A 55,112-nucleotide genomic window follows, 5' to 3' on the forward strand; every position below is an offset into this window, starting at 1 on the left:
ACCGCCTCCTGGGCCCTCGCCGGCGCGTCCATCCTCTATGGCCTCTGGTGGCTGGGGTGGACGCGCGGCCTGTGGCGCGGCGGCACGGACGTGCTCGCCGCGTACCGCCCGCCTCACTCCGGCTGAGGCAGGAATCCCCACTCCTCGCCGGCCGCCTTGGCCATCGCCGCGACGACGCTCGGGTGGATGCGCCCGTTGCTCGCGATGAGCCCCAGCGTGCCGCGCAGCTCCGCGCCCTGCGAGAAGTCCACCCCCCGCCCATCCAACCCCGTCACCTGGCCTCCCGCCGCGCGCACCAGCGCCGTGCCCGCCACGTGGTCCCACGTCTTGTGCGGATTCTTGCGGATGTCCCGCGGCCCCCGGATGAACAGGTCCGCCGCCCCCGCCGCCACCAGCGCGTACTTCACCATCCCGTCATAACGCTTCGCCCGCCGCGCATCGAAGCCCGCCGCCGCGTACACCCGGTCCGCCATCTCCCGCGAGCGCCGGCCCATCACGTAGCTCTCCACCACCCGGATGCTCGGCGGATCCACCCGGTCCGACACGTGCAACGCGCGCGGCTCGCCGCCCTCGAGCGTCTCGGCCCAGGCCCGCCCCGCGTCCGTGAAGAAGAGCGTTCCGCCCTCGTCCAGCGGCGACACCGGCACGCCGATGATGCCGTCCGCCGGCTGGCCCTCCACCAGCGTCCCCACGCACACCGCGTAGCCCCGCCCGTGGATGAAACCCTCCGTCCCGTCCACCGGGTCGATGACCCACACCCGGTCGCTCCGCACGCCCCGGCCGTGGTTGAGCCAGCGCAGGAAGATCTCCTCCGTCACCCGCTCGCCCAGCAGCTTCCCCACCAGCCGCACCGCCTGCTCGCGCTCCCCGGGAGGCACGGTGAGGAACCCCTCCGCGCCCTCCTCGGCGATGACACCCTCCTCGGGGAAGGAGTGGGCGAGCGCGCGGCAGACCAGGGCCTGCGCCCCATAGTCGGCGATCGTCACCGGGCTCGCGTCGCTCTTGCGGCTGACACCCGCCTTGGCGGCCTGCACCCGGCGGCACAGCTCGCAGGCGAGCCGTACCGCGTCGATGATGGGTTGTAGCTCTCGAACGCTCGACTGCTCCATGAAGGGGACCGCTCCTTGAGGGACTCCGGGCCACGCACCACCCGTCGAACAGTAACGGACTCCGTGTCCGTTCCGCGCGCCATGGGCGCCTGCTTCCCCGGTGGACCCCGTCCCCCTCCTCACGGCCACCCCGCTCGCGGGCGCCGGGAACGCGGGGGACTCGAGCCCCGGTGCCCGGGGAGACACGGGCACCGGGCATCACGTTCCGCGCGGAGGCCTACTGCACCGGCGCGGGCGCTGGCGCCGGCACCATGTTGTTCGACGGGGGCGGCATGTACGCCGGGCGGTCGGACACGGGGGCCGCGGCGCAGGTGAACTCCACCGTCCGCGAGGACAGCAGGAAGGGCAACAGCGCGGCGCCCATCGTGCCGCAGCCCGTCTGAGCCAGGGCGTCCCCGGTGTTGGCGCACGCCAGCGTGCCGGCGATGCCACCGGCCACGGTCAGGCCCACGGTGATGAGCCAGTCGGTGCCGCTCAGCTTGCTCTCCGCCCAGGAGACACCGTCCTGGCAGTACTGTCCCGCCGGCTGCGACAGGTTGGCGAGCCCGCCGATGGTGAACCACTGCCGGTCCGTGTAGGCCGGGCCCTCGGGCGGGGCGCGGGTGACGATGCGGGTGTTGTAGCAGGCGGTCTGCGTCGCCATGACGGCGAGGGCGGCGACCACGGTCCACTGGCGCTTCTGCATGTCGTGTCTCTCGATTCGAAGGTGAAGTAGGGACGCCGGCCCGTCCGCGCCCGGACACTATTTCAATTTCAATCCCCGGGCTCGGCATGAAGCGAGAGGGCCAGCCGGTGCAGCATCCGCAGTTGGGGCTGGCGCAGGCCGCGCGCGGCGTCCACCAGCCGGCGCAGGCCCGAGGGCTGGGAGAGCTCCAGCCCCAGCAGCTCATCCGAGCCGATCTCCAACGCCACGCAGATGCGCCGCAGCGTGGGGACACTGGGGAATACCTCCCCGCGCTCGATGCGGCCATACACCTCGAGCTGCACGCCCACCCGGCGCGCCACTTCCGCCTGGGTGAGCCCGGCCCGCCGGCGCGCGGCATGGGCCACCGTACCGAGGTTCATCGCCAGTGGACGTTCCATACGAGCCGAGAGCCGGGGCATGCGACGGGTCCTCCAAATGAGACGCCCCTACCTTACGGACTCGCCACGTCCTGTCAATGCCCACTACCCATTTGTTGGGTGGACTCGATTCACCCCCTCTTTGGAGGTATGGTGACCCGACCCGCAGCGTTGGCGCACCAGGTGCGTGTGGTGACTCCCCGCTCTCCGCGAACTCCCCTGATTCGCTCCGAGTGTGGTTCCGGGGACGAGGCCCCCGAAAAAGCGGCGCTGCGGGGGGTGTTCGTGCGCAACCTCCATCGTTATCGTGCATCTCCCCCCGGCTTTTCGGCTCCGCCCCCCAGGAGGCCACACCATGCCCAAGGAACACGTCGACACCCGGAACCTCCAGGTCCACGACATCCCCCAGCAGCACGACAGCCTTCAGGCCATCTCCGACAACGTGACGCTCGTGGTCACCCAGGCGTTCGGCCCCGGCGGTGACAACCTCGCCGGCTACTCGGACGTGAAGTTCAACGGCTACCCCGCCGTCAGCCTGCTGCTGCGCACCCCGGACGGGCGCGAGGGCCTCGTGCACCTCTCCCCCATCCACGGCGACAAGCGCAAGACGGGCTTCACCGACATCCCCCCCGGCACCCGGTGCGAGCTGCTCTGCCCCGTCACGAAGCGCCCCCTCGACAAGCTCGGCCCCGTGGATGATGGCAGCGGCGCCCAGTACTACGCCCTCTACCTCACCCCCAGGCTGTCCCGGGGCCACGCCGTCGCCGTCACCGACATCTGGGACCACTTCCACTCCCGCATCGTCGACGACGAGGCCGTCATCTCCTACTGGGCCCAGACGCACGCCCTCTAGCCCACGCCGTAGCGCCACACGGCGCCGTGACGGTGGAGTGCCCCCGCCGTCACTGCCCCCCCGCACGGTCCGGACCGAGGCCCCGAGAAGGGCCACGGCTCCGTGAAGGCCGGCTCCCGAGGCTCCCGCCTCTCCGGTGAGCCCACGGCCTGGACGAACCCCCCCGCGGGAAATTCGAGCCACGTGGACAGTTCCGCCCCAAGCGGTTTCTCGGAAGCTGGAAGCGGCCGCCTCCTGGGTGGACCCGGAGATGTCGGCTAGTAAAAGCTCCCGTCCCGTGGGTCGAGGCGGTGTACGATGGCGCTCTTCCTCGGCGTCGGCTTGGGTGGGGTTGAGCCGGTCCACTCTATTCGGAATGGAATTGCACCATGGTCGCTCGGGCACTCGTGCACCTGTTGGGAGAGACTCCGCTATTCCTCTTCGAAGTGACGGGATTGGGAGAGCAGCTCAAGGTGCTGCGCTTCTCCGGCTCGGAGGGAATGTCGAGCCTCTACGAATTCCAGGTGGAGGTGGCGTGCGAGAACCAGGACCTGGACTTCTCGCAGGTGGTGGGCAAGCCGGGGCTGCTGTCGCTCAATGGCGAGCTGGTCCCCCGGTACGTGCACGGCATCGTCAGCCGCTTCGAGCAGGTGAACGAGCTGCCGCGCTACGCCATCTACCGCGTCACGGTGGTGCCGCAGGTGTGGCGGCTCCACCACCGGCATGACTGCCGCATCTTCCAGAAGCTCGACACGCCCGCCATCCTCAAGAAGGTCTTCGAGACGGCCGGTGTGCCCGCGGACACGGTGCGCTTCTCGCTGGTGAATTCCTACGAGCCGCGCGACTACTGCGTGCAGTACCGCGAGTCCGACTGGGCCTTCGCCAGCCGCCTCATGGAGGAGGACGGCATCTTCTATTTCTTCGAGCACCAGGAGGACAAACACATCCTCGTGCTCGGGGACAAGGAGTCCGCCCTCAAGCCCATCCACGGGGTGGAGCTGCTGCCCTTCCGCCGCGCCACGGGCGGCGTGGTGCAGGAGGACCACGTGCTGCGCTTCCGCCGCATGCAGGAGGTGCGGCCGGGCAAGACGAGCCTGCGCGACTTCAACTTCAAGAAGCCCGGGCTGCCCATGGAGGCCGGGCACGAGGCCGAGGTGGACACGGACCTCGAGGTGTATGACTACCCGGGCGAGTACCAGGATCCGGGCCGTGGCTCCTCGGCCAAGGGCACCACCATCGCCCGGCTGAAGCTGGAGGCGTGGCAGGCGGCGCGGCTGCAGGCGCAGGGCGAGAGCGATTGCGAGCGCCTGGCGCCCGGACGGCTCTTCACCCTCCAGGAGCACGCGCGCGAGGACTACAACGGCCGCTACCTGCTCACCCACGTGAGCCACGAGGGCAGCCAGCCCCAGGTGATGGAGGAGGAGTCGCAGCAGGGCGAGTTCAGCTACTCCAACTACTTCACCTGCATCCCGGAGAAGGTGCCCTACCGGCCCGCCCGCGCAACGCCCCGGCCTCACGTGCGGGGAGTCCAGACGGCGGTGGTGGTGGGCCCCTCGGGGGAAGAAATCCACGTGGACGAGTGGGGCCGGGTGAAGGTCCAGTTCCACTGGGACCGCGAGGGCAAGCAGGACGAGAACAGCTCCTGCTGGGTGCGCGTGAGCCAGTTGTGGGCCGGCGAGGGCTGGGGCGCCATGTTCATCCCGCGCATCGGCCAGGAAGTCATCGTCGACTTCATCGAGGGAGATCCGGACCGGCCGCTCGTCATCGGCCGCGTGTACAACGGCTCCAACCTGGTCCCCTACGAGCTGCCCGCGCACAAGACCAAGAGCACCATCAAGTCCAACTCCTCCCAGGGCGGCAACGGCTACAACGAGCTGCGCTTCGAGGACGAGAAGCACAAGGAACAGTTCTTCATGCACGCCGAGCGCAACATGGACGTGCACGTGAAGAACGACTCCTTCGAGAACATCCTTCACGACCGGCACCAGACGATCGGCGCCGAGGGCAAGAACGGCAAGGCCGGCGACCAGAACGAGCTGGTGTTCCGGGACAAGAGCCTCACCGTGCACCGCCACAGCCAGGAGCACGTGGGCGGGGACATGAAGCTCCTGGTGGGCGGCATCGACGGCCCGGGTGACGTGGACATCGTCATCAAGTCCAACCGCATGGAGCTGGTGCACAAGAACAGCCACCTGCACGTGATGCAGAACCTCAACGAGAAGGTGGACGGCTCCCAGTCGCTGCAGGTCGGTGGAGATCTGCACATGAAGGTGGGCGGGCTGCACGCGCTGGAGGCGGGCAAGGAGCTGCACCTCAAGTCCGACAAAATCATCATCGAGGCGGCGAGCGGCATCACCATCAAGGGGCCGGGCGGCTTCATCACCATCGACGCGAGCGGCATCGCCATCAAGGGCACGCTGGTGCAGATCAACACCGGCGGCGCGGCCCTGTCCGGCAGCGGCGTGTCGCCCACGGACCCCACGGAGGCGGTGGAGGCCTCGCCCACCGTGCCCACCCCGGCGGACGACGGAAGCAAGCCCTGAGACGCGGTTCCCCGAGCCCCCCTGAGAGGAGAACGCCGATGCCTCCCGCCGCACGAATCACGGACATGCACGTGTGCCCCATGGTGAATCCGGGCCCGGTGCCGCACGTGGGCGGGCCCACGACCTCGGGAGAGGGCACGGTCCTCATCGGCTACCAGCCGGCGGCCCGGGTGGGGGATTCGCTGCTGTGCACGGGCCCGGGCGTCTCGGACTCCATCTCCCAGGGCGAGTCCAGCGTCATCATCGCCGGCAAGCCCGCCGCCCGCCTGGGTGACCCCACCTCCCATGGAGGCGTCATCGTGGCCGGCTGTCCCACGGTCGTCATCGGCTCGTCCGCCCAGGGGCAGACCATCTCCATCGCCGCACGCGACGGCACGCCCTTCTGCGAGGAGTGCGAGAAGCGCAGGCAGGAGCAGGCCCAGGCCCAGGGCGACTGAGGGGACCGATGAGCACGGGAACCAGGCGCCACGCCATCCTCCAGGTGCGCTGGGGACCGCTGGCCTATCAGAAGACGCTCATCGAGCCCGGCCAGGTGCTGAAGGTGGGGCGTGCCCCGCCCTCGGGGCTGGCGGTGCCGCAGGACGCCGGGCTGGCCGAGGTGCAATTCGAGCTGTCCTGGAGCGGCAAGCGGGGCTGGCTGCACGGGCAGCCGGACGTCCCGGGGACGCTGCTGGACGGCGAGCCCGTGGAGCAGGGGGAAATCTTCAACGGCAGCTGGCTGCGCGCGGGGCAGACGGACTTCTCGGTGTACTTCGAGAAGACCACCCCGCCGCGCGAGCCCGGGCAGCCGGATCCTCCCGTGCTGGTGGCCCACAAGGCCCAGGCCCTGGAGGTGCTGCGCGCGCAGGAGGCCCCGCTGTACGCCCTCGTCGACGCGGCGCGCAGTGAGCGCATCCTCGAGCTGCTGCACGAGTCGGTGGAGGACTGCTACTCGCTGTACGAGGGCCCGCGGGGGGTGGCGCTGGCGGAGGTGGCCCCGTACCTGGTGAGCCTGCCCCGGAAGGACTCGTGGCTGCTGGAGGCACTGGTGCAGGAGGGCTGGGGCGCGCACTGGGGGGTCTTCCTCACCAGCGCCGCGCCGGCGCGCCTGGTGCGGCGGCACTTCCGCAAGTTCCTCATGGTGGAGGCGGAGGGCGTCGAGGGCAGGCTCTACTTCCGCTATTACGACCCGCGTGTGCTCGGCGCATTCCTCCCCTCGTGCCCGCCCGGCACGCGGGAGGAGTTCTTCGGGGACATCGAGGGCTTCATCTTCAGCGGCTCGAACGGAGAGGTCACCGTCGAGCTGCCTTCCCTGGACGGCAAGCGTCCGCCGGGCCGCAACGGGACAAGGGGCTGATACCGATGGTTGCTCGCGCACACGTACACGAGGTGGGGGGAGCTCCGGTCTTCCTGTTCGACATCGGAGACTCCGAAGAGGCGATGCGGGTACTCCACTTCTCCGGCTCGGAGGGGCTGTCGAGCCTGTTCGAGTTCCAGGTGGAGCTGGCCTGCGAGAACCCGGACGTCGACTCCGCCCAGGTGGTGGGCAAGACGGCGCTGCTGGCCATCCGCGGAGAGTCCGGCTTCCGCCACCTGAGCGGCCTCATCAGCCGCTTCGAGCAGGTGAACGAGATGCCGCGCTACACCATCTACCGGGCCACGGTGGTGCCTGTGGTGTGGCGGCTCCAGCACCGGCACGACTGCCGCATCTTCCAGAGGCTCGACACGCCCGCCATCCTCAAGAAGGTCTTCGAGGCGGCCGGTGTGCCCGCGGACCGGGTGCGCTTCTCGCTGGTGAATTCCTACGAGCCGCGCGACTACTGCGTGCAGTACCGCGAGTCCGACTGGGCCTTCGCCAGCCGCCTCATGGAAGAGGACGGCATCTTCTATTTCTTCGAGCACCACGAGGACAAACACATCCTCGTGATCGGAGACACGGAGTCCGCCCTCAAGCCCATCGACGGAGGGGACACGCTGCCCTTCCGGCGCGCATCGGGCGGAGTGGTGCAGGAGGACCACGTGGCGCGCTTCCGCCGCGTGCAGGAGGTGCGGCCCGGTAAGACGACCCTGCGTGACTTCAACTACAAGAAGCCCGGACTGCCCATGGAGGCCGGGCACGCGGCCGAGGTGGATAAGGACCTCGAGGTGTATGACTACCCGGGCGAGTACCAGGATCCCGGCCGCGGCTCCTCGGCCAAGGGCACCACGATGGCGAAGCTGCGGCTGGAAGCGTGGCAGGCCTCGCGGGTGCAGACGCAGGGGGAGAGTGATTGCGAGCGCCTGTGTCCGGGGCGGCTCTTCTCGCTGCGGGAGCACTCGCGCGAGGACTACAACGGCCGCTACCTGCTCACCCACGTGAGCCACTCGGGCAGCCAGCCCCAGGTGATGGACGAGGAAGCCCCGCTGGCGGACTTCCACTACACCAACACCTTCACCTCCATCCCAGAGAAGACGCCCTACCGTCCGCCCCGGGTGACGCCCCGGCCGTACGTCCAGGGAGGACAGACGGCGGTGGTGGTGGGGCCCTCGGGCGAGGAAATCCACGTGGACGAGTGGGGCCGCGTGAAGGTCCAGTTCCACTGGGACCGGCAGGGCAAGCTGGACGAGGACAGCTCCTGCTGGGTGCGCGTGAGCCAGCCCTGGGGCGGCGAGCTGTGGGGACGCATGTTCATCCCGCGCATCGGCCAGGAAGTCATCGTCGACTTCATCGAGGGTGATCCGGACCGGCCCATCATCACCGGCCGCGTGTACAACGGCGCCAACCTGGTCCCCTACGAGCTGCCCGCGGAGAAGACGAAGAGCACCATCAAGTCCAACTCGTCACTGAACGGGGACGGCTACAACGAGGTGCGCTTCGAGGACGAGAAGAGCAAGGAGCAGTACTTCCTGCACGCCGAGCGCAACATGGACGTGCACGTGAAGAACGACTCCCTCGAGACCATCCTCCACGACCGGCACCAGACGATCGGCGGCCAGGGGAAGAACGGGAAGGCCGGCGACCAGAACGAGCTGGTGTTCCGGGACAAGAGCCTCACGGTGCACCGCCACAGCCAGGAGCACGTGGGCGGAAACCTGAAACGGCACGTGGGTGGAATCGACGGCGCGGGAGACGTGGACATCGTCATCCAGTCCAACCGCATGGAGCTGGTGCACAAGGACAGCCACCTGCACGTCAAACACGCGCTGGCCGAGACGGTGGATGCCACGCAGTCGCTGGAGGTCGGCAAGGACCTGCACAGGAAGGTGGGCCAGCTGACCGCGGTGGAGACGGGCAAGGAGATCCACCTCAAGTCCAACAAGATCGTCATCGAGGCGGCGACCGGCATCACCCTCCAGGGGCCGGGTGGCTTCATCACCATCGACGCGAGCGGCGTGGCCATCATGGGCAACACGGTGCTGCTCAACAGCGGAGGCATGGCGCTGGCCGGCAGCGGCGCGGCGCCCACCGCCCCCCAGGACGCGGTGGAGGCCAAACCCACCGTGCCCACCCCGGCGGACGATGGAAAGGTGCGAGCGCCAAGCGGGCTCGCGGTGGCCCAGGGCGCCTCGGAGCTCGAGCCCGTCAAGCCGATGAACCTGGCGGCCACCATGCTGCCCATGGCGCTGCTGCAGGCCCGCGCGCCCACCGTCACGTGCGTGCAGCTCGCCAATCAGATCGACGAGATGGACCACGCCAAGGTCCGCGCCGCGCTCGCCGCGGACGTGTACAACCAGAGCGGCACCCCCGGCCAGCTGCCCGAGGGCTTCACCCGCGCCAACGACGAGCAGCTCAAGGCCATCTTCAAGGGCCGCCTCTCCGACGAGGAAATCAAGACCCTCACCGCGCCCGAGGGCTCCAGCTACCGCGCCGCCATCTACCAGGACGACAAGGGCAAGTCGTACCTGGCCTTCCGCGGCACGGAGAACAAGGAAGGCTTCAAGGACTGGAAGGAGAACCTCCTGCAGGGCGTCGGCATGAAGAGCGACCACTACGAGAGCGCCAAGAAGCTCGCCGATCATCTGGATGTCGTGACGGGCGGCAACATGGAGATCATCGGCCACTCGAAGGGGGGAGGCATGGCGGCCGCGGCGGGCCTCATGACCGGCGCCAAGACGACGACCTTCAACCCCGCGGGCGTCCATCCCAACACGGTGGGCGGCATGAACATGTCCAACGCCAGTGCCAACATCAACGCCTACGTCGTGGAGGGCGAGGTCCTCAACTGGGTCCAGGACAACCGGGCGGTGGTGCAGGGAGGCGCCGTCATCGCGGGCACGAAGCTGGGAGGTCCGCTGGGCGGAATGGTGGCGGCGATGCTCGTCAACGGCACGCTGCCCCAAGCCACCGGCCGTCGCGTGAACCTCCCGCAGCCCAAGGAATTCGATCACGCCTGGTATGACCCGGTGATGTACCGGGTGGACCTGCATGGCATGGACAATGTGAAGAAGAGCCTCGACACGCACCAGGAGAACCTCAAGAACCAGTACGTCGCCAGCGGGTGCGAGGCTCAGCTTGGTAAGCGATAGAGGGGTGACCCATGATGCGCCGTTGGCCATGGCTGGCGTGGGCCGCCATGCTCTCGTTGTTGGGCGGGTGTTCGAGACAGGGAGGAGCCGCAATGTCTGGGCCAGATAGCTATTTTGATAAACCGGCCGACAAGCAGATGGCACGGGCCGTCGCCGACGGAGACGCCGCCACCATCCGCCAGCTGCTCGACAGTAGCGAGGTGGACCCGCTGACCGTCGGCCGTGATGCCACCAACTGGCTGGTCATCGCCGTCGCCGCGCGCCAGAAGGGTGCGCTCGACACGCTGCTCGAGCGGGGCGCCCTGGGCGGCCCCAAGGGAAAGATCGCCGGCCAGGCGCTGTACGCCGCCACGCTGCTCGATGACCCGTACTGGTTGAAGCGCCTCCACGCCGCGGGCGCGGACCTCAACAACTACGGCGGTGGGAAGCTCCTGCTCGAAGTGGCGGTGGACACCCGGAACCGGGAGACGCTGGACTTCTACCTGGAGCACGGCGCCGACCTGAACATGCGCTCGAACGTCGGCGGCTCCGTGGCGCTGTCCACGGCCCAGGCCAGGCGTTTCGACCTGGTGAACGAGTTCCTCGACCGGGGCGCCTCCCCCTGGGTGATGGACTCGATCGGGTCCACCCTGGGCTCCACGGCGGAACGAGCGGGCAAGGTCCCCGCCTGGGACCACCGCAGCCCGATGAACCAGGAGCGGCTGCTGCTGCTGGAGCGGCTCCACGCCATCGGCTTCCCCAACCCCGCGCCCACGGCCGACGAGGGGCACGCCCTGAGGGAAGCCGGAAAGTGGCCTCCGCCCAACGTCCCCGGGAAGGCACCCCGCCCCGGGGCGCCCTGAGCTCAGGCCTTCCGGGCCGCGTCCTCTTCCGGCAGCAGCTTGCGCAGCTCGTCCGCCATGGTGCCCAGCTTGAGCGCCGTGGCGGCCACGTCCGTCCCCATCTGCGCGTACGTGTCCACCAGCTCCAGCAGCGTCGCGCACCCCTGCGAGATGTGCGTCGTCTGCTCCGCCTGACGCTCCGCCTCGCCCGCGCTCTTCTCCATCAGCTTCTGGTTCTGCAGCACGATTTCGCGGATGGAGCGCAGCGTCGTCCGCGCCGACTCCAGCACCGGCGTGAAGCGCTCCGTCGTCTCCCGGATGTGCCCCACCGCCATCAGCGTCTCGGACATCTGCTTCGTCACCCCGCCCACCACCTCGCCAATCCGCGCCGAGCTCCGCCCCGACTCCTCCGCCAGCTTGCCCACTTCCTTCGCCACCACCGCGAAGCCCCGCCCGTGCTCGCCCGCCCGCGCCGCTTCGATTCCCGCGTTCAACGCCAGCATGTTCGTCGCCGCCGCCATCTCCTGGATGGTCTCCACGAAACCGTGGATGCGCTCGGAGCTCTCCTCCAGCTTCTGCACGCTCAGCGCGCTGCGGCCCACCGCCTGGGCAATCGCCGTCAGGCTCGTCTCCATGCCGCTCACCAGCGAGTCCACCTCGCCCGTGTAACGCTGCGCCTCCTCGGCCTGCGTCGCGCTCGCCCTCGAGTGACGGAACAGCGCGCCCGCCGCACTCGCCATCTGCTCGCTCGCCGTCGCAATCCGCAGCGCCGACGTGCGCACGTGCACCGCCTGCTGGGACATCTCGGCGATCGTCGTCGAGAGCACCTGCGCCGAGCCCGCCAGCGTCCGCCCCGTCTCCACCACCTTGCCGCGCGACGTCTCCAGCTCCCGCAACGCCCGCTGCATGTTGCGCCGCAGGTAGAACTGCTTGCGGTGCCCCGAGTGCAGCGCCTCCAGCAGCATGGCCACCGCCAGCGAGCACAGCAGCAGGATGAGGTCCAACACCAGCGTGCCCGCCAGCGGCGCGTCCGACAGCACCAGGTCGAAACCCACGTGCGCCACGCCCAGCAGCGCGTAGAAGCACATGCGCGCCCACCGGCCCACCGGCAGCATGGACGGGCCCGTGAGCACGTTGAGGAACACCATGGCCACGTGGTAGCCCGAGCCCGCCATGCCCAGCTGGTAGAAGGCCCAGTCGTTGCCCAGCGCGTACACCAGCGTGGTCCAGAACATCGCCGCCGGCAGATCTCTCGGGCTCAACACCCGGCGCATCGCCATCAGCAGCGCCGGCGCCAGCAGCCAGCCCAGGCGCACCAGCACCAGCCAGCCCAGGTCCGGGCTCGCACCCAGGACCCACCGCGCGTACAGCACGTCCAACACGAACAGCACCGGGGTGGCCACCAGCGCCGTGAGCGTGAGCTTCCCGAGCCGCAACGGCCCTCGCGTCAGCAGGAACTCGCGGTAGCTCTCCTGGGTCTCGGGAGATGGGGGGTTGTTATCCATGTGCTCGGCCACGTCCCCGAGGAACTGCCTCGGGACCGTCCGCGCACGCTATCAGACGAGGGCCGCACCCCGGCGGGGGCATTCGCTCGCCCGGTTGCTCCACCTGGACCGGCAGTCACCTCTCCCTACACCACGGGCAATTCCCGCTGCACCGCCCCCGGGGGGAAGGCCTCCTCCAGCCGGGCGAGGTCCCTCGCCGTCAGCCGCAGCCGCCCGGCCGCCGCGTTGTCCCGGGTGTGCGCCTCGTGGCTCGCCTTGGGGATGCAGAAGAGCGAGCGCCGCCTCATCAGGAACCCCAACGCCACCTGCCGGGGCGAGGCCCCATGCGCCCTGGCCACCTCCGCCAGCACCTGCCCGTCCGGGCTGTCCGGCTCCGGGAAGTCCCCGCTCCCGAAGGGGCTGTAGCCCACCACCGCCACCCCGTGCCGCTCGCACCACGGCAGCACCCGGTGCTCGATGTGCCGCTCCCTCAGGTGGTAGAGCACCTGGTTGCACGCCATCCGCCCGTGCCCGGCGAGGGCCAACACCTCCTCCAGGTCGTCCACGTCGAAGTTGCTCACCCCCCAGGAGCGAATCTTCCCGTCCGTCCGCAGCCGCTCGAAGGCACGCAGCGTCTCCTCCAGCGGGTGCGGCCCCGGCCAGTGCAGCAGGTAGCAGTCCAGCCGGTCCGTCCGCAGCCGCTTCAGACTGCGCTCGCAGGCCTGGATCGTCCCCGCGTAGGTGGCGTTGTTGGGCATCACCTTGGACACGAGGAACACCTCGTCGCGCCGCCCGGCCAGCGCCTCGCCCACCAGCGACTCCACGTCGCCATAGCCGTACAGCTCCGCCGTGTCCACGTGCGTCATCCCCAGGTCCAACCCCACCTGGAGCGCCCGGATGGCCTCCTCCCGGCCGTCTTCCTCCATCTGCCAGGTGCCCTGCCCCAGCACCGGCACTTCCACTCCCGTGGGCCCGAAGACGCGCTTGTCCATGTGACTCCCCCGTGGGGCCAGGGTCTCAACTCCTCCCCGCTCCCGGTATGCCGGCTCCTCTCCCGGCGTCTCCTGCCCCACACTCGCCACCCCACCAGTGCCAACGCCCGACACCTCCGCCCTCGTCCCGCCTCCCGGGCGCGCTCTTCCCAGACTTGTCCAACTGTTGGACAAGTTGTGGAAGACCGGCACCGGAGGGCGCGCTGCCTCCGTCAGGTCAGCGTCCGGGCTTGACGGTGTAGGCGCCCGTCCTGGCATCCACGGACACGCGGGGTGGGCGCCGCGTCTCCTCGAAGAGGCGCCAGCCCGGCTCCAGGCCCCGCCAGAAGGCCACGAGGTGCGGCGTGGCCCTCGGGTGCTTCTCCAGCGCGGCCAGGCCCTGGGTGTCCATCCGGCGCGGGAAGATGTGGATGGGCACGTCCCGCTTCATCTTCCCCCGCGCCGCCCACACCATCAGGTACAGCTCCTCGATGGGGCCGTCCTGGATGGCGATGCAACCGATGCTCATGCAGTTGCCGTGGACGTAGATGGCGCCCCCCAGCGGCCGCTGGCCCAGGCGCCGGTCCGCATCGTTCGGATAGCTCACCCGCATGGACAGGTGGAACTGGCTGCGCGGGTTGAACTGGTCCAGCGTGTAGAAACCCTCGGGCACCTGCTCGTCGCCCTCGCGCCGCTTGGGCCCCACGTCCCCCGAGGCCGCGCAGAAGGGGAACGTCTTCACCTTGCGCAGCTGCTCGCCCTTCGCCCCCGCCCAGACCTCCAGCTCGCGCTCCTGCTTGAAGGCCCGGACGTAGAGTTCCTCCGGCGGCCAGGAGACCCCCGCCTGCGTGAACAGCCTGGCCACCTCATGCTCCCGCGCCCGGCGCACCGCCTCCACCTTCTTGTCGGTGGCCCCCGCTGGCCGCGCTACCAGCACCCCCAGCAGCAACAACAGCAGTCTCGTCATGCCGGCCTGGACACCCCGGGAGTGACGGCCGTTCCCCGGGAAGAGCGCTACTGAGAACCCATACTCCCTCTCCCCTCGGGAGAGGGTGGGGGTGAGGGTGCCCGGGCCCGTTCTTCAACCCGTGGGCCACACCGGAGACAAGGGGTTCACCCCGGGATGCGTGACACCCTCACCCCGTCCCTCTCCCGGAGGGCGAGGGGAAATGGGCGCGGCTCGGGCCCCTCTTCTCACATGTCATCTCTTCTCACATGTCATCTCTTCTCACATGTCATGGGCCGCCTGCTTCACCAGGTGGCCCGTGAAGTTGTACTCGAGCAGGTGGCGCTTCAGGTGGCCGTCGCTGGCGGCGAACGTCTGCACGTAGTCTCCCTTCTCGAGGAACAACGTGACGCTGTACACGCCCGTGTCCCGGTCCACGTGGCCCTGGCCGCTCATGGCGCGCCCCTTGGACGTCCCGTTCTTCAGCACGTGGACGAACACGTCGTTCGCCGTCGCCCCGTAGTGGTACGCGTCCTTCACGAACGACACGTTGAAGAAGTACAGGCCCGTGCACGGCGCGACGAAGGTGCCCCCTCCCGCTCCCCAGCCTCCTCCCTCCTGGGTGTGCGTCGTCGCGTAGCTCAGCAGCGAGAGCCCTCCCTCCGACACGTGGCCCGTCCCACTCGCGCTGAAGGCGACGATGCCCGACTCGGGACAACGGGCCCCGGCCAGCAACTCGGCCTCCCGGGCGGTGGTGGGGTCCACCGTCTTGTAGTTCGCGAAGAGCACCCGCGCCTTCTGGGTCCCCGGGGCCGAGCCGGGTTCCCCCGCCCATGCCAGGCCCGCGCCCAGCAGCGACACCACGCCGGACCACAGCACCACTCGCGACGTCTTCATGAGAGACTCCCTTCCCGGGATTCCAGGGGTCCGGGCAGACTTGGCCCGGCGGGCCCGGCCCACAACCCCGCCTGGCGGTCAGGCAGGCGGTCGGTTAACGGATGGCTCCCACCGGGTGTCTGCGAGGCAACGTGACGGGCCCGCGTGCGCTCAGCGCCGGCCGCTGCCCGAGGTCGTGAACCAGGCCGACTCGGGTTCCACGCTCGGGCTCGCGCCCGACGAGGAGCGGAAGGGAGAGCCGTTGAACAGGCCCTCTCCCTTGTCTCCCGGCGGCGCGTCCGTGGACTCCATGACCACAGACAGCAGCCCGGCCAGGATGCCCAGCAGACAGGCCCCCGCCACCGCCAGCTTCACCTTGCGGCGCCATGTCCGCACGGGCTCGCGGGGAGAGCTCGGCAGGCCCCGGCGGAGTCTCTCGCTCTGGAGGTCGATGACCCTTCCTGGCGCCTTGCTGGACATGCATGCATCCTAGCCCACCCGTCAGCGAACCGGCCCGGCTCGTTCGTGGGGCGAGCCGACATCCTAACGCATGCCGGGTCGTCCAGGTAACACGTGGCCCAGAACCCGGGGCATCCCCGCGCATCCCACCTCCCGCCGTGACGAACCTGGACCTCTTCCCCCCCGAGCCGCCTCCCGCCACCGGACTGCTGGAGCACCTGCTGAAGGTGTCCCGCATCTACCTGGAGCCCGACGTCGAGCGCTTCACCCGGGGCCGGGACATCCTCGCGCGCTTCCCCGGCGCCGAGCGCGTGGAGGTGCGCTCGCACTGGAACATCCCCGGCCTCTTCGGCAACGAGGGCAACGCCGAGGCGTGGAACCGCATCAAGGGCAGCACCCTGGTGCTGGGCGTGAAGAAGTCCATGGGCTTCGAGGCCAATGGCCGCAGCGCCGACTTCCTGCCGCCCTCCACGGCCAACGGCTGTGTCATGAGCTGCGCCTACTGTTACGTGCCGCGTCACAAGGGCTACGCCAACCCCGTCACCGTCTTCGTCAACATCGAGCAGGTGCTCGCGGCCATCCGCCGGCACGCGGGGAGGCTCGGGCCCAAGACGGAGCCCAACACGGTGGACCCGCGCTACTGGGTGTATGACATCGGCTGCAACAGCGACTGCTCGGCGGACGCGGCCCTGAGTGACAACGTGAAGGACCTGGTGCGGCTGTTCACCGTGCTGCCCAATGCGATGGGCTCCTTCGCCACCAAGCTGGTCAACCGCGAGCTGCTCTCCTACGCGCCCCGGGGCAAGACGCGCATCCGCTTCAGCCTCATGCCGCACGCGAAGGCGAAGCTGCTCGACGTGCGCACCAGCCCCATCTCCGAGCGCATCGCCGCCATCGACGACTTCGTGGCCGCCGGCTACGAGGTGCACCTCAACTTCTCGCCCGTGGTCATCACCGAGGGCTGGCAGGCCGGGTACGACGCGCTCTTCCAGCAGATCGACGACACGATTGGAGACAGGGCGAAGGAGCAGCTGGCCGCGGAGATCATCTTCCTCACGCACAACGAGCGGCTGCACGAGGTGAACCTGCGCTGGCACCCGAAGGCCGAGGAGCTGCTGTGGCGGCCGGAGTTGCAGGAGACCAAGGTGTCGCAGGGCGGCGGCGTCAACGTGCGCTACCGCACCGGGTACAAGGGGCGGCTCGTCGAGGAGTTCCAGGAGCTGCTCGCCCGGCGCATGCCGTACTGCCGCGTGCGCTACGCGTTCTGATTTCCCCTCTCCCCTCGGGGGAGGATCTCCTCGTTGGCCGCATTCACCCGGGTGTGGAAGGGCCTCCCCGCGCATCAGGAATGGGGCCCACACACTCCGGAAGCGTCCATCCCTCATATCCCTGGCGGGTGGGGTAGACCACCTGACCGTCTCCCACCCACCTGGCCACCTCGTCATCCGCTTCGTTCTGGAAGAGTTTCCACTCGGAGCTGCGCAGGAGCGCGCCGCGTGTGTCGTGCACCCGGAAGAACGCGGGCGCGCTGAAGAAATGAAAGAAGCGGCTGCTGACCGTCCGCTCCTCACCCAACGAGGGGAAGTAGGTGGTGACGGTGCAGGTATGGCTGGGATTCCAGCTCACGCTCACCACCTCGGCGTTCTGACCGGCGGCCCGCTTCAGGAAGAAGTAGCAGGCCACGGGGAGGAAGAGGAGAAGCACCCCCCCCAGGAGCACGAAACGAGACGGGCGCGCCTCCATCAACCGCCCTTCCTGCCCAGGTACTCGTCGAAGTCGATATCGCTCAGGTGGACCTGGATGGAGACCGGGACCCGCTTGACCGTGGAGAACACCATGAAATCGCCCCCCTTCCCGGTCCTGCGACGATAGGCGTTGTAATCGCTGTTCATCACCCGGAAGTAGGGTTTGAACCACCGATAGATGCGCTTGGGCTCCACCAGATACTCGGCCGGATCGGGCTTGATGACGCCCGTCTTGTTCCAATACCCCAGGAGCTGATCCTGCCCCTTCTTGTTCAAGAAGTCGTACGTGTCCCGCAGGTACATCCCCACCTCGCTGATCTCGATGGTGGGGTACCCATGGAGTCCGGCATACGTCCGGAACTGGGTCGCGGCGAGCTTGATGGAGAAGGCGCCCAGGGCGAAATAGACATCGTCCAGGGCATCGAATGCCTTCTCCACGAGGCTCGTCCCCACGTCCACACGATTGAATTGCATCGTGCGATCCAGCTCGATGGCGGGCAGATCACCGAAATACCGCGAACCGTCCACGAGCCGTTTCTTCTTGGCGTCGAGCAGGCCCAGGGTCTCCAACCGGCCCATGAGGACGATCAGCCCACGTGACAGCTGATCGAGAACCCCCTTGGTCTTCCCGACCCGGGAATTGAACTCGCGGACCTCGGAGAGGGACTCCACGGTCTCCTTCACGATGGGACCCACGCGCTTGGAGTCCTCCAGCCAGCTGAAGGGCAGGTCATCCAGGAGCTGGGCCTTGCTCAACATGCGCGCGTCCAGTTCCCCCGTCTTCATCTTCATGGGTAGCTCATACGCGGTGGACTCGAACCACCTGCGCATGAACCGTGCACCCTGCACGCCCTTGAGCTTGTCCATGACCGCGGGGATCTCGGTGATGTCGAACCCGGAATCACCCGCCTTCTGGCCCACCTCCGACACCGCCTTCACGGCGTTCCTGGCCAGGTCCTGCTGGCACTGCAGGCACTTGCCCTTCATGCCGTGCTTGCACGGAGCCGCGGCCTTACAGACGAGGCACTTGTCTGGCGGAACGCCATGCGGACACGACACGGAACCCTCCCCAGTCCCACTGGAAACACGCGGAACGCCCCCAGGGTACCGCACTGGAGTGGGGAAACACGAGGCCGGGTCAGAAGCGCCCGGACCCAGATAGCCTCCCGTCTCCTGCTGCCTACGCGAGTTTCTGTTTGCCCTGTCCTGGCTAATAAGCTACCCCCGTCGGCCGTCTCGCCCGCCAACAAAGCTGCGCTTGAGCAGCATCATCAGCCCCCGCAACCGGCAAGAACATCCGGGCGGTAAGCGAAGTAGAGCGTTGCACCCAAGCACGTATCACCCGACAACATGCATCCTACTGGCCACCGAGTGCTCTTGGTGCTCTTGCTGAGCTTTCTGCTCGCGGGAATTCCTCTGGACAGCGCTCACGCAGCGAGCGATTTCGAGCGGTATCTCACCGCTGCCATACAGCTCTACGAGAACCTCGACTACGAGTTGGCGCTCGAGCAACTCGCACAAGCCAAGAAGGTGGCCCTGGGCAAAGAGGAGCATGTCACCCTCGCGCTATACGAGGGCATCATCCTCGCCGATCTCAACAAGTGGGAGGAGGCCCGCGCCAGCATCCTGACGGCGCTGCTGCTCGAGCCGGAGGCGTCGCTCCCGGTGCGCGTGGCGCCCAAAACGGAGAATATGATTGAGGCGCAGCGGGTATTCGCACGGCAGGAGTTCGACCGGCGGCAACGTCAGGAGGAACCGGAACCACCCAGTACGCCGGTCGAGGACAACCCCTCGAAGGCCGTGGCCACGGACAGACCCGAGCGGACGTCCACCCCCAAGACCCAACTGATGCCGGATACGCCTCCCGCCCCACGCGAGTTGGTGCAAGAAGTACGGGAACCGTCTCGCCCCGTGCCGGTCGTTCCACTGGCGTTGCTCGGCGCGGGTGCGGTGGCCACCCTCGCGGGGGCTCGATTCGGCCTGGAGTCCCGCCGCCTGGTGGATGCCGCCTGGGGCGAGCGCACCCAGTTCGCGGTGGTCTCCCGCCTGGAGGAGGCCCAGCACAGCGCGCGTACCGCCAACATCCTGTTCGGGAGCGCCGGCGTCGCCGTGGCGGGCGCGCTGGTGTCCTGGTTGCTCTTGCCCTCCCCCACCAAGTCCCCCTCCGGAGAAACCCGATGAAGCGCACGTGCCCTTGGGCCCCGGCACTGCTGCTGTGTATCGGATGCACCGTGCCCGACCTGCTGGAGTTCGAAAAGGACGGTCCCCTCTCCTGTAACGCGATAACACCCTGTACCGAGGGATACGTGTGCATCCAGGGAGGTTGCTACCGCCCGGACTGCACCCAACCCAAGCTCTATTATCGCGACTGGGACGGGGATGGGTACGGAGGGAGCGCCCCCCCCCTCTCCACCTGCATTCCTCCAGGGTGGGACTATGTCACCCGCGCAGGGGACTGCGATGACCGCAATTCCGACGTGCACCCAGGCGCACAGGAGTTCTGCAACGACCAGGACGACAACTGCGACGGTTCCTGGGACGAAGGCTTCGGACTGGGCCAGCCATGCACCGCGAGCAACGGCTGCAAGGGCAGCTGGACCTGCGGGGCCCATGACTCGCGCACCTGCGTGGCACCACCGAACCAGTGGTACAAGGACGCGGACAATGACGGCCAGGGGGACAAGACTGGCACGAGCCTTACCAGTTGCACCCAGCCGCTCGGCTACGTGGCCAACGACCTCGACTGCGACGACTCCAACGCCCAGCGCTACACGGGCGCGCCCGAACTGTGCAACGCGGTGGATGACGACTGCGACGGCACGCAGGACGAGGGCTACGCCGTGGGCGAGAGGTGCAGTCCGGGTCAGAACTGCCCGGGCGCCACGGCGTGCACGGCGGACGGCGGCATCCGGTGCGTCTACCTCCTCGATCCCGTGAACTACTACCCGGACGAGGACCTCGACAGCCACGGCAAGCCGGACGCGGGGGTGCTGACGTGCACGCCGGACGCGGGCTACGTGCCCAGGGGTGACGACTGCGACGAGGGCAATCCCTTCACCTACTCGGGCGCCCCCGAGCTGTGCGACCTGGTGGACAACGACTGCGATGGCAAGGTGGACGAGGGCGTCGTGTGCCCGGCGGGCGGCGGCAGCTGGGTGAGCCACTCCACGACGACGACCTCAGAGGCCTGGCGCTCGGTGACGCTCTGGGGCGATGGGGGCGTCTGGGTGGCGGGAAGCGGCAGCACCCTGCGCTCCCGGCTGCCCGGCGAAACGGCCTTCCGCGACTTCGACGGACACTGCCCGGGAGACTGGTACGGCGTCCTGGCGGAGCCCAACTTCAATCACGCCGCTGTGCTCGTGGGGCAGGGCGCCGCCGTCGCCTACCATGGCCTCACCTCCACGGGTTGCACCCCAGGGGCTCCCGCCGGGGACATCCACTCCCGAAATGCCTTCGGCCTGTACCTGAGCGATGACACCTTCCAGGTCTATTTCGTCGGCCTGTCCATGGCCGACACCAGCCTGGGGCGCGCGATCTGGGGAAGCAGCACGGGCACCCTGCAGGTCAACACCGTCGCCATGAGCCCGCTCTGGGACGTCCATGGCCTCTCCCGCGACCTGCTGTTCGCCGTAGGCGGGTCCGGTAGCCCGCACATCTACCGATTCTGGCCGGGCCTGAACGACTGGAGGAGCGAGTCTGCACAGGACATCCCAGGCGTGGTGGGCGACCGGCTCCGGGGCATCTGGGTCGTGAACCCCAAGCTCGCCTATGCCGTTGGGGAGAGCAGCTCCGTGCTCATGTGGGACGGGACCACCTGGCGTAAGCACTCAGCTCCCTCGGACGAGGACCTGCTCTCGGTGGTCGCCTTCGGGAAGAGCTCCATCTACGTCTCCACGGCGAGCGGCAAGGTCTACCGGTACAACGGAACCGTGTGGAACGTGATGCCCAGAATGGGGACTGGAGGCGCCCTCAATGACATCGCCGCCACACGCCCGGACGACATCTGGGTGGTGGGCAGCGAGGGACGCATCCTGCACTGGCCACGATAGGGACCGGGAAGACCCTCACCCCAACCCTCTCCCAAAGGGAGAGGGAGCGGCGTGTACACTCCCGCCTCATGCTCTCCTACGAAGCGCTGGAGGCCCTCGCCCGCGAGCGGCTCCCCGCCGCCGTGTTCGACTACTACGCCGGTGGCTCCGGCGACGAGTCCACCCTCGCCGCCAACACCGCCGCCTGGGCCCGCCTCCGCCTTCGTCCCCGCGTCCTGCGCGACGTCTCCTCCGTCGACACCTCCACCACCCTGCTCGGCACCCCGCTCTCCTCCCCCATCCTCGTCGCCCCCACCGCCTTCCACTCCCTCGCCCACCCCGACGCCGAGCTCGCCACCGCCCGCGGCACCCGCGAGGCCGGCTCCCTCCTCGTCCTCTCCTCCCGCTCCTCCCGCCGCATCGAGGACGTCGCCTCCGCCGCCGGGCCCTGGTGGTTCCAGGTCTACGTCTTCCGTGATCGCGGCCTCACCCGCGCCCTCGTCCAGCGCGCAACCGCCGCCGGCGCCCGCGCCCTCGTCCTCACCGCCGACACCCCCTACGTGGGCCACAAACGCCGCAACCGCGGCGACTCCACCCTCCCCCTCCCCGAGCAGGACTTCCTCGCCAACCTCGAGGGCCTCACCCACCGCGCCCTCGCCGAGCAGGCCCCCGATGTCACCTTCCAGGACATCGCCCGCCTCCACGAGGACTCCGGCCTGCCCGTGCTCGTCAAAGGCGTGCTGCGCGCCGATGACGCCCGCGAGTGTCTCCACCACGGCGCCGCCGGCCTCATCGTCTCCAACCACGGCGGCCGCCAGCTCGACGGCGCCCTCGCCACCGCCGAGGCCCTCCCCGAAGTCGTCGAGGCCACCCAGGGCCGCGTCCCCGTGCTCGTGGATGGGGGCGTGCGCTCCGGCCGCGACGTGCTGCGCGCCCTCGCCCTCGGGGCCCACGCCGTGCTGCTCGGCCGGCCCGTGTTGTGGGGGCTCGCCACCGGGGGCGCTCAAGGCGTGCGGCAGGTGCTCGACTCGCTGCGCGAGGACACCGCCCACGTGCTCGCGCTCGCCGGCCTGCCCCGCCTCTCCGACGTGGGCGCCGACGTGCTCGCCCCGCTCAAACCCTGATTCAGAAGTCCCAGCTCATGTCGTACTCGCAGGCCACCGGGCCCATCATCCGCCCGACGATGCGCGCCGAGCGCGCCCCGGCCTGCTTCAGGTGCGCCTCCAGCGAGCCCTCCACATAGGGCCTCGGCAGGAAGTCGCGCTCGAAGGTGACGATGGCCCGCGTGTGCCCCGGGAACATCACCGAGCAGGTGCCTCCCGCCGGCGTCGTCACCTTGTAGGCCATGGGCAGGTACTCGATGACGCGCTTGGGCGTACCCGAGATGAGCACCTGCATCGCCTTGCCCACCTGGCTGCCCAGGAACACCGCCGTCCCCATGTACCCCAGCATCCTCATGGACTGCTCGAAGCCCCCGGCCGGCCCCTGCATCAACCACGCGGCCCGCCGCGCCATCCGCAGGAAGTCCTCGGCCGGGTAGGCGAACAGGTCCACGAAGGAGCGCACCCCTCCGCACTCCTCCAGGCACTCCTCCATCGCCCCCTGGCCCCGCAGCGCGAACATCGCCTCCTTCACGCTCCGGAAGAACATGCCGCGCATGGTGTCCTGGGGAGTGACCTGCATCAGGCGGTGCTCCACCTCGCGCTCGGCCTCCGACGGCACCGCACGCAATTCCTCGCTGACGCCGCTCATGCCGTGCACCCTCCCGTTACCGGCCCCGTTCGGCCTGCCCGCTTCCTGGTCCACGGGCCGCTGGCGTCCATGCGCATCCGGGAAATCCTGACACAACCGGGGCTCCGGGTAAAACGGCTCCCCGGGAGATCCTCCTGATGGCCGATGCCCGCGACTCATGGGAATGCCGCAGGTATAGCCGATCAGACGCACGCTCGAACGCTCCGTGAGGGGCATCCACCCTGGGTGTGCTCATTTCCGGAACCCCCTCTGTTGGGTGAGCGACATGCCCGGCAACGGGTGGGGCAGATTGCCCCATCGCTCGACGGGGGCAGCATTCTAGCCGACACCGCGCATCCGGAAAGGGCCAGTGAACACTTCAGGCCACCTGCCGGGGAGCGGATGCCAGGGGCCCGGCGCTGGCGGGAGTCCCGGTGGGCTCGGAAGGGGCCGGGGCGGGAGGCGAGGACGGGAGGTTGGCCAGGGCCGCGCTGGAGAGGATGAGGGCACCGCCCACCAGCAGCGAGGCATCCACGCGCTCGCCGAGCATCACCACCCCCAGCAGCACGGCCACCAGCGTGTCCAACAGCGGCATGACGCCGATGACGGACAGCGGCACGCGCGAGAGGAGCCAGAAGAGGAGCTGGTAGGTGAGGGCGGTGGCGCACACGGCCAGGTAGGTGATGGAGAGCAGGGCGCGAGGCGTCCAGTGGCCGGGCAGGTGGGACTCGAAGGCGGCGGAGGCGGCCAGCAGCAGCAGGGAGCTGCTCAGCGTCTGCACGCACACGGAGAGGCTGGTGGGCACGTGCGCCAGCGAGCGGCGGACGAGCACGTTGGCGAGGGAGATGGAGACGGTGGCCACCAGCGTGAGCACGCACCCGGCCAGCACCAGGCCGGTGAGGCCCATGCCGTGCAGGTGCTCGTACTGGAGCGCGACGATGCCGGCGAGCCCCAGCCCCGCGGACAGGAGCTTGAGGGGCGAGAGGGGTTGATCCGGCAGCAACAGGCGCCCCACCAGCAGCAGCCACACGGCGTAGGTGGAGAAGAGGAGCGCGGACCAGCTGGAGGGAATCCACTGCTGGGCGATGAAGAGCAGCCCGTACGGAAGGGCGATCTGCAGCACCCCCACGCCCATGAGCAGCCCCGTGGTGCGCGCATCGGGCCGGACGCGGAGCAGTCCACTGAAGGGCAGCAGGACCAGGCCGGCGAGCATCATCCGCACAGCGGCGAAGCGCAGCGGCGGGAGATCCTCGAGGCCCACCTTCACGACGGCCCAGGTGGAGCCCCAGAAGACGAAGCAGGCGATGTAGGCGAGCAGCAGGCGGGTGCGGGAGGCCCCGGGGGCGGACGGCATGGCGGGGCGCACTACCACGCGCCCCGCCCCGCCGCCATGAACCTGGCGTTCAAGCGCGCTTCACGGCGTCCCGCGCGCCTGGACGCGCTCCTGCACCAGCTCGGTGCCGCCCATGGGAGTCACCAGTTTCTCGGTCATTCCCTGGGCGTCCAGGGTGAGCGTGGCCTTCAGGGGGCCCATCTCGACGGTCAGCTCGCGCGAGCCGGCCGCTCCCTTGCGCAGCACCTGTGGTGTGGGCGCCACCGGATTGGCCGCGGGCATGTAGTAATGCAGCGTCAGCTCCGGGTCCTTGCCCGGCAGGAGGCGCTCACGCACCAGACGCGCGGTGCCCGGCTCGGTGGCCAGGTCCGCCGGGGCGGTGAAGTTGCCGTTGAGCTCCTTGCCCAGGTGCGTGCCCTCGTAGTGGTACTCACGGCCCTGCACCTGCTTGAGCGCCATCTGGATGTCGAGCGCGCCGTTGCTGGCCCGGGCGTAGTCGCGCGCCACCAGCCTGCCGTCCTTGTCGGACAGCTCCGAGGAGACGGTGTCCTGCACGCTCAGCTCCTTGAGCGAGCGCGGGAAGAAGAGACTCGACTCCACCTCCGTCAGCCGCCCGCCGCCCGCCGCGTCGCGCATCACGCGCTTCTCGAAGCCCACCGGGTGGCCCTGCACGCGGATGACGTTGAGCTCGAAGTAGCGCGGGGCCGGAGGCGCCTCACCGGGGCCCTGGAGCGAAGCGGCCAGCCCGCTCGTCACGCGCTTGAAGCTCTCCGAGTAGCCCAGCTCGTCGTGCGTGCACACCAGCGGCAGCCGGTCATGGGGGTACACCATCATCTTGGCCAGGCCCGCCGCCTTGCCCCGCGGCGCGTTCACCAGGTACTCCGCCTCGGCGTACACGGCCGGGCTCTCGCCGATGAGCCGGATGTCCGTGGTGCGCACCCGGTGGAGCTCCGTGCGCTGTCCCGCCATCTCCACCAGCCGGTAGATGGCGCCCCCCGCGTCCACCGGCCCCGAGTACACGAAGCACGACAGCGGGCTGCCCGTGCCCAGCGGCACACTGAGCACGAACAGCTCCTCCCCCGGCTGGAGGGTGGGAGCACCCGCGGCCTCCACCTCGCCGGTGAAGGAGCCATCCGGCGCGGACACCTTCTGCTTGGACAGCGGCGCCAGCTCGCGCGCGGCGAGCGCCTTCAGGTCGATCTTCCCCGCGGCGGGAGCGGACTCGGAAGAAGACGGGGCGGCCCCGGCGGGGGCCGGGGCGTCCGTCTTCGAGGAGGAGGCCGGGGTGGCACAGCCAGTCAGCAGGCCCAGCAGGAGGGTCGTGCGCAGCCGCATCGTCGATGTCTCCGGGAGGTGTCGCGGGAGCCCGCATGGCTCCGGCGCGCGCGGAACCCTACCGGCCCGGCTCGGGGCGTGGCCAGCCGCCCGGCGTCTCAGGAGGCCTCAGTGCTTCGTGAGCTCGATGTGCTGCCGGAGCTCCTCGAGGTCCATCGACATCCGCGCCAGGGTGTGACGCATGGGCTTCCTGGGCAGCTTCGTCCAGGCGATGGCCCCGAGCACCGCCGCGAGCACGAAGGCCACCCCCGCCGCGAGGAGCGCCGCGGCCCACAGCGGCAGCGCCAACGCCGCCGCCCCGGCGACGAAGAGCATGGCCAGCCCCACCAGCGCCAGCGCCGCTCCGCTGCCCGCGAAGAGGCCCACGGCCCGCGCGGCCCGCACCTCCTGCGCGAGCTCCACCTTCGCGTGCAGCAGCTCCGCCTTCGCCAACAGCCGCGCTTCGCTCATCGCCCGCCGGACGAGCTCGTTCGTCGACAGCTCCTTCTCGGGCATCTTCCAGCTCTCCACGGCCTGCCTCCTCTCGACCGCCGCGCCGCCGCGGCACCTGCTCACGTCGCCCTCCGCCTCCACTCGTAGGCGAAATGGAGGATGGCCAGCATCACCACGCCCACGGCCACCCCGAAGGTCAGCCAGAGGAACCAGCCCACCACGCCCCCCTGCACCAACGCCACCACCCACAGCGCCAGCAGGCCCAACCCCATCAACAGATAGAGAATGGGCATGGCTCCTCCCTAGATTCGCCCGAGCACCCCGAACAACAGCCGTGGCGCCACGTCGTCACTCGTCGCGTTCACCCCCACCGCCCCCGTCACCACGAACGCGCGGCCCACCCGCAGGCCCGTGCCCACGCTTGCGTTCACCGACGCCTCGCCCTCGCCCAGGGGATTCACGTAGTACGCGTCTCCCTGCAACAGCAGCCGGTCTCCAATGGGATGGTCCGCCGCGAGCCCCAGCAGGTAGTCATCCTCCGTGTCCTGGCGCGCGCTGTAACCCACGTTGCCGTGCAGCCGCGTCTGGCCGAACGTCTTCGTCGCCAGCACCCGCGCCTCCGCGCTCACGCCCTCGTCCCCTTGCGGACTCGTCACCTCGCCCCACAGCGCCAGCTGAGGCAGCGCTCCCTTCTCGTCCACGAGCTGCCCCAGCGCATAGGCCGACACCGCGCCCGTGGTGCCCTCCTGCTCGCCCGCGAGGTTCTGCAGTTGCGCGCCCGCGCCGAACTCCACGTTCCACGGAGTCCCCACCCGCACCTGCGGCTCCAGGATGAAGCCCACCTCGCCCGTCTGCGTGCGGTTGGCCACGTTCACCTCGCCCAACACCTGCCGCTCCGCCGGACTGGCGTTCTGCACCGTCAACATGTCCGTGTTGCGCAACAGCTCCAACGCCTGCTCGCGATTGGACTTCTCCTCACGCGCGGGCTGCCCGGCTTTCGGCGCTTCCACCGGCGCGGCACGGCGGGCCTCCGCCTGGGACAGGGATTGACGCAGCTCCGCCACCTCCCGGCGCAGCGCGCGCAACTCCTCCGTCACCGCGCTCGGCACCTCGGGAGGACTCGCTTCCACGGCCGCGGCGGGGGGTGGTGGCGGTGGCGGCGATTCGGAGACGCCTTCCTCGCCCGAGCCTCCCGTGGCGCTCTCCCCGGGTTCCCGCTGTAACTCGCTCGAGCGTTGGCGCAGCGAGTCCCGCTCCTCGCGCAACCGCGTCAGCTCGGCGCAGTCCTCGTCGCGCAGGACGGTGATCTGACCCGCTTCCGAGTCCACCGTGCAGCGCGGCGGAGTGGCCGTCCCTCCTGCCGTGCCGAGGCTGGCCACGGCCAGCAGCGCCATCAGCGGTTGCAGCATTCCGTCCCTCCGGAGCCCATTCCGTGCCTGGGAAACGTGGGACGCTGAACGGTTCCCGGCAAGGCAGGGCAGCCAGCCGCTTCGAGCCCGCCCGGCTGCGCAAGTACGGGGCGGCCCCACGCATGAGCCTGGCTGCCTGCTCACTCCTTGCCGGAGCAGCTCTGGAAACTTCCCTTAGAATGCGCGGCATTCGTGGTCTGGGAGGCAACACGTGCGCATCGGCATCGACCTCGGCGGAACCAAGATCGAGGCGCTCGCCCTCGGCGATGACGGACGCGAGCTGGGACGCCACCGCGTGCCCACTCCGCGAGACGATTACGAGGCAACGCTGCAAACCATCGCCCACCTGTGCGCGCGGCTGGAAAGACAGACGGGCCAGCGAGGCAGCGTGGGCGTGGGCATTCCGGGCACCCTGTCCTCGCGCACCGGCCTGGTGAAGAACGCCAACTCGGTATGGTTGAACGGACGTCCCCTGGACAGGGATCTCGAGCGGGTGCTGGACCGGCCCGTGCGGCTGGCCAATGACGCCAACTGCCTGGCCGTGTCCGAAGCGAGTGACGGTGCCGCCGCGGGCGAGGCCGTGGTGTTCGCCGCCATCCTGGGCACGGGGACGGGCGCGGGCGTGGCGCTCGGCGGGCGCCCCCATGTGGGCCGCAATGGCGTGTGCGGCGAGTGGGGCCACAACCCGCTCCCCTGGGCCACGCCCGAGGAGACTCCCGGCCCGGACTGTTATTGCGGCAAGCGCGGCTGCCTGGAGACGTGGGTGTCCGGCACCGGCTTCGAGAACGACTACGCACGCCTCACCGGCACCCGCCTCCCGGGGCCGGACATCGCCGCGCGCGCCGAGGCCGGTGAGCCCGCGGCCGTCACCGCGCTCCAACGCTATGCGGACCGGCTGGCGCGCGGCCTCGCCCACGTCATCGGCATCCTGGATCCGGACGTCATCGTCCTGGGCGGCGGCATGTCCAACATCTCCGCGCTGTACCGGCTGGTCCCGGAGCAGTGGGGGCGCTGGGTCTTCGGCGCGGAGGTGGACACGCCCCTGCGCCCCGCCCTGCACGGTGACTCGAGCGGCGTCCGGGGAGCCGCCTGGCTGTGGGGTAAAGGCTCCCAATAGCGGGCCTGTTGGACGCGGTGCGCCAAGGCGCACTCCGGGTTGCGGCGGATATCCAGCCTCCCTATACGGAGGGCACCGTGTCGCTGGCCCTTCGCATCTTCACGCTCGCGCTTCTTCTCGGCTGGCAGGCCGTCGCCAGCGGCGTGGGGCTCGCGCACTACTGCCCGAAGCAGGCCACGACGACCTCCGCCTGCCCGTGCCCGCATAAAGAGAAGAAGGCGGAGAAGGCCTCCCACCACGGGGAGACGTGGCGCAAGGACTGCTGCGACGCGCTGGAGCGGGACCTCCCCGCACCGGCCCTCGTGGATGTCTCCAGCCACGGCTCCCTGTTCGCCCTCCCTCCTGCCCCAACGCCGGTGTGGCTCAGCCCCCAGGCTCCCGAGGGGGAGGGCCGCCTGTCACTCGCCCTCTGGGACACACCGCACGCCCAGGGGCCCCCCGTCTTCCTCCGCATCCGCTCACTGCTCATTTGAGAGCCCCTCTCGGACAGCCCTGAAGGGCCGGGCGCGCGCTCGCGCTCCGGTCAATGACTGACATCGAGATGGAGTGAGAAGAAGCCATGGAATTCGTCCTGGTCTCGCTGGTGGGTATGTTGCTGTTCGGAGGTCTCTTCCTGCTGTTGTGCCCGGAGTGGTGGAGCAACAGCCTGGGCACACTCAAGGACAAGAAGCGCGTGGGGCGCGAGCCGGCGGAGAAGGCGCTGGGAGCCGGAGACGCCCCGCGCCCCAAGACAGACACCTGAGGAGCCGCGTGCCAGGCTCGAGCCGGATTCTTCGCTTCCATGGGCCTGGAGATGGAATGCACGCTGACTCGTCAGGGGCGAGGAGGACGGGGCTGTTGCTTGCCCTGGCCCTCCTGTCCAACGCCTGTGTGTCGCTGACGCCACCGACTGGCCCGGGGCGGCACCTGCGCTACACCCCGCAGGGCGCCACCGGGCCCGCCGTGACCGGAGGGGCGGGCGAGCAGTCGCCGCTCGTCCTCGACGCCCAGCCGACCTCCCCGTGGCGGAACGCCCTCGCGGCCCACCTGGCCTTTCGCAAGAGCGTGGGCGAGGTGTCCGGCTCCACCCGCCGCATCTCCAGCGAGCTCTCCAGACTCAGGGCCAGCGACCTGGGCATTGCTGGCGCGGGCAACGGCCTCTTCGTCCGCTACGTCGACCATGGCGAAGCCCGGTTGCGGTGGATTGACACTGAGCTTGCCGCCGCCACGCAACTCGCCGCCGAGGCGTCGGAGGTGGAAGACCCGGACATGCAGCTCGCCCTGCTGCGCCTCGCGGGCCCACGGCTGGAGGCCGCCATGATGGGCTCCCTGCTGCTGGCCGTGTGGATTGACTTGCTCCACCTCACCGACGCCGCGCTCTCCCGGCGCCTCTACAGCGTGGAGACGCTGTACGTGAAGCTGGAGCGCTGGCAGAAGATGATGGAGCCCTCCATGACCGCCCTCGCGTCCCTGGAGCCGGAGCAGGTGGAGTCAGCGGCGGAGGACATGCCCGCCCTGGTAGGCCACCTCACGCACGAGTGCGCCGCACTCCTCGAGGCCATACACAAGGGGGCCAAAGTCCTCGAGACGGCGCTGGTGCTGAAGGAAACCATGGAGGCACTCACCACACTGTCGGCGCTGAAGTTCACGTTGCCGGCGTTGCGCGCGGCGACTCCCGCCGTGCTCGGCGCGCGCCTCATGGTGGGCCCCAATGGGGTGATGATGGGGACGCGGCTGGTGGTGTCCGCCGAGTGGGTGGAAATGATGCGCCAGTTGGTGCGCGCGGGCGTCCTCTCCGTGCCCGCCGTCAGCGCCGCTGTGCGGATTCAGGCCGGCCACGTGATGATGGCACAGGGCAACGACGACCTCCCGAGGGGCGTGCGCGACGCGCTGGGCGATGCGCCCGAGGTGCGGGCCATGCGCGTGACAGGCAAGACAGGCGCTGGTATGGCCGAGCCGCCACGTCACCACGTCATGCCGAAGGAGCACCGCGCGTGGTTCGAGAAGCGCGGCTTCACCGGCAAGATGAGTATCGAGAGGTTCTGCGTCACACTGCAGCAGGCCCACCACCAGGCGATTCACGGTGGTGGAAACTGGAAGTTGGGGCGCAAGTGGCCCGGTGAATGGAACCGGATGACCATGGAGACGCTGTTCGAGGCTGAGGCCGAAGCTGGCCGGATGTTGACGCGGAACACGATCCTGGAGATCGTCGCGACGCATATGAAGGAATACAGAATCCCAATGAACTTCGTCCGCTGTGGTGGGAGATGAGCGACGGACGTGCTTGGGAAGGCAACATCAAAGCGCGCCTGTACGAGCGGGTCCGCGAGCGAGGTTACGACTCACTCACCGCCTTCGCCGAGGCGCGCCCCACCGCTTCGCTGCTGGCGCTGGCGGACGAGCTTGGCCCGGATGACATCGCGGCAGTGCAGGTGTTCAGCGGGTTGGTGGCCGAGGCGGAGCGAAGCCGCAAGGTCACACGTCTGGTGCGCGGTCAACTCGTGCGCGAACTGGCAGAGGCACTCCCCAACGGCTGGCCGGCCGTGCTGGACGACGACAAGCGCCTCAAGGTTGCCGTCGCGCTCGGCAGGTGGACCGCCTACACGCCAGAAACACATAAAAGGCGCGTCAAGCAGGCCCGAGCAGCGCTCCGCGCTACGCCACCGCCGCCCGGCTGGCTTCCGCGTGGCCCCGACGATGAGCTGCTGCTGACGCTCCTCCCCGACGAAGAAGCCTGAGCTTCACCTCTGAAGAGGACCATGAGCGACGGTCGTTCCTGGGAGGGTAACTGGAAGGTGCGCCTGCGTGAGAGGCTCCGCGAGCGGGGGTACGACTCGCTCACCGCCTTCGCCGAGGCGCGTCCCACTGCATCGCTGGTGGCGCTGGCCGAGGAACTGGGGCCGGACGACATCGCGGGCGTGCAGGTGTTCAGCGGCTTGCTGGCCGAAGCGGAGCGGCGCAAGCAAGTCACGCGGCTCGTGCGCGGTCAGCTCGTTCGCGAACTGGCCGAGGCCCTCCCCAACGGCTGGCCGGCATTCCTCGATGACGCAAACCGTTTCGACGTCGCCCATGCACTCGCCCGTTGGGGGACCTTCACCCCAGAAACCCATGAGCAGCGCGTCGAACGAGCCAAGGCAGCGCTCCGGGCATCGCCTCCTCCCCCGGGATGGCGGCCACTCGGACCTGACGACGAGCTGCTGCTGACGCTCCTGCCCGACGAAGAAAGCTGAACCCCATCCCGGCTCACCTCCCGTCACGCCCGCGAAGGGAGGCTCGCTCAGGGCCAGCGATTGACGACGAGCGCCGACACCGTCCTTGGAACCGTGCGTGCGCACGAGACTCACGACGGCACGGCGTTGTACCCGGCATCCCCGTAGGGGCGCAGCCGCTCCAGCCAGAGCGACAGCAACACCTGCAGCTCCTCCTTCAGGTCCGTGCCCGGCTCCTTCGGAGGAGGCAGGACGTCGAGCACCTCGAAGGAGAAGCTGTCGGCGCCGTACCGCGCCCAGTCCTCCTGCAGCGCGGGGTACGTGCGGTGGATGCCCGTGGCCAGCTCGAAACGGGTGCGATTGAGCATGCCCGGAAGGTTGAGGCTCGAGCCCACCAGCACCTTGCCGTTGGCGCGGTTGCGCACGGCGAACACACCCATGGGAGGAGGGTTCTCCTTGTAGGACTGCTTCAACTCCGAGCGGCGCGATGGACTGCCCCGCGGTGCTCCCGCGTCATTCGAGGTCATCCGTGTCGTCTCCAGGTCGTGAGGCGTGAAGGAAGGGCGAGCGCGTCAGCCCGCGTAGCCGAGCGCGATGAGCTTCCGCTCGAGCCGGTCCCGGGCGGCCGGGTCGAGCGGCTCCACCCAGTCGAAGCCCATCCGCGCCCAGTCGGCATCGGACGGGTCCACCCCGAGCGCGGCGAGGAAGCCCGCATCGGTGATGAAGAACTGCTCGCGGAAGGGGAACAGGTAGCCCCCTCTCTCCCGGAGCGAGGCGAGCGCTTCCGCGTACGAGGCGAACCAGCGGTTGAGGAAGGCGCCCCGGTTCTTCGCGAAGAAGGCTTCCGTGTCGAGCCTCGGAGGTGACTCCTCGCCCAGTGCCTGCTTGAGCTCCGCCCAGGAGCCATGGCCCTGCTCGTGGGCGATGACGGCCAGCGCGTGCTTGCGTTGCACCGAGTCCCTGCGGGCGAGCAGCTCGCCGGGAGACAGACGCGAGAAGGCGGGCAGGGCACGCAGCCGTTCGGCGGCCCTCGTGGCACGTGCCTGCTCGGAGGACTCCAGGTCCTTGAGCAGGAGGGATGCCCGGACCTTGCACTCGCGGAGGTTGGGAGGCGTCACAGCACGGGGCTCGGTTCCCATGACAAATCCCTCATCGTCGGCCGCTCCCCGTTCATGGGCCGTGGAAGGAACTCATCGAGAACATGTCGAACCGCGGGGAACAACGAGGGTGACGTCGTCTTTTCGGGCAGGCGCCCCTCGGCACCTGGAGCCAGAAATAAAGCACCTGGAGGCCCGCTGGCAAGGTCCTGTCGACAGGCCTGTCCGCAACTGCTAGCCGGGGCCGCATGCGCTCGAGCCCCCAGGCCCTCCTCCTCCTGCCCGCCCTCGTGTTCTCCGCGGGCTGCGCGACCTCCCAGGCCGCCCGCTCCACCGACACCTATGTCCAGTCCGTCCTGGAGAAGAACCATGTCCCCGGCGCGGCCGTGGCCGTCGTCCGCGACGGACACCTCGAGCAGCTCTCCACGTACGGCCTCTCGGACCTGGAAGATGGGGCGAAGAGTGAACCGGACACCGCGTTCCAGATCGCCTCCGCCACGAAGGTCTTCACCGGCACGCTGGTGATGCTGCTGGTGCAGGAGGGGAAGCTCGGCCTGGACGAGCCGCTCTCGAAGTACCTGCCCGACGCACCCGAGACGTGGAAGGGCATCACCGTGCGGCACCTCGCTGCCCACACGTCGGGCGTGACCTCGGGCCTGAAGGAGGGCTCCGAGGAGCAGACGAACAGCAACGCCTCGGTCGCCGAGCGGTACGAAGCCGCCCGGAACGGGCCCCTGGAGTACACGCCCGGTGAGCGCAGCGCGTATGGCCTCACGGACTTCGTCGTGCTCACCCATGTCCTGGAGAAGGTGACGGGCCAGGGCTTCGAGGAGCTGCTGCGCAGCCGCCTCTTCGAGCCGCTCGGCTTCACGTGCACGCGTTTCGAGCACGCGCGGCAGCAGGGGCCGGTGCGCATCGCCGATGTCATCCCGCGCCGGGCCACCACCTACCGTTACGTGGACGGCGCGCACCGTCGCGCCTGGTTCCTCTACCCGCCCCACACCTATTCCGCGGGCGGAGTGTTCTCCTGCGTGAAGGATCTCGCCCGCTGGGCCGTGGCCATGGACCAGGGCACGCTGCTGAGCCCCGAGTCGCAGCGCGAGGCCGCCACGGCCTTCAAGCTGAACGACGGCAGCGAGGGCGGCTTCGGCGTGGCCTTCACCCACGGCACGCTGCGGGGATTGAAGATGTTCGGGCATTCCGGGGGCGGTGCATTGGGGGACGTGCTGCGCGTTCCGGAGAAGAAGCTGACGGTCATCGTCCTGACGAACGGGATGGGACTGCTGCCCATGCTGGCGCCCGTCGTCGCGAGCCACTACCTGCCGCCGCTGCCGGAGCTGGACGCACCGGGCATCCCGGACGCGGAGCCGGCCCTGACGGCGGTGCACCGCGGAGCCATGGAAGGCCTGTTCAACGGCACGCTCGACGCCGCCGCCTTCGCGCCGAGCGCCCAGCAGGAGCTGCTGCCCATCCTCCAGGGCTTCGGTAGCCCGGGCAACGCGCTCCTGCCGCCGCTGCGCCGCTTGACGCTGCTCCAGGAGCAGAAGGACGGCGACAAGCGCAATCGCGTCTATCGCGCGGTGTACGGCACGGATGTCTCGATGAAGTGGACCTTCGACCTGGACCCGGCGGGGAAGATTCTCGACCTGAAGTACGAGTGGGAATGACGGACGGCCGCGTCACTTCTCGCGCAACGGCTTCAACGCCCCACCCCAGGCGATGACCTGATCGAGCATGGTCTGGACGGACTTCTCGTGGTGGGGCGCGGGCGTGAAGGTGGTGTAGTTCTCGAAGTCGGTGCGAAGCGAGAGCATGACCTGGGCGCGCACGTCGGCCACCTGCAACTCGCCCATGACCAGACGCAGCTGCTCCACGGCGCGCGTGCCACCGGCGCTGCCGTAGCTGACGAAACCGGCCGCCTTGTTGTTCCACTCGCGGTACAGGAAGTCGATGGCGTTCTTGAGCGCGCCGGACGGGCCGTGGTTGTACTCGGGGGTCACGAAGACATAGGCGTCGAAGGAATCTATTTTCGCGGCCCAGGCCAGGGTGTGCGGCTTCGTGTACTGCCCCAGGGAGGGCGGTACCGGCTCGTCGAGCAGCGGCAGGTGGAAGTCCTGGATGTCCACGAGCTCGAAGCCGGCGTCGGTGCGCTTCCGCGCGAGCTCGAGGACCCAGCGGGCCACGGCCTCGGCCTTGCGGCCCGGCCGCGTGCTTCCAACGATGATGGCCACCTTGAGCATGGTTCGCGGTCCTCCTGGAGCAGGTTGGGTTCAGCGCGTCCCCGGGTGCATACATCGCCGCATGAGACGGGACGACATCCACCCGGTGACGGGACCGATGAGTTTGTGTGCTTGCGCACGTCTCATGCTCGAAACCGCCGATGGACCCCCTTTTCGGAGGAGCATCGGCCCTTTCGCACGGAGGCAGTGCGCCATGAATCGACTCATTCTGAAATCATTCGCCTTGCTGCTGACGCTGTTCGGAGCCGCCGCGACGGGCTCCCCCGCCTGGGCGGCGGAAGAAGCCCCGAGCGCCTCGGGCCCCCGTCCCACCCGGAGCGGGCATCTCCCCATCCATGGCCTCCAGCTCTACTACGAGGTCCATGGCGAGCTCGGAAAGGGGAAGACCCCGCCCCTCCTCCTTATCCCCGGGGCCTTCGGCTCGACCGAGGCCGTGAAGCCCCTGGTGGCGGAGTTCGTGAAGAAACGGCCGGTCATCGTGTTCGACCAGCAGGGCCACGGCCGCACGGCGGACACCTCCCGGAAGATGTCCTACGAACAATTCGGAGACGACGCGGCGGCCCTCTTGCGAGCGCTCAAGGTCGAACGGGCGGACGTGCTGGGCTACTCCCAGGGCGGTGGCGCCGCGCTTCAGCTCGCCATCCGCCACCCGAAGCTCGTCAACAAGCTCGTCTCGCTCGCCGCTACGTACCGCAAGGATGGGTGGTACCCCTCGGTGTTCAAGGCAATCGAAAGCCTCGACGCGAAGATGTTCGCCGGCTCTCCCATCGAGGCGGCGTTCAAGAAGATGAATCCCGACCCGAAGGCCTTCGCGGCGTACATCGAGAAGATGAAGACCTTGAACATCAATGACCAGAACATCAGCGACGCCCAGATGCGTGCGATTCCCGCCAAAACGATGGTCATCATCGGCGACGCCGACGGAGTGAAGCCCGAGCACGCGGTGGCGATGTTCAAGCTGCGCGGCGGAGGCAGTGAGGAGGCCGCCGCGTCGGGCCAGCTGACGGCGATTCCCAACGCGCGCCTCGCCATCCTCCCCGCGACGTCTCACCTCGCGGTGGCCGCGGACCCCACGCTCCTGTCCTCCCTCGTCACGCCGTTTCTCGACGACGTGCCGCCCCTCCAGCCGGCCTGGTAGCCTGTCTGACAATCATTGATTGCCGACCCGGGGGGAGTGTCCGTACCGTGGACGCAAGCCATGCCCTCGCGTTCAGCCCGTCTCCCGGGCGCGCTCTTCACGAACTTGTCCAACTGTTGGACAAGTTTGGCGAGACCGTGCCCGGAGGGCTCCCTCTTGCTCGCGGCGTCAACGCACGCCCAGCATGACGGAACGGGACTCCTCGAAGCACTCGGCGAGGAATCCCATCAACGCGCGCACCCGTGGCACCTTCCGGGCCTCGCGCGAGGCCACCAGCCACACGTCCTCCAGGGGCAGCTCCACCTCCGGGAGTACGGGCCGCAACTCCGGATGGAGGCTGGCCAGCGCGCACGGCAGCGCCGCCACGCCCTGGTGGGCCGCCACCGCGCCCGCGACGGCCATGGCCGCGTTGCTACGAAAGACGAAGCGTCCCGCGCCCCACTCCTCCAGCGCGCGGAATTGCGGCATGCGAGAGAGCATCGCGTCGAAGCCCACCAGCGCATGTCCCGCCAGGTCCCCCGCCGAGCGCAGGGGCGCGGCGCGCTCCAGGTAGCGGGCACTCGCGTAGAGCCTCCAGGCGAGCTGCCCCACCTTGCGCGCCACCAGCGAGTCCCCCTTGGGACGCACCGTGCGCACACCCAGGTCCGCCTCCTGTCGCGCCAGGTCCAACACCCGCGCATCCGAGGACAGCTCCACACGCACCCCCGGGTGCCGCTCCCGGAAGCGCGCCAGCCAGGGATTGAGGAACGCGATGAAGCCGTCACCCGCCGTCACCCGCACCGGGCCCTCGAGCTCCCCCTCCTCCCGCTTCAGCCCACGCTCGGCGCTGTGGAGCTGGGACTCGATGGCCGCGGCGGTGCGCACCAACGCACGGCCCTCGGGCGTCAGCCGGACCCCCTCGGGAACCCGGGCGAGCAACCTCGTGCCCAGGCGCCGCTCCAGCGCCGTCATCCGCCGGCCCACCGTGGACGTGACGACGCCCAGCGCCCGCGCCGCCGCGGACAACGAGCCCGAGCGCTCCACGGTGAGGAGATAGCGGAGGTCATCCCAGTTCATTCGAGGCCCCTTGCATGAATGCAACACCACTTTGCCCGGGTGGCGCCTGATGCAACAGGGGGTGCATACCCGGGGAGTCAACGCGGGCGGCTCACTCGCTCCCCGCCTGCTCGGAGGCACCTCTCATGAAGACCGCATTCGTCACCGGCTCCACCGGACTGCTCGGCAACAACCTCGTCCGCCTGCTCGCATCCCGCGGTGTGCGCGTGAAGGCCCTGGTCCGCTCGCCCGAGCGGGCCCGGAAGCTGCTGGCCGGTGTGTCCGTGGAGCTCGTCCAGGGCGACCTGGAAGACGTGGCATCCTTCGCTCCCGCCCTGCGCGACGCCGACGTGCTCTTCCACACCGCCGCCTATTTCCGGGACAGCTACAAGGGCGGCAGCCACGCCTCGGGACTCATGCGCATCAACGTGGAGGGCACACGTGACCTGCTGGAAGCGGCATACCAGCAGGGCATCCGGCGGGTGGTCCACACCAGCTCCATCGCCGTGCTGGCCCCCCGCCCCGGCCACCCGCTCACCGATGAGACGATGCGGCGTGACGCGGAGGGCGAGCCGGACGCCTACTACCGCTCGAAAATCCTGGCGGACCGCGAGGTGGATGCCGCCCTGGCGCGCCACCCGGACCTGCATGCCTCGCTGGTGCTCCCGGGCTTCATGAACGGACCGGGCGACGCGGGCCCCACGACCGCGGGACAGCTCGTCCTGGACTTCCTGCACGGCCGGCTGCCCGGTGTCATCAACACGCGCTTCGCCTACGTGGACGCACGGGACGTGGCCGCCACGCTGGTGGCCGCCGCCGGCAAGGGCCTGCGCGGCGAGCGCTACCTGGCCGCGGGAAGGGACCTGCACGTGGGCGAGGCCCTCGCCGTGCTCTCGTCGGTGACGGGCCTGCCCGCACCGAAGCGGCGGGTACCGGACGCCCTGCTGGGAACACTCGCGCTGCTGAACGAGGCCTGGGCCCGGCTCTCCCGGCGCCCGGTGCTGGTGAGCTGGCAGGGCTTCCGCACCCTGCGCCGCGAGCGCACGAACACCGCCTTCGACTCGTCCAAGGCCGAGCGGATGCTGGGCCTCCGCTTCCGGCCCCTCGAGGAGACCTTCCGGGATTCGGTGGAATGGTTCGCCACGCACGGGTACGTGGACCGGGCGCGCCTTCCTCGGACCGGGGGAGCCCTTTCCGCCCCGCCCGTGCCCCGGGTGTCTTGAGTCCACCTCCGTGCACATGAGCGCAGGGGCTGTCAATTCAACGAAAACTCCACGGAATGGCTTCGTCGCACATGACAGGGTCGCCGGTTCCCTCGTTTCCCCCCTTCAGGAAGCAACCCATGACCGTGACGACCTCGACCGAACGCCTGGAGCGGCTCCGCGCCCAGCTCTCCGACGCCCGTGCCACCACCCGCTCCACGCAGCGGATGACGCTGAGCCGCTCCAGCAACATGATGATTGGCATTGCCCTCCACGCCTCGGCGCGCCTGAAGAATGGCCTGCCCCTCTCGGATCTCGAGCAGCGGGTGGTCGACGCCATGCGCACCGTCCTCCCCGAGGAGGAAATCAAGGAGTACGGCGCCCTCTACCAGCAGCGCCGCGCCAGCCGCTCGGCGGCCGAGCTCTTCCCCGATGCCATCACCCGGCTGCCGGTGGAGACGGGCTACACCTGGGCCCAGCTGACCCAGGACGCCCCCGCCCTGGGCAAGGACGTCCTGGCCCAGCCCAACGTCCGGGTCGTCAACATCGCCCAGCGGCCTCCCGGGCAGGGCTCTGACGACGAGGCCTTCACCGAGGCGCTCGCCCAGTACGGCGGCGGCATCACCCTCCTCCGGGGCGAGCCGCTCACGGGCGCGGCCCGGGAGACTCCCATCTACGTGAAGATGCGCTTCAGCCACTTCCACTGCGACAGGGAGTCGGGCGAGTCGGGCCGGGATGAAATCTACTGGGTGTCCGCGGCAGGCGCCGATTCCATGGCGAAGCAGACGTACGAGTCCGCGGAGTTCGGTGCCATCAGCACGGGCGACACCGAATACTTCCCCTCGGAGAGCATCATGTTCCGGGGCCAGGTCAACCAGCGCCTCACCTTCAACATCCAGTGCTGGGAGGCGGATCACAGCAGCGGGGGCTTCTACAATGACTTGAGAAGCGCGCTGCGCGACATCGCCGAAGCAGCCGTCGAGGCCGCCCTCTCACTCGCCGATGACCCGGATGGCGGAGACGCGGCCGGTTGGGCGGCGATGATCGCCATCGTCGCCGGACTGCTGAACTGGCTGCTGGGCCTGCTCACCAACGACGACGACCTGGTGCTCGAGCGCAGCTACGGCATGTCCAAGTCCGCCCTCCGCACCCAGGCCGCCATGGCCAACGGCGAGGACTGGTGGGACTTCAACGGAGGCGACGGCGGCCGCCACCGCCTCTACATCCGCGCGACGCTGAACTAGCCCGCGCACGCTAGAGTGGGCCTCTCCGGTTCTCCCCCTCCCGGGAGAACCGCCACCCGAGAGGATTCACATGAGGGCTGTCCGCCACGTGTGGTGCGCCATCGCGGCCTCGTTTCTCGTCTCCGCCTGTGCGCACGGGGCTCGCTCCCGCCCCGAGACGAGCGAGCCCGCGGCGGTCGACGAGGAGCTCTACGCCGCCGCCGTCCGTGGAACCCTCCAGCACTTCGGAAGGGATGACCAGGAACCAACGCTCTATTGTGTGAGCATTCCCGGTGACACCCGCCCCCCATTCCTGGCGCGCTTCACCCACGACCCGTTCCTGATCGCGGGTCCCGACTCCTGCAAGTGGGACAGAGGCGCCGTGGTGCCCGCGAGCAGCTCACCCGAGGTGGTGTCCAACGGCCGGCCCACCGGCGCCCGCGTGACTCCCACCCGCGCCATGTTCCTCCGCGTCGAGAGGGTAAAGTTGCTCTCGCCCGGCCGCGCCCAGGCGGACACCTCCATCGTCTACGGCAATGTCGGCGCCAACGGCCTCACCCTCACGCTCGAGCGCAAGGACGGCCAGTGGACGGTGCTCACCGCCGAGGACACCTGGATCTCCTGAGCACCCCGAAGCCGCCACTGGATATGCTCTGAGTCACTCATGGAAAGAGCGGCGGAAGCTCCGGTGTCCAGGGAGCGCACAGTGGCGGGGTGGATCGTGCTGGGAGCCCTGCTCCTGACGGTCATCCTGGTGCCCTTCGTCCTCTGGGAAGAGCGCCTCCTCGCGGCCACCACGGCCTTCCTCCAGATGCCCCACTCACGGGGGTTGATCTCCCTGGCGCTGGCCGGGCTGCTGGCCGCGGACATCGTGCTGCCGGTGCCCTCCAGCCTCGTCAACCTGGCCGCGGGCAGCCTGCTGGGGCCGTGGGTGGGCACGGCGGTGTCGTGGACGGGCCTGATGGGGAGCGCCGTGGTGGGCTACCTCCTCGGCCAGGGCGCCAGCGCCACCGCGCTCCGGCGGCTGGTGGGGAACAGCGAGGGGCGAGCCGCCGCGATCATCGCGGCCCATGGCCATTGGGGGCTGATGGTGTGCCGGGGCGTGCCCGTCCTCGCGGAGGCCTCGGTGGTGCTCGCCGGCTTCCATCGCATGCCCTTCCGGCGATTCCTCGCCGTCTGCGCGCTGTCGAATCTGGGCATCGCCACCGCGTACTCGGCCCTCGGGGCATACGCGGTCGATACCGGCTCGTTCCTCGCGGCCTTCGCCGGCGCCGTCTGTGTGCCCGCCCTGGGCCTGTTCCTCACCCGGAAGCTCCGGGCCGGGCGTTAGAAGCCTCCGCCCACCGTCAGGCTCACCGCCGGCTGGAACTCCGCCTGCGGTGTCGCCAGCAGCGGTGCGTACCGCAGCCACGCCATGCTGAAGCTCAGCTCGCCCACCAGCTCGAAGCCCCCGATGACCGGATAGAGCCCCCGGATGCCGAGCGACGCCTCCGGCCCCGCCGTCTCCATCCCCCGAGGCCCTACCCCCAGGAACTGGAAGCCCGGGTCGTCCCGGCCCAGTTGCAACTCGGTGAAGCCCACGCCGACTCGCGGCTGGAGCCAGCCAATCTCCGTCCTCCAATTCGCCAGCGTGTACTTGCCCCGGAAATGGGCCAGCTCGGGCGAGTCCGCTCGATGCAGGATCTCGCTCCCGGTGCCACACGCCTCCAACGCCCAGGCCTCCAGCGGGGAGATCTCCAGGCACATCTCCATCCGATTGGTGCCGGTGCTCGCCCCGAAGCGGAGATTGATGAAGTCCCGGGTGGGAATGTCCCTGGCTCGCGCCGTCACCTCCTGGTCGGCGGACCAGGCCACCGTGGACCCGAGCACCCATGGCACTCCCACGAGCACGGCGAATCGCCTTCCCTGAAGTCTTCCCGGCTGACCCATTCGGCCCTCCTCGGCTGGCCCCACTCGCTACGCTACGCAGATGCCAGATGATTCGTCGGGCACTGTACAGGGACCTGTCCGGTTCTCTCCAACTCGGGGAACCCTGAATCCATGGCAGACCCTCACCCCAACCCTCTCCCAAAGGGAGAGGGAGCATCGCACGGGTTCAACCTGGGGAACGTGGCACCCTCACCCCGTCCCTCTCCCGGGGGGCGAGGGGATATCTGGCTCAGTGGCCCGCAGGGCTCGTTGTGGCTGGACGCTTCGGCTTCAGTTCTTCTTCGATTCCGTCTGGTCTCGCCATGCGGATCCGGGTCATCGCCTCCAGCAACGACAATCCCAGCAGCAACCCCAGGAACAGCGCCGATACCGGGAGCACCACCCGCCTCGTTCCCCTCTGCTCCACCAGGTGCATGAAGAACATCGCCACCAGCACCGTCTTCACCACCGCGATCCCCATCGACGCCGGCAACGAGTACGGGCCCAGTTTCAGCTTCGTCCCCAACACCCACGTCACCACCGTCAACACCACCAACACCACCCATACGCCCACGTAACCCCAGGTGGATTTCTTCTTCACCATCTCGCTCCCCCCTTCACTCCACCAGGTACAGCAGCGGGTAGATGAACAGCCAGAAGACATCCACCAGGTGCCAGTACAGCCCTCCCACTTCCACCGGGATGTGGTACTCGGCCGTGTATTTCCCAGACACCGCTCCCCATACCAGCCACCCCAGCAACCCCAACGCCACCAGCATGTGCACCGCGTGCAGCCCCGTGAGCAGGAAATAGAGCGTGAAGAACAGGCTCCCTCCCCTCACCGGCAAGTCCTCCAGCCGGTAGTACTCCCCGGGCAGCGCTCCCTCCGTCCAGTGCTTCCAGTACTCCCATCCCTTGATGCCGAGGAACGCCACCCCCATCCCCATCGCCACCAGCAACACCAGCGCCGTCAGGAATTGTCTCCCCTGCCGGATGTAGTGCACCGCCAACGCCACGAAGAGGCTGCTCGTCACCAGCAACAGCGTCTGCACCGTCGCCCACCCCGCCTCCAGGTGCTTGCTCGCCTCGATGAAGATGTCCGGGTAGTAGTAACGGTAGACGCCGTACCCCACGAACAGGTTCGTGAAGAGCAACACCTCCGAGCCCAGGAAGATCCACATCCCCAACTGCGCCGCCTTGCTCTGGTTCTCGCGGCTCCCGAAGTGCTCCTCCCATGGCGATGTTTCAGTAGACACGGGGCGCCTCGGGCACGGTGTAGTCGTGGACCTCGCGCTCGAAGCGCGGTGCTTCCGTGAAGTTGTGCGGCGCCGGTGGTGAACCGCTGTACCACTCGTATCCGCTCGAGCCCCAGGGGTTCGCCATGCTCACCGGCCCGTACCTCAGCGACCACAGCAGGTACACCCCGATCAGCGTGAACCCGAACGCCAGCAGCGATGCCCCCGCCGTGCTCAGCACGTTCAGCCACTGCAGCTCCGCCGGGTATTGGTAGTACCTCCTCGGCATCCCCAGGTTCCCCAACAGGAACTGCGGCAGGAACGTCACGATGAAACCAAAGATGATCGTGCTCGCCGCCAGGAACGACCAGCGCTCCGGGTACACCCTCCCGAACATCTTCGGCCACCAGTAGTGCAGCGCCGCCAGGAACGCCATCAGCACCGCCCCCACCATGATGTAGTGGAAGTGCGCCACGATGAAGTACGTGTCGTGCCAGTGCACGTCCAGCGACGTCGTCGCCACCGCCACCCCCGTCATCCCCCCGAACATCAGCAGGAAGATGAACCCCAACACGTAGAGCAACGGCACCCTCAGATCGATGCTCCCCCCATACATCGTCGCCACCCAGTTGAAGATCTTGATGGCCGTGAAGATGGCCACCAGCATGCTCAACACCCCGAACACCCCCGAGCCAAACGTCGACTGCCCCGATACGAACATGTGGTGTCCCCACGAGAAGAACCCCACGAACGCAATCCCAAACGTCGACGCGGCGATCATCTTGTAACCGAAGATGTTCTTCCGGCTGAACGCACACACCACCTCTGTAATCACCCCCATCGCCGGCAACACCATGATGTAGACCGCCGGGTGCGAGTAGAACCAGAACATGTGCTGGAACAGCACCGGGTCTCCTCCCCTCGCCGGATCGAAGAGCCCCACCCCGAACACCCGCTCGAAGAACACCAGCAGCAGCACCATCCCCAGCACCGGCGTGGCCACCACCTGGATGATCGACGTCCCGTAGAGCGCCCACACGAACAGCGGAATGCGGCTCCAGTGCATCCCCGGCGCTCGCAGCGTGTGCACCGTGGTGATGAAGTTCAGCCCCGTGATGATCGTCGAGAACCCGATGACGAACACCCCCAGCAGGATGGGCGCCACCGCCGTCGGCGAGGTCGTGCTGTACGGCGTGTAGAACGTCCACCCCGTGTCCGCCCCGCTCCACAGCATCCCGAACAGCGTCAGCCCCGCCCCCGCCACGTAGATGTACACCGATGCCAGGTTCAGCCTCGGGAACGCCACGTCCTTCGCCCCCAGCATGATCGGCAACACGAAGTTCCCGAACGCCGAGGGGATCGCCGGAATCATGAACAGCCACACCATCGTCACCCCGTGCAGGGTGAACATCCGGTTGTATGTCATTGCGCTGATGATGGTGGGCCCCGGCGTCAGCAGCTCGATTCGCAGCACCATCGCGAATACGCCCCCCAGCAACAACGCCAGGATGACCAGCACCAGGAACATCACTCCTATCCGCTTGTGGTCCCTCGTCAGCAGCCACGAGCCCACCGTCGTCTCGTGGTTCAGATACGTGATGGCCGGCTGACTACTTCCCGCCGATGGGTTCATACACGGGCCCCTCCGACCGGATGGTCTCCAGCCGCGCGCCTCGCAGCGTCTTGATGTACTCCACCAGCGCCGCCACCTCCGCCGCCTCCAGCTCCCCCAGGTACGACGGCATCACCGGCTCGAAGCCCTCCACCAGCCTCGCCCCCGGCTTCATCATCGACTCCGTCAGGTACGCCTCGTCCACCACCACCGTCTCGCCCGTCGTCAGCCGCTCCCGTCTCCCGTACAGCCCCAGCCACGTCGGCCCGATGTGCGCCGTCCCATCCACCGTGTGGCACTTCAGGCATCCCCTCTCCGCCGCCACCCGCTCGCCTCGCTCCGCCAGCGTCCCCCGCTCGCCGTACATCACCTCGCCGTGCGGATTCTGTGCGTCGTAGCTCGCCGCCTGTCTCGCGGGCTCGTGTGGCTCCTCCCGCTCGGGGGCGCTCGGGCTCGCGTCCCGGCGGGAGACGAGCCCACGGCGCTGCTCCTGCATCCACGCCTCGTAGTCCTCCGGCGTGAGCGCCTGGACCTCCGCCCACATCTCCGAGTGCTTCAGCCCGCAGTACTCCGCGCACATCACCCGGTAGCTTCCCGGCTTCGTCACCTCGAACCAGGTCTGCGTATAGGCCCCCGGCAACGCGTCCTGCTTGATGCGGAACGCCGGCACGTAGAACGAATGGATGACGTCCCGGCTCGTCAGCAGCAGCCGCACGGGCTTTCCCACTGGCACCCGGAGCACTCCAATCGAGCTGGGGCCCTCGGGATACGTGAACTGCCACATCCATTGCTTGCCCACCACGTACACGTCCATCGCGTCCGGCGGCGGCGTCTGCATCCGGATGAAATCGTGGTACCCCACGAAGAACCACACCAGGAACGTGCTCAGCGGCACCCCCACGAAGAGCACCTCCCAGACGAGCGTCCCCTCCACCCTCCTCGTCACCTCCGTCTCCGAGCGCCTCCGGAACCGGATGAGGAAGTACGCCGCCGTCCCGAAAATGACCGTCGCCGCCACCATCGCCGTCGTGATGATGACGTAGTGCAGGTGGTCCACGTCCTTCGCCACCGTCGACGCCTGCTCCGGCAGGAACAGCACCCGCCGGAACAACTCGTCCACCGTCCCCGCGAGCGAGTCTTCTCCCGGTGTCATCGCCCGCCTCCGTCCCGCCGCTGCTCGCCCACCACCCGCTCGATGGCCCGCTCGATGGGGATGTGCACCACCCCCGCGTCACGGTCCACCCAGCCGTATCCGTGCAGCCGTTTCCGCTGCTCCGCCTTCTCGTCCTCCGCCCGGGTGTCCAGCTCGAAGAGCCCCGTGTTGACGATGTTGATCTCCGCCTTGCCCAACGGTTGAGGCTGCGTGGGCCCCGCCGGATTGAGGTTCTTCTCGCGCTGCTGGAGCTGCGCCCACGTGCCCACCCCGAAGAACGTGAAGAGGATCAACGCCCCCGCGAGCACCCCGCTCACACGCCACCCGCTCACCGGCCGCTCGTCGCGCTCGGGCGTCTTCCACTCCACCTTGGACCCGTCCTCGCCGCTCATCCGCCATACCTCAGCGACTCGCGCAGATAGGGGTCTCCCACCGGCACCGTCGCGTGCCCCCTCAGCCTCCACAGCGTGAAGGCCACCGCCGCTCCTCCCACTCCCAGGAACGCCGAGACGTCCGCCCAGTGCACCCTCGGGCCCTCCGGGCTCACCACCGGTACCACCAGCCACCACGTGTCCACGACGTGCGCCAGCAGCAGCCACCCCGCCGTCACCGCCAGCGTCTTCCGGTGCTCCTTGAAGGGCCTCGACAGCAGCACGAAGAACGGCAGCAGGAAGCGTGCGTTCACGATGAACAGCGCCACCGGCTCCCATGCCCCCCTCGCTCGCAGCACGTACCAGGGCACCTCGTGCGGCAGGTTCGCTATCCAGATGAGGAAGAACTGGCTGAACGCCATGTAGGCCCAGAAGACGCTGAAGGCGAACAGGAACTTGCCCAGGCTCGCCCGGTGCGAGTCATTCACCAGCTCGCCATACAGGTTCGGCCCCCGCGCCAGCGTCGTCGCCAGCGTCAGCATCGCCAGCGCCCCCACGAACGCCCCCGAGAACCAATACAGCCCGTACACCGTCGAGACGAACAGCGGCTCCAGCGACATCAGCCAGTCCAGCGACGCGAAGGACATCGCCAGTCCCACCAGCGGCAGGGCGCCCGCTCCCAGCCACCACTGCCATTGGGTGAGTTTGAGCTCTCCTGTGTCGTCCTGTCTGCGGGACCAGCGCAACAGGAATTCGCCCACCCCGCTCCACACCGCGAAGTACAGCACCGAGCGCACCATCCAGAAGGGCTGGTTCAGCCAGGCCCGCTTGTGCTCGAGCTTCTTCAAGTCCTTCTCGGACAACGGCGGGGGTTCTCCGAGCCAGGGGTACAGGTGGCTCGCTCCCACGAGGATCGGCAGGAAGAGCAGCGCGAACAGCGGCAGTGTCGCCGCCATCGTCTCCAGCATGCGCCGCAGCACCACCGGCCAGCGCGCCCTCGATGCGTGCCACGCCCCCAACAGCAGCAGCGACGCCACCGCGATTCCCGCCCAGTACGCGAAGGCGAAGAGGTAGCCGAAGAGCGCTCGCCTCGTGTCCACCGCGAAGCCCACCGCCGTCACGCCCAGCCCCACCGCTCCCACCGCCGCGGCGGCGAGCATCGGCCCTCGCCCTCCCGTGAAGCGCTCCATCACCTTCATGGCGGGCCATCCCTGTAGAGCTGGGGTCTCGCCTCGGGCGGCACGTCCTCCAGCGCCGCTCGCTGGCTCTCCTGGAGCGCTCGCACGTACGCCACCACCGCCCAGCGCTGCTCGGGCGTGAGCTTCTCCGCGTACGCCGGCATCAGCCCGTACCCCTGCGTGATGACGTCGTAGTAGTAGCCGTCCGGGTACTCGGGCAGGTCCACCAGCGACGGCGGCTCGCGCAACCCCATGTTCCTCGCCACCTGCGATACCCCGTCCCCCAGCACCCCGTGGCACGCCGAGCAGTAGATGTCGAAGGACTTCCCCCCGCTCTCGACCACCTCTCTCGTCAGCGTGAGAGGGATTGACTCCACGTACCCCCCGTCCGGCGTGTCCTTCCCCGTCAGGTAGAAGCGGTCCTGGCCTCGCCTGTTTCTCGGCACCGTGCCCGCCGGCGGCTGGCGCATGGCCCGCTCGTCCGCGAAGAAGGTGCTCTCCCGGTAGGGCAGCGCCTTCGGCTGCTGCTTCATCCCGCCCCAGCCCTGGAAGTCCACAGGGCAGCCGGCCAGCAGCCACGCCATCGGCACGAGGAGCAGGTGTCTCATTCCTTCTCCTCCACCACCGCCGTGTTCCTCGCCGCCAGCTCGCGCAGGTGGCCCAGCACCGGCTCCGCGTCCTCCCGCCGCTTCGTCGTGACGCTCACCCAGAAGCCCCCCGTCGACGCCGTCCGGAAGGACTCCAGCTCGAACAGGGGATGGTGCGGCCTCGGGAAGCGCAGCAGCCACATCAGCCCGAAGAAGAGCGTCAGCGCAGCGAACAGCACCAGCGTCTCGAACGTGATGGGCACGAACGCCGGCCCCGCGTGCAGCGGGCGGTTCCCCACGTTCAGCGGGTAGTCCACCCCGTTCGTCCACCACTGCAACGCGTACGCCCCCGCCGCCCCCGTCAGCCCCGCCACGAACGCCCATCCCCTCAGCGGCGAGGGCTTCAACTCCAGCACCTCCTCGAGGCCCTCCACCGGGTACGGCGAAAAGGCATCCAACGCGTCCTTCGCATAGCCGAGCTCGCCCAGCCGCCGCAGGGCCTGCTTCACTTCGTCTCCCGAGCCGAACTCGCCCACCACCCAGTAGCGCATGGCTCAGGCCTCCTTCTCGCGCAGGGCGTGGTCCAGCTCGTGGTGCAATTCCTTCACCTCGCTGATGGGCACCGGCGGGATGAACTTCAGGAAGAGCAGGAACAGGAGGCCGAAGAACCCCATCGAGCCGAACAGCAGCCCGAAGTCCACCCACGTGGGCGAGTAGTGCTCCCAGCTCCTCGGCAGGAAGTCATGCGCCAGCGACGGCACGATGATGGTGAAGCGCTCCAGCCACATGCCCACGTCCACCGCCAGCGCGGCGAACCACACCACCACCACGTTGCCTCGCAGCTTCGGGAACCAGAAGAGCTGCGGCACCAGCACGTTCGTGCACATCTGAATCCAGAAGAGCCACCCCCACGTGCCCGTGCGCTTGAAGGCATACGCGGCCATCTCGTACTCGTCGCCGCTGTACCAGGCGAAGAAGTGCTCCTGCAGATAGCCGTACGAGACCATCAGCCCCGTCGCCAGCAACAGCTTCGTCAGGATGTCCACGTGCTTGTTTGTAATCACGTGGTGCAGGCCCAGCGGTCCGCGCACCGGCAACAGCAGCGTCAGCACCAGCGCCAGCCCCGAGAAGATGGCCCCCGCCACGAAGTACGGCGGGAAGATGGTCGAGTGCCACCCCGGCACCTGCGCGATCGCGAAGTCGAAGCTGACGATCGTGTGCACGCTGAGCACCAGCGGCGTGGCCAGCCCCGCCAGCAGCAGGTACGCCGTGCGCCAGTGGTGCCAGTGTCTCGCCGAGCCCGTCCACCCCAGCGAGAACAGCCCGTACCAGAACTGTCTCCGTGGCGTCGTCGCCCTGTCTCGCGCCGACGCCAGGTCCGGCAGCAGCCCCAGGTACCAGAACATCAGCGACACCAGCAGGTACGTGGTGATGGCCACCATGTCCCACGGCAGCGCGCTCTTGAACTGCGGCCAGACCTTCATGGTGCTCGGGTAGGGCACCAGCCAGTAGAAGAGCCACGGCCTCCCCAGGTGCAGCAGGGGGAAGAGCCCCGCCTGCATCACCGCGAAGAGCGTCATCGCCTCGGCGAAGCGGTTCACCGAGGCCCGCCACTTCTGCTGGAAGAGCACCAGGATGGCGGAGATCAGCGTCCCCGCGTGCCCGAAGCCAATCCACCACACGAAGTCGATGATGCCGAACGCCCACCCCACCGGGATGTTGTTGCCCCACGCCCCGATTCCCCTCACCAGCGTCACCGTGATGGCCAGCCCGAAGAGTCCCGTCCCTCCCAGCGTCAGGAAGAACAGCGCCCACCACACCCGGCCCGCCTTGCGCTCGATGGGCCGCAGCAACGAGCCCGTCAGGCTCTCCGCGCTCTGCGCCCCCTCGATGAGCGGACGGGGCTCCAGTACGTCCCTCGTGGGTGTCTCCGATGCCCGCCCCTCAGCCATGCTCGAGCTCCGGGTTCGGGTTCTTGATGCGCGCCAGGTACGCCGTGCGCGGTTTCGTTCCCAGCTCGTGCAGCACCGCGTAGTGCCTCGGGTCCGCGTGACGTCTGGCCACCTCCGAGTCCTTCTCGTGCAACGAGCCGAAGACAATCGCTTCCGTGGGGCACACCTGCTCGCACGCGGACTGGAGCGCCTCCGTGTCGATGGGCCGCCGCTCCTTGCGTGACTCGATGCGGGCCCGCTCAATCCGTTGCACGCAGTACGTGCACTTCTCCATCACCCCCCGCATCCGCACCGTGACGTCCGGGTTGAACCCCAGCTTCTCCACCTCCGTCACCTTCGGCCGATAGTCGAGGTAGTTGAACCGGCGCACCTTGTACGGGCAGTTGTTGCTGCAGTACCTCGTGCCGATGCACCGGTTGTAGACCATCTCGTTCAGGCCCTCGTCCGAGTGCACCGTCGCGTTCACCGGGCACACGTACTCGCATGGCGCCTTCTCGCAGTGCTGACACATCATCGGCTGTGGGATGGCCTTCGGTTCCTCCGGCGTGCCCTCGAAGTACCGGTCCACCCGCAGCCAGTACATCTCCCGCCCCCGCTCCACCTGCTCGCGCCCCACCACCGGAATGTTGTTCTCCGCCTGGCACGCCACCACGCACGCCCCACACCCGATGCACCGGCTCAGGTCCACCGCCATCGCCCACTGGTAGCCCTCCTCGTACTTGAAGGGCTCATAGAGCTCCTCCACCGCGCCCTTCAGGTGCTTCAGGTACTCGGGCCGTTTCTTCTCGAAGGCCTCCAGCGTGTCCTGGATGGCCACCTCGCGGCCCTCCATCGCCCAGTGGTCCTGCGAGGTCGCGTACCGGCCTCGGCCCGCTACCTTCTCCACCTGGAGGCCATCCGCGAACCACGGCGCATCCGCGTGCCGCAGCAGGTACGCGTTGACTCCCAGTGGCTCGGGCGCGTCCGGGTCCCCGCTCCACTCGCGCCCCCAGCCGAGCTCCAGCGACACCGTGTCGTCCGCGTGCCCAGGCAGTACGTATACCGGGGCCTCCACCCAGCGCCCCCGGAACGTCAGCTTCACCGTGTCTCGCGGCTTCAATGACAGACGCCCGGCCGTGGCCGGACTGAGCAGCGCCGCGTTGCTCCAGGAGAGCATCGTCAACGGGTCCGGCATCTCCTGCAGCCATGCGTTGTGGAAGTACCGCCCGTCCCTCATCTTGTAACCGGGCAGCAGGTTCAGCTCGAGCCCCTGTGAGGGTTTGCGCGCGAAGTTCCGCACGCTCGACTCCACTGCTCCCACGTCCACGGTGGTTTGCACGCCCTGTGTCTGGGTTCCGGGAATCGTCCCCACCGCCAGCCACTGGTCCCACGTGTCATCGAAGGCCGGGCCCGTGGCTCCTCCCCTCCGCCGCCAGTGGTCCTTCACCAGTTGGTAGGGCGTCCGCTCCGCCACTCCCGCGAACGGCGAGAGCACGTCCAGTTCCGTCAGCCCCTGGAAGAGGGGCTCGATGAGCGGCTGGAGGATGCTCGCCGTCCCGTCCACCGCCCGCGTGTCTCCCCAGCTCTCCAGCACGTGCGCCGCCGGGAGCACCCACGTGCTGTGCTTCGAGGTCTCGTCCTCTCGGAATGCCAGGTACACCGCGTTCGGCACCGCGCTCAGCGCCGCTCCCAGCGTCACCCCCACCGGCGCCGTGTACACCGGGTTGAACGCCGTCATCACCAGCGTGTCCACCCGGCCCGCACTCGCCGCCTCGGACAGCTCGCGCAGGACCTCTGCACCGCTTCGCGTTGGCTCGATTCCGGGCTCGTACAGGGTGATGAGCCGGTTCTGGCTCCCGAGCACCGCGTTGAGCAGGTGCGCCACCGCGTGGACTCTCGGCGGTTGCCGCTCGCCCACGGCCACCACCGCGCGCTCCCCGTTCCTCGCCAGGTCTCCCGCTACCGCTTGCACCTCTCGCGCCTTCTCCGGCCACGCGAGCTCCAGCTCCCGGTAGCGTTCGAGTCCTCGCAGGCCGTGCGTTTTCGCCAGCTCGCCCAGCACCGCCAGGGCGAAGCGCTCCACCTCCGAGGGCTTCATCCTCAGGTGGTGGTCCGCGTTCATCCCCGTCACGCCGTGGTGCGCCTCCACCACGTACAGCCGGTTCATCTCACCCCGCTCGGGCAGCCTCGCACGGGAGAACTCGCGGGCCTCGCGCAACGCGTTGGGCCCCTGCGTGAGGAAGTCCGCGTCCAGCGCCAGCACCGCTCGCGCCTCGTCGTAGCGCACCCGCGTCTCCAGCGGCCTCCCGAACGCGAGCCTCGCTCCCTCGTAGACGTTGTCCCGGGACAGCGCGTGGTACGTCTCCACCCGCGCCCTCGGGAAACGCTGGCGGATGCGCTCCACCAGCTCGCGTCTCGTGGGTGAGGCCGAGGGCTCCAACAGCAGCCACAATCCCTCTCCCCCGTTCGCCTCCAGCCGGCTCGCCCGCTCCGTCTGCTCCTGGAGGTACCCCTTGAAGGCGCGCGGCGTGCCTCGCTGCTTCACCCCTCGCACCCGCGTGGTGTCATAGAGGTCCACCAGCAGCGCCTGCGCCAGGTGGTTCGTGGCCCCGAGGCTCGCCGGATGGTCCGGGTTGCCCTCCACCTTCGTCGGCCGGCCCTCCCAGCTCGTCACCACCAGCCCCGCCGCGTAGCCCTCCGGCTCCCATGCCGTCGCGTAGGCGTTGGGAATGCCCGGCTTCACGTCCGGCGGCTGGACCGTGTACGGCATCACCTTCTCCGCCGGCTTCTTGCACGCCGCCAGCCCCGCCAACGCCGCCGTGGTTCCCGCCAGTTGCAGGAAGCGGCGCCGATCCAGGCCTCGGGGGGGCTCGGCCGCACCTGGAGGGAATTCCCGCTCGGCCGCCCTCGCCAGCTCCGGTGAGCCCTGGAGCTCCTCCAGGCTGCGCCACGTGCGCGGACGTCCCGAGCCTCTCGCACCGGGCGGGTCCTGGAGCACGGGCAGTGGGTAGCGGTCGATCAGCGGTGGCATGCCGTGCAATTGGTTCGAGGTTGGACGTCGTAGCGCCGCGCCAGTTCCTCCGGCCCCGGGTCTCCCGGGCCCGGCCGCCAGCGCATCGAGGTGATGGTGTCCAGGGGGCGCAGGTTCGGCGCCGGGTCCCGGTGGCAGTCCAGGCACCACCCCATGGACAACGGTTGCGCCTGCTGGATGGACGGCATCAGGTCCACCCTCCCGTGGCACGTCACGCACCCCACGCCCTTGTTCACGTGGATGGCGTGGTTGAAGTAGACGAAGTCCGGCAGGTCATGCACCCGGCTCCACGGAATGGGCCGGTCCGAGAAATAGGCCTGCCGTACGGGTTCGAGCAGCGGGCTCTGGTTCCACACCTGCGCGTGGCACCCGAGGCACGTGGCCTGCGAGGGATAGCCCGCGCTCGAGGAGACCTCGACCGTGCTGTGGCAGTAGCGGCAGTCGATGGCCTCGTCTCCCGCGTGGTGCCGGTGGTCGAACTGCACCGGCTGCGGCACGGGCTGCCGCAGGTTCTGGGCGAGTGGACTGCGCGCGTAGGCCCAGAGTCCCAGCGCTCCGAGCGCCGGTGTGGTCAACAGCCCCGCCGCGACGACCCGGGCCACCGTGTTCGCGCGAGGTGTGAAGATCCAGGCCATAGGCGCCCTGGATGACGGCGCTCGGAGGCCCGGCTCCCAGGGCTTTCGACCCTAGAGAGCACCGGCGGGTGCAACAATCACCGCCTTCCGTGCGCTTCCAGTTGTGAACCGTGAGCGCACGGGAACTGTCTGGAATCGCGCGGGGACCCGCCCGCGGGCCCCTGCTCAGCCACTCCGGGCGGGGCACCCGTCATCGCGCATAGCGCTCGGCATCCTGCCGCTTGAGCTCCAGTCCCAGCCCCGGCCTCCCCAGGTTCCTCACCCGCGTCAGCAACGACGCCATGCGCGCCGGCACGTCCATCACGTCGTGCCCCTTGAGCTCCTCGGCCAGGATGCGGTGGATGAGGTGCGCCACCGAGGCGTCCGCGTACGTGTAACCCAGCCCCCGTTTTCCCCCGGCCGTCAGTTCCACCACCACCACGGCCGTGCTGTCCCACTCCAGGGTGCCGTCCGCCTCCGGCCTGTCCGTTGGAATCTCGTACGCCCGTGCCTCGATACGCTCGATGGGCACCATCTCACTGCCGCGCTGGCCCATGGCCGTTCCCCCGTGTGGGTTGCTCACCGCAGCGCAACTTCATTACATGTCCTTCTAACCGGCCGCAATTCAGGGCGTTACGCCCATGCCCGGGGTGTGCCGCCACTTCATCGAGTTGAGTCAGCACTGGGGCATCATCCCATGAAGACCCGCATCGGCCAGTCCGGCCTGGGACTTCCAAACCACTCCAGGAGGAGAAAAGTGGCATCATCTGATCCGCAACTCGAGACCGTGCGCCGTGCCATCCTGGAGTTGGATCCCAACGGAATCCGGATCGGCCAAGTCCTCCGTGACACCATTGATCAGCTGCTCGATGGTGTTCACACCGGCAGGTACAAATGGGACCAGCTCTTCAAGACGGAAAAGACCCACGCGGGGACCCTGGTTGAAATCAACCTTCAACGGGAGTTCAAGTTCAAGGACGGAGCCTTGCTTGATTACTCCATCAAAGACATTGAAGCCGACTGCAAGTTCTCTCAGTCGTTGTATGGCTGGATGATTCCTCCCGAGGCTGAAGACCACCTGTGTCTGGCCGTGTGGGCGAGCGACGAGAAGTCCATGTGGTCCGCCGGCCTCGTCCGCGCAAGCAAGCAGCACTTGTCATCCGGTGAGAACAGGGACCGGAAACGTACGCTGAGCCAGACCGGCCGTGGGGCAATTACCTGGCTCTTCGAGAACCACCCTCTTCCTCCAAACGTCTTCCTGCGGCTCGCACCAGAAAAGGTTGACCACATCCTCGACACAACGAAGTCTGGCCAGGAACGTGTGAACCGCCTCTTCATGCAGGCGCGGGAGTTGATCATCAGCCGGGCAGCCGTCGCCACGGCAGCACAGCAGGACGACTTCATGAAACGGGTGCGCGAGAATGGGGGGGCGCGAGAGAAACTGCGGCGTTTCGGGGTCGTCATCCTCGGGCATGAGCACCGGGAACTCGCACGTGCGCTCAAGCTGGCGGTACCCGAGAAAGGTGAGTTCGTCTCCGTCCAGCTCGTGCGCGTCCCGGCGGAGAGCAGCCGGCCGGCGGTCATCATCGAAGAAGAGCGGTGGGCCGTGGCACTCCCTGGAGAGCCCATGATGACAGCCCCCAAGCTGCCC

57 protein-coding genes (2 of these 57 only partly in view) are annotated in these 55,112 nt (G+C 68.7%); 24 read left to right on the forward strand and 33 right to left on the reverse strand.

Annotated elements, in window-relative coordinates; all coding sequences use genetic code 11:
* Positions 1–126 carry the 3' end of an MFS transporter gene (locus tag BO221_RS46280; protein WP_073567337.1) on the forward strand. It extends 1,143 nt beyond the left edge of the window, so 126 of the gene's 1,269 nt are visible here — the last part of the coding sequence; the start codon falls outside the window, past its left edge; its stop codon occupies positions 124–126.
* Here the strand turns inward: BO221_RS46280 and BO221_RS46285 are convergent.
* From BO221_RS46285 to BO221_RS46295, 3 genes are all read right to left on the reverse strand, one after another.
* Complete coding sequence (locus tag BO221_RS46285; protein ID WP_073567338.1) at positions 114–1,109, reverse strand: inositol monophosphatase family protein; 996 nt, start codon at positions 1,107–1,109, stop codon at positions 114–116. The two genes, BO221_RS46280 and BO221_RS46285, sit on opposite strands and share 13 nt — an antisense overlap.
* Before the next feature lie 217 nt (positions 1,110–1,326).
* Entirely contained in the window at positions 1,327–1,794 is a 468-nt protein-coding gene (locus BO221_RS46290; protein WP_073567339.1) for a hypothetical protein, read from the reverse strand.
* A 68-nt stretch (positions 1,795–1,862) separates the two neighbouring features.
* The gene (locus tag BO221_RS46295) at positions 1,863–2,174 is read right to left on the reverse strand and encodes a helix-turn-helix transcriptional regulator (RefSeq protein WP_233166569.1); all 312 of its coding nucleotides are present in this window, start codon (positions 2,172–2,174) and stop codon (positions 1,863–1,865) included.
* A 352-nt stretch (positions 2,175–2,526) separates the two neighbouring features.
* Here BO221_RS46295 and BO221_RS46300 point away from each other — a divergent pair, with 352 nt between their 5' ends.
* The 6 genes from BO221_RS46300 to BO221_RS46325 all read left to right on the forward strand — a co-directional run bounded on the left by BO221_RS46300 (position 2,527) and on the right by BO221_RS46325 (position 10,873).
* A complete protein-coding gene (locus BO221_RS46300; protein ID WP_073567341.1) occupies positions 2,527–3,024 on the forward strand; it encodes a hypothetical protein in 498 nt (165 codons plus the stop codon).
* A 368-nt stretch (positions 3,025–3,392) separates the two neighbouring features.
* Positions 3,393–5,546: a type VI secretion system Vgr family protein gene (locus BO221_RS46305; RefSeq protein WP_073567342.1), complete on the forward strand. Its 2,154-nt coding sequence runs from the start codon at positions 3,393–3,395 to the stop codon at positions 5,544–5,546.
* A gap of 38 nt (positions 5,547–5,584) precedes the next feature.
* Positions 5,585–5,983, forward strand: coding sequence for a PAAR domain-containing protein (locus BO221_RS46310; protein WP_073567343.1), 399 nt, complete (start codon positions 5,585–5,587; stop codon positions 5,981–5,983).
* An 8-nt stretch (positions 5,984–5,991) separates the two neighbouring features.
* Complete coding sequence (locus BO221_RS46315) at positions 5,992–6,882, forward strand: DUF4123 domain-containing protein (protein WP_073567344.1); 891 nt, start codon at positions 5,992–5,994, stop codon at positions 6,880–6,882.
* Between the two features lie 5 nt (positions 6,883–6,887).
* Positions 6,888–10,031, forward strand: coding sequence for a type VI secretion system Vgr family protein (locus BO221_RS46320; RefSeq protein WP_158080033.1), 3,144 nt, complete (start codon positions 6,888–6,890; stop codon positions 10,029–10,031).
* Between the two features lie 92 nt (positions 10,032–10,123).
* Positions 10,124–10,873 carry an ankyrin repeat domain-containing protein gene (locus BO221_RS46325; protein WP_143196081.1) on the forward strand — a complete coding sequence of 250 codons (750 nt, stop codon included), beginning with the start codon at positions 10,124–10,126 and terminating at the stop codon, positions 10,871–10,873.
* A gap of 2 nt (positions 10,874–10,875) precedes the next feature.
* Here the strand turns inward: BO221_RS46325 and BO221_RS55200 are convergent, their stop codons facing one another.
* The 5 genes from BO221_RS55200 to BO221_RS46350 all read right to left on the reverse strand — a co-directional run bounded on the left by BO221_RS55200 (position 10,876) and on the right by BO221_RS46350 (position 15,609).
* Positions 10,876–12,357 (reverse strand): methyl-accepting chemotaxis protein, encoded by a 1,482-nt coding sequence (locus BO221_RS55200; protein ID WP_158080034.1) that lies wholly within the window; start codon positions 12,355–12,357, stop codon positions 10,876–10,878.
* Positions 12,358–12,482: 125 nt separating this feature from the next.
* A complete protein-coding gene (locus BO221_RS46335) occupies positions 12,483–13,328 on the reverse strand; it encodes an aldo/keto reductase (RefSeq protein ID WP_073567348.1) in 846 nt (281 codons plus the stop codon).
* Positions 13,329–13,545: 217 nt separating this feature from the next.
* Entirely contained in the window at positions 13,546–14,274 is a 729-nt protein-coding gene (locus BO221_RS46340) for a murein L,D-transpeptidase family protein (RefSeq protein ID WP_073567349.1), read from the reverse strand.
* Between the two features lie 261 nt (positions 14,275–14,535).
* Entirely contained in the window at positions 14,536–15,150 is a 615-nt protein-coding gene (locus tag BO221_RS46345; RefSeq protein WP_073567350.1) for a hypothetical protein, read from the reverse strand.
* A gap of 150 nt (positions 15,151–15,300) precedes the next feature.
* The gene (locus BO221_RS46350) at positions 15,301–15,609 is read right to left on the reverse strand and encodes a hypothetical protein (RefSeq protein ID WP_073567351.1); all 309 of its coding nucleotides are present in this window, start codon (positions 15,607–15,609) and stop codon (positions 15,301–15,303) included.
* A gap of 137 nt (positions 15,610–15,746) precedes the next feature.
* Here BO221_RS46350 and BO221_RS46355 point away from each other — a divergent pair, with 137 nt between their 5' ends.
* The gene (locus BO221_RS46355) at positions 15,747–16,856 is read left to right on the forward strand and encodes a spore photoproduct lyase family protein (RefSeq protein ID WP_073567352.1); all 1,110 of its coding nucleotides are present in this window, start codon (positions 15,747–15,749) and stop codon (positions 16,854–16,856) included.
* Positions 16,857–16,899: 43 nt separating this feature from the next.
* On the opposite strand, the gene BO221_RS46360 is transcribed toward BO221_RS46355, so the two are convergent.
* Entirely contained in the window at positions 16,900–17,331 is a 432-nt protein-coding gene (locus tag BO221_RS46360; protein ID WP_073567353.1) for a hypothetical protein, read from the reverse strand.
* Positions 17,331–18,320: a DUF6402 family protein gene (locus tag BO221_RS46365; RefSeq protein WP_073567354.1), complete on the reverse strand. Its 990-nt coding sequence runs from the start codon at positions 18,318–18,320 to the stop codon at positions 17,331–17,333. The genes BO221_RS46360 and BO221_RS46365 overlap by 1 nt, the downstream gene beginning before the upstream one ends.
* Before the next feature lie 390 nt (positions 18,321–18,710).
* Here BO221_RS46365 and BO221_RS46370 point away from each other — a divergent pair, with 390 nt between their 5' ends.
* The 3 genes from BO221_RS46370 to BO221_RS46380 all read left to right on the forward strand — a co-directional run bounded on the left by BO221_RS46370 (position 18,711) and on the right by BO221_RS46380 (position 22,485).
* A complete protein-coding gene (locus BO221_RS46370) occupies positions 18,711–19,514 on the forward strand; it encodes a hypothetical protein (protein ID WP_083682495.1) in 804 nt (267 codons plus the stop codon).
* Entirely contained in the window at positions 19,511–21,382 is a 1,872-nt protein-coding gene (locus BO221_RS46375) for a MopE-related protein (RefSeq protein WP_073567356.1), read from the forward strand. The genes BO221_RS46370 and BO221_RS46375 overlap by 4 nt, the downstream gene beginning before the upstream one ends.
* A gap of 68 nt (positions 21,383–21,450) precedes the next feature.
* Positions 21,451–22,485 (forward strand): alpha-hydroxy acid oxidase, encoded by a 1,035-nt coding sequence (locus BO221_RS46380; protein WP_073567357.1) that lies wholly within the window; start codon positions 21,451–21,453, stop codon positions 22,483–22,485.
* A 1-nt stretch (position 22,486) separates the two neighbouring features.
* On the opposite strand, the gene BO221_RS46385 is transcribed toward BO221_RS46380, so the two are convergent.
* The 6 genes from BO221_RS46385 to BO221_RS46405 all read right to left on the reverse strand — a co-directional run bounded on the left by BO221_RS46385 (position 22,487) and on the right by BO221_RS46405 (position 27,601).
* Entirely contained in the window at positions 22,487–23,113 is a 627-nt protein-coding gene (locus BO221_RS46385; RefSeq protein WP_158080035.1) for a DUF2378 family protein, read from the reverse strand.
* Positions 23,114–23,471: 358 nt separating this feature from the next.
* Positions 23,472–24,446 (reverse strand): DMT family transporter, encoded by a 975-nt coding sequence (locus BO221_RS46390; RefSeq protein WP_073567359.1) that lies wholly within the window; start codon positions 24,444–24,446, stop codon positions 23,472–23,474.
* Positions 24,447–24,506: 60 nt separating this feature from the next.
* Positions 24,507–25,760 (reverse strand): hypothetical protein, encoded by a 1,254-nt coding sequence (locus BO221_RS46395; RefSeq protein WP_073567360.1) that lies wholly within the window; start codon positions 25,758–25,760, stop codon positions 24,507–24,509.
* 108 nt (positions 25,761–25,868) lie between these two features.
* Positions 25,869–26,315: a phage holin family protein gene (locus BO221_RS46400; protein ID WP_233166570.1), complete on the reverse strand. Its 447-nt coding sequence runs from the start codon at positions 26,313–26,315 to the stop codon at positions 25,869–25,871.
* Positions 26,312–26,485, reverse strand: a complete 174-nt coding sequence (locus BO221_RS55695) for a hypothetical protein (protein WP_198956319.1) — start codon at positions 26,483–26,485, stop codon at positions 26,312–26,314. Before BO221_RS55695 ends, BO221_RS46400 begins: the two co-directional genes overlap by 4 nt.
* 9 nt (positions 26,486–26,494) lie before the next feature.
* Positions 26,495–27,601 carry a hypothetical protein gene (locus BO221_RS46405; protein WP_073567361.1) on the reverse strand — a complete coding sequence of 369 codons (1,107 nt, stop codon included), beginning with the start codon at positions 27,599–27,601 and terminating at the stop codon, positions 26,495–26,497.
* Positions 27,602–27,812: 211 nt separating this feature from the next.
* Here BO221_RS46405 and mak point away from each other — a divergent pair, with 211 nt between their 5' ends.
* The 6 genes from mak (at position 27,813) to BO221_RS46435 (ending at position 31,927) form a co-directional block, all read left to right on the forward strand.
* Positions 27,813–28,718, forward strand: coding sequence for a fructokinase (mak, locus tag BO221_RS46410; protein WP_073567362.1), 906 nt, complete (start codon positions 27,813–27,815; stop codon positions 28,716–28,718).
* Between the two features lie 77 nt (positions 28,719–28,795).
* A complete protein-coding gene (locus tag BO221_RS46415) occupies positions 28,796–29,191 on the forward strand; it encodes a hypothetical protein (RefSeq protein WP_073567363.1) in 396 nt (131 codons plus the stop codon).
* An 86-nt stretch (positions 29,192–29,277) separates the two neighbouring features.
* A complete protein-coding gene (locus tag BO221_RS46420) occupies positions 29,278–29,460 on the forward strand; it encodes a hypothetical protein (RefSeq protein ID WP_073567364.1) in 183 nt (60 codons plus the stop codon).
* A gap of 56 nt (positions 29,461–29,516) precedes the next feature.
* A complete protein-coding gene (locus BO221_RS46425) occupies positions 29,517–30,968 on the forward strand; it encodes a DUF2380 domain-containing protein (protein WP_083682500.1) in 1,452 nt (483 codons plus the stop codon).
* Positions 30,965–31,435 carry an NUDIX hydrolase gene (locus BO221_RS46430; protein ID WP_073567365.1) on the forward strand — a complete coding sequence of 157 codons (471 nt, stop codon included), beginning with the start codon at positions 30,965–30,967 and terminating at the stop codon, positions 31,433–31,435. Before BO221_RS46425 ends, BO221_RS46430 begins: the two co-directional genes overlap by 4 nt.
* Before the next feature lie 21 nt (positions 31,436–31,456).
* The gene (locus BO221_RS46435) at positions 31,457–31,927 is read left to right on the forward strand and encodes an NUDIX hydrolase (protein ID WP_073567366.1); all 471 of its coding nucleotides are present in this window, start codon (positions 31,457–31,459) and stop codon (positions 31,925–31,927) included.
* A 110-nt stretch (positions 31,928–32,037) separates the two neighbouring features.
* Here BO221_RS46435 and BO221_RS55700 read toward each other — a convergent pair whose 3' ends face one another.
* Both BO221_RS55700 and BO221_RS55705 read right to left on the reverse strand, forming a co-directional pair.
* The gene (locus BO221_RS55700; protein ID WP_073567367.1) at positions 32,038–32,433 is read right to left on the reverse strand and encodes a GIY-YIG nuclease family protein; all 396 of its coding nucleotides are present in this window, start codon (positions 32,431–32,433) and stop codon (positions 32,038–32,040) included.
* Positions 32,434–32,478: 45 nt separating this feature from the next.
* Complete coding sequence (locus tag BO221_RS55705) at positions 32,479–33,045, reverse strand: hypothetical protein (protein WP_073567368.1); 567 nt, start codon at positions 33,043–33,045, stop codon at positions 32,479–32,481.
* A 206-nt stretch (positions 33,046–33,251) separates the two neighbouring features.
* Between BO221_RS55705 and BO221_RS46450 the strand changes: the two genes are divergently transcribed.
* Positions 33,252–34,670 (forward strand): serine hydrolase, encoded by a 1,419-nt coding sequence (locus BO221_RS46450; protein ID WP_073567369.1) that lies wholly within the window; start codon positions 33,252–33,254, stop codon positions 34,668–34,670.
* A 12-nt stretch (positions 34,671–34,682) separates the two neighbouring features.
* Here the strand turns inward: BO221_RS46450 and BO221_RS46455 are convergent, their stop codons facing one another.
* Positions 34,683–35,243 carry an NADPH-dependent FMN reductase gene (locus BO221_RS46455; RefSeq protein ID WP_073567370.1) on the reverse strand — a complete coding sequence of 187 codons (561 nt, stop codon included), beginning with the start codon at positions 35,241–35,243 and terminating at the stop codon, positions 34,683–34,685.
* Between the two features lie 193 nt (positions 35,244–35,436).
* Here BO221_RS46455 and BO221_RS46460 point away from each other — a divergent pair, with 193 nt between their 5' ends.
* Positions 35,437–36,381, forward strand: coding sequence for an alpha/beta fold hydrolase (locus tag BO221_RS46460; protein ID WP_083682502.1), 945 nt, complete (start codon positions 35,437–35,439; stop codon positions 36,379–36,381).
* Positions 36,382–36,549: 168 nt separating this feature from the next.
* Here BO221_RS46460 and BO221_RS46465 read toward each other — a convergent pair whose 3' ends face one another.
* Complete coding sequence (locus tag BO221_RS46465; protein ID WP_073567371.1) at positions 36,550–37,437, reverse strand: LysR family transcriptional regulator; 888 nt, start codon at positions 37,435–37,437, stop codon at positions 36,550–36,552.
* A gap of 125 nt (positions 37,438–37,562) precedes the next feature.
* On the opposite strand from BO221_RS46465, the gene BO221_RS46470 reads away from it, so the two are divergent.
* The 4 genes from BO221_RS46470 (at position 37,563) to BO221_RS46485 (ending at position 41,171) form a co-directional block, all read left to right on the forward strand.
* Positions 37,563–38,639, forward strand: coding sequence for an SDR family oxidoreductase (locus tag BO221_RS46470; protein ID WP_073567372.1), 1,077 nt, complete (start codon positions 37,563–37,565; stop codon positions 38,637–38,639).
* Positions 38,640–38,758: 119 nt separating this feature from the next.
* On the forward strand, positions 38,759–39,862 hold the full coding sequence (locus BO221_RS46475; RefSeq protein ID WP_073567373.1) for a hypothetical protein: 1,104 nt from the start codon (positions 38,759–38,761) through the stop codon (positions 39,860–39,862).
* A gap of 70 nt (positions 39,863–39,932) precedes the next feature.
* A complete protein-coding gene (locus BO221_RS46480; RefSeq protein ID WP_143196082.1) occupies positions 39,933–40,466 on the forward strand; it encodes a hypothetical protein in 534 nt (177 codons plus the stop codon).
* Between the two features lie 81 nt (positions 40,467–40,547).
* Positions 40,548–41,171 carry a VTT domain-containing protein gene (locus BO221_RS46485; RefSeq protein WP_158080036.1) on the forward strand — a complete coding sequence of 208 codons (624 nt, stop codon included), beginning with the start codon at positions 40,548–40,550 and terminating at the stop codon, positions 41,169–41,171.
* Here the strand turns inward: BO221_RS46485 and BO221_RS46490 are convergent.
* The 13 genes from BO221_RS46490 to BO221_RS46550 all read right to left on the reverse strand — a co-directional run bounded on the left by BO221_RS46490 (position 41,168) and on the right by BO221_RS46550 (position 54,044).
* Complete coding sequence (locus BO221_RS46490) at positions 41,168–41,710, reverse strand: hypothetical protein (protein ID WP_073567466.1); 543 nt, start codon at positions 41,708–41,710, stop codon at positions 41,168–41,170. The two genes, BO221_RS46485 and BO221_RS46490, sit on opposite strands and share 4 nt — an antisense overlap.
* A gap of 289 nt (positions 41,711–41,999) precedes the next feature.
* Positions 42,000–42,353 carry a cytochrome C oxidase subunit IV family protein gene (locus BO221_RS46495; protein WP_073567376.1) on the reverse strand — a complete coding sequence of 118 codons (354 nt, stop codon included), beginning with the start codon at positions 42,351–42,353 and terminating at the stop codon, positions 42,000–42,002.
* A gap of 13 nt (positions 42,354–42,366) precedes the next feature.
* The gene (locus BO221_RS46500) at positions 42,367–43,005 is read right to left on the reverse strand and encodes a cytochrome c oxidase subunit 3 (protein ID WP_073567377.1); all 639 of its coding nucleotides are present in this window, start codon (positions 43,003–43,005) and stop codon (positions 42,367–42,369) included.
* Positions 42,995–44,617, reverse strand: coding sequence for a cbb3-type cytochrome c oxidase subunit I (locus BO221_RS46505; protein WP_073567378.1), 1,623 nt, complete (start codon positions 44,615–44,617; stop codon positions 42,995–42,997). Before BO221_RS46505 ends, BO221_RS46500 begins: the two co-directional genes overlap by 11 nt.
* Entirely contained in the window at positions 44,595–45,716 is a 1,122-nt protein-coding gene (gene coxB / locus BO221_RS46510; protein ID WP_073567467.1) for a cytochrome c oxidase subunit II, read from the reverse strand. The genes BO221_RS46505 and coxB overlap by 23 nt, the downstream gene beginning before the upstream one ends.
* A 29-nt stretch (positions 45,717–45,745) precedes the next feature.
* A complete protein-coding gene (locus BO221_RS46515) occupies positions 45,746–46,141 on the reverse strand; it encodes a hypothetical protein (protein ID WP_073567379.1) in 396 nt (131 codons plus the stop codon).
* Entirely contained in the window at positions 46,138–47,319 is a 1,182-nt protein-coding gene (locus BO221_RS46520; protein ID WP_073567380.1) for a hypothetical protein, read from the reverse strand. Before BO221_RS46520 ends, BO221_RS46515 begins: the two co-directional genes overlap by 4 nt.
* The gene (locus BO221_RS46525) at positions 47,316–47,906 is read right to left on the reverse strand and encodes a cytochrome c (RefSeq protein ID WP_073567381.1); all 591 of its coding nucleotides are present in this window, start codon (positions 47,904–47,906) and stop codon (positions 47,316–47,318) included. The genes BO221_RS46520 and BO221_RS46525 overlap by 4 nt, the downstream gene beginning before the upstream one ends.
* Positions 47,903–48,436 (reverse strand): DUF3341 domain-containing protein, encoded by a 534-nt coding sequence (locus BO221_RS46530; RefSeq protein ID WP_073567382.1) that lies wholly within the window; start codon positions 48,434–48,436, stop codon positions 47,903–47,905. Before BO221_RS46530 ends, BO221_RS46525 begins: the two co-directional genes overlap by 4 nt.
* A 3-nt stretch (positions 48,437–48,439) precedes the next feature.
* Entirely contained in the window at positions 48,440–49,837 is a 1,398-nt protein-coding gene (gene nrfD, locus BO221_RS46535; RefSeq protein WP_073567383.1) for an NrfD/PsrC family molybdoenzyme membrane anchor subunit, read from the reverse strand.
* Positions 49,830–52,847, reverse strand: coding sequence for a TAT-variant-translocated molybdopterin oxidoreductase (locus BO221_RS46540; protein WP_083682542.1), 3,018 nt, complete (start codon positions 52,845–52,847; stop codon positions 49,830–49,832). The genes nrfD and BO221_RS46540 overlap by 8 nt, the downstream gene beginning before the upstream one ends.
* The gene (locus BO221_RS46545; RefSeq protein WP_073567384.1) at positions 52,835–53,482 is read right to left on the reverse strand and encodes a cytochrome c3 family protein; all 648 of its coding nucleotides are present in this window, start codon (positions 53,480–53,482) and stop codon (positions 52,835–52,837) included. Before BO221_RS46545 ends, BO221_RS46540 begins: the two co-directional genes overlap by 13 nt.
* 190 nt (positions 53,483–53,672) lie before the next feature.
* Positions 53,673–54,044, reverse strand: a complete 372-nt coding sequence (locus tag BO221_RS46550) for a hypothetical protein (protein WP_233166572.1) — start codon at positions 54,042–54,044, stop codon at positions 53,673–53,675.
* Positions 54,045–54,158: 114 nt separating this feature from the next.
* On the opposite strand from BO221_RS46550, the gene BO221_RS46555 reads away from it, so the two are divergent.
* On the forward strand, positions 54,159–55,112 hold the 5' portion of the coding sequence (locus BO221_RS46555; RefSeq protein WP_083682508.1) for a NaeI family type II restriction endonuclease. The gene runs 15 nt beyond the window's last position; 954 of the gene's 969 nt are visible here — the first part of the coding sequence; its start codon is at positions 54,159–54,161; its stop codon lies beyond the right edge, outside the window.

Source organism: Archangium sp. Cb G35 (assembly GCF_001896145.1).
GTDB classification, from domain to species: domain Bacteria; phylum Myxococcota; class Myxococcia; order Myxococcales; family Myxococcaceae; genus Archangium; species Archangium violaceum.

What these genes read in the sequence shown, in the direction of transcription:
- BO221_RS46285 (WP_073567338.1), bottom strand. Translation starts at nt 1,109, where the DNA reads ATGGAGCAGTCGAGCGTTCGAGAGCTACAACCCATCATCGACGCGGTA.
- BO221_RS46290 (WP_073567339.1), bottom strand. Translation starts at nt 1,794, where the DNA reads ATGCAGAAGCGCCAGTGGACCGTGGTCGCCGCCCTCGCCGTCATGGCG.
- BO221_RS46295 (WP_233166569.1), bottom strand. Translation starts at nt 2,174, where the DNA reads ATGAACCTCGGTACGGTGGCCCATGCCGCGCGCCGGCGGGCCGGGCTC.
- BO221_RS46300 (WP_073567341.1), top strand. Translation starts at nt 2,527, where the DNA reads ATGCCCAAGGAACACGTCGACACCCGGAACCTCCAGGTCCACGACATC.
- BO221_RS46305 (WP_073567342.1), top strand. Translation starts at nt 3,393, where the DNA reads ATGGTCGCTCGGGCACTCGTGCACCTGTTGGGAGAGACTCCGCTATTC.
- BO221_RS46310 (WP_073567343.1), top strand. Translation starts at nt 5,585, where the DNA reads ATGCCTCCCGCCGCACGAATCACGGACATGCACGTGTGCCCCATGGTG.
- BO221_RS46315 (WP_073567344.1), top strand. Translation starts at nt 5,992, where the DNA reads ATGAGCACGGGAACCAGGCGCCACGCCATCCTCCAGGTGCGCTGGGGA.
- BO221_RS46320 (WP_158080033.1), top strand. Translation starts at nt 6,888, where the DNA reads ATGGTTGCTCGCGCACACGTACACGAGGTGGGGGGAGCTCCGGTCTTC.
- BO221_RS46325 (WP_143196081.1), top strand. Translation starts at nt 10,124, where the DNA reads ATGTCTGGGCCAGATAGCTATTTTGATAAACCGGCCGACAAGCAGATG.
- BO221_RS55200 (WP_158080034.1), bottom strand. Translation starts at nt 12,357, where the DNA reads ATGGATAACAACCCCCCATCTCCCGAGACCCAGGAGAGCTACCGCGAG.
- BO221_RS46335 (WP_073567348.1), bottom strand. Translation starts at nt 13,328, where the DNA reads ATGGACAAGCGCGTCTTCGGGCCCACGGGAGTGGAAGTGCCGGTGCTG.
- BO221_RS46340 (WP_073567349.1), bottom strand. Translation starts at nt 14,274, where the DNA reads ATGACGAGACTGCTGTTGTTGCTGCTGGGGGTGCTGGTAGCGCGGCCA.
- BO221_RS46345 (WP_073567350.1), bottom strand. Translation starts at nt 15,150, where the DNA reads ATGAAGACGTCGCGAGTGGTGCTGTGGTCCGGCGTGGTGTCGCTGCTG.
- BO221_RS46350 (WP_073567351.1), bottom strand. Translation starts at nt 15,609, where the DNA reads ATGTCCAGCAAGGCGCCAGGAAGGGTCATCGACCTCCAGAGCGAGAGA.
- BO221_RS46360 (WP_073567353.1), bottom strand. Translation starts at nt 17,331, where the DNA reads ATGGAGGCGCGCCCGTCTCGTTTCGTGCTCCTGGGGGGGGTGCTTCTC.
- BO221_RS46365 (WP_073567354.1), bottom strand. Translation starts at nt 18,320, where the DNA reads ATGAAGGGCAAGTGCCTGCAGTGCCAGCAGGACCTGGCCAGGAACGCC.
- BO221_RS46375 (WP_073567356.1), top strand. Translation starts at nt 19,511, where the DNA reads ATGAAGCGCACGTGCCCTTGGGCCCCGGCACTGCTGCTGTGTATCGGA.
- BO221_RS46380 (WP_073567357.1), top strand. Translation starts at nt 21,451, where the DNA reads ATGCTCTCCTACGAAGCGCTGGAGGCCCTCGCCCGCGAGCGGCTCCCC.
- BO221_RS46385 (WP_158080035.1), bottom strand. Translation starts at nt 23,113, where the DNA reads ATGAGCGGCGTCAGCGAGGAATTGCGTGCGGTGCCGTCGGAGGCCGAG.
- BO221_RS46390 (WP_073567359.1), bottom strand. Translation starts at nt 24,446, where the DNA reads ATGCCGTCCGCCCCCGGGGCCTCCCGCACCCGCCTGCTGCTCGCCTAC.
- BO221_RS46395 (WP_073567360.1), bottom strand. Translation starts at nt 25,760, where the DNA reads ATGCGGCTGCGCACGACCCTCCTGCTGGGCCTGCTGACTGGCTGTGCC.
- BO221_RS55695 (WP_198956319.1), bottom strand. Translation starts at nt 26,485, where the DNA reads ATGCCCATTCTCTATCTGTTGATGGGGTTGGGCCTGCTGGCGCTGTGG.
- BO221_RS46405 (WP_073567361.1), bottom strand. Translation starts at nt 27,601, where the DNA reads ATGCTGCAACCGCTGATGGCGCTGCTGGCCGTGGCCAGCCTCGGCACG.
- BO221_RS46420 (WP_073567364.1), top strand. Translation starts at nt 29,278, where the DNA reads ATGGAATTCGTCCTGGTCTCGCTGGTGGGTATGTTGCTGTTCGGAGGT.
- BO221_RS46425 (WP_083682500.1), top strand. Translation starts at nt 29,517, where the DNA reads ATGCACGCTGACTCGTCAGGGGCGAGGAGGACGGGGCTGTTGCTTGCC.
- BO221_RS46430 (WP_073567365.1), top strand. Translation starts at nt 30,965, where the DNA reads ATGAGCGACGGACGTGCTTGGGAAGGCAACATCAAAGCGCGCCTGTAC.
- BO221_RS46435 (WP_073567366.1), top strand. Translation starts at nt 31,457, where the DNA reads ATGAGCGACGGTCGTTCCTGGGAGGGTAACTGGAAGGTGCGCCTGCGT.
- BO221_RS55700 (WP_073567367.1), bottom strand. Translation starts at nt 32,433, where the DNA reads ATGACCTCGAATGACGCGGGAGCACCGCGGGGCAGTCCATCGCGCCGC.
- BO221_RS55705 (WP_073567368.1), bottom strand. Translation starts at nt 33,045, where the DNA reads ATGGGAACCGAGCCCCGTGCTGTGACGCCTCCCAACCTCCGCGAGTGC.
- BO221_RS46450 (WP_073567369.1), top strand. Translation starts at nt 33,252, where the DNA reads ATGCGCTCGAGCCCCCAGGCCCTCCTCCTCCTGCCCGCCCTCGTGTTC.
- BO221_RS46455 (WP_073567370.1), bottom strand. Translation starts at nt 35,243, where the DNA reads ATGCTCAAGGTGGCCATCATCGTTGGAAGCACGCGGCCGGGCCGCAAG.
- BO221_RS46460 (WP_083682502.1), top strand. Translation starts at nt 35,437, where the DNA reads ATGAATCGACTCATTCTGAAATCATTCGCCTTGCTGCTGACGCTGTTC.
- BO221_RS46465 (WP_073567371.1), bottom strand. Translation starts at nt 37,437, where the DNA reads ATGAACTGGGATGACCTCCGCTATCTCCTCACCGTGGAGCGCTCGGGC.
- BO221_RS46470 (WP_073567372.1), top strand. Translation starts at nt 37,563, where the DNA reads ATGAAGACCGCATTCGTCACCGGCTCCACCGGACTGCTCGGCAACAAC.
- BO221_RS46475 (WP_073567373.1), top strand. Translation starts at nt 38,759, where the DNA reads ATGACCGTGACGACCTCGACCGAACGCCTGGAGCGGCTCCGCGCCCAG.
- BO221_RS46480 (WP_143196082.1), top strand. Translation starts at nt 39,933, where the DNA reads ATGAGGGCTGTCCGCCACGTGTGGTGCGCCATCGCGGCCTCGTTTCTC.
- BO221_RS46495 (WP_073567376.1), bottom strand. Translation starts at nt 42,353, where the DNA reads ATGGTGAAGAAGAAATCCACCTGGGGTTACGTGGGCGTATGGGTGGTG.
- BO221_RS46505 (WP_073567378.1), bottom strand. Translation starts at nt 44,617, where the DNA reads ATGAACCCATCGGCGGGAAGTAGTCAGCCGGCCATCACGTATCTGAAC.
- BO221_RS46515 (WP_073567379.1), bottom strand. Translation starts at nt 46,141, where the DNA reads ATGAGCGGCGAGGACGGGTCCAAGGTGGAGTGGAAGACGCCCGAGCGC.
- BO221_RS46520 (WP_073567380.1), bottom strand. Translation starts at nt 47,319, where the DNA reads ATGAAGGTGATGGAGCGCTTCACGGGAGGGCGAGGGCCGATGCTCGCC.
- BO221_RS46525 (WP_073567381.1), bottom strand. Translation starts at nt 47,906, where the DNA reads ATGAGACACCTGCTCCTCGTGCCGATGGCGTGGCTGCTGGCCGGCTGC.
- BO221_RS46530 (WP_073567382.1), bottom strand. Translation starts at nt 48,436, where the DNA reads ATGCGCTACTGGGTGGTGGGCGAGTTCGGCTCGGGAGACGAAGTGAAG.
- nrfD (WP_073567383.1), bottom strand. Translation starts at nt 49,837, where the DNA reads ATGGCTGAGGGGCGGGCATCGGAGACACCCACGAGGGACGTACTGGAG.
- BO221_RS46540 (WP_083682542.1), bottom strand. Translation starts at nt 52,847, where the DNA reads ATGCCACCGCTGATCGACCGCTACCCACTGCCCGTGCTCCAGGACCCG.
- BO221_RS46545 (WP_073567384.1), bottom strand. Translation starts at nt 53,482, where the DNA reads ATGGCCTGGATCTTCACACCTCGCGCGAACACGGTGGCCCGGGTCGTC.